The 56,314-nt window shown below is 70.9% G+C and carries 58 protein-coding genes (1 of these 58 cut by a window edge); 22 read left to right on the plus strand and 36 right to left on the minus strand.

The window, feature by feature from the left end; genetic code table 11:
• Positions 1–204: 204 nt before the first annotated feature.
• Positions 205–1,143 (plus strand): ABC transporter permease, encoded by a 939-nt coding sequence (locus IT293_03400; GenBank protein ID MCC6763685.1) that lies wholly within the window; start codon positions 205–207, stop codon positions 1,141–1,143.
• Between the two features lie 23 nt (positions 1,144–1,166).
• On the plus strand, positions 1,167–1,964 hold the full coding sequence (locus IT293_03405) for an ABC transporter permease (protein ID MCC6763686.1): 798 nt from the start codon (positions 1,167–1,169) through the stop codon (positions 1,962–1,964).
• Between the two features lie 49 nt (positions 1,965–2,013).
• Here IT293_03405 and IT293_03410 read toward each other — a convergent pair whose 3' ends face one another.
• The gene (locus IT293_03410; protein ID MCC6763687.1) at positions 2,014–3,498 is read right to left on the minus strand and encodes a HAMP domain-containing histidine kinase; all 1,485 of its coding nucleotides are present in this window, start codon (positions 3,496–3,498) and stop codon (positions 2,014–2,016) included.
• 152 nt (positions 3,499–3,650) lie between these two features.
• Here IT293_03410 and IT293_03415 point away from each other — a divergent pair, with 152 nt between their 5' ends.
• The 5 genes from IT293_03415 to IT293_03435 are packed head-to-tail and all read left to right on the plus strand — an operon-like array spanning position 3,651 to position 7,082.
• Positions 3,651–4,445 carry an ATP-binding cassette domain-containing protein gene (locus IT293_03415; protein ID MCC6763688.1) on the plus strand — a complete coding sequence of 265 codons (795 nt, stop codon included), beginning with the start codon at positions 3,651–3,653 and terminating at the stop codon, positions 4,443–4,445.
• Positions 4,446–4,458: 13 nt separating this feature from the next.
• Positions 4,459–5,235, plus strand: coding sequence for an ABC transporter permease (locus IT293_03420; protein ID MCC6763689.1), 777 nt, complete (start codon positions 4,459–4,461; stop codon positions 5,233–5,235).
• 2 nt (positions 5,236–5,237) lie between these two features.
• The gene (gene mlaD, locus IT293_03425; protein ID MCC6763690.1) at positions 5,238–5,711 is read left to right on the plus strand and encodes an outer membrane lipid asymmetry maintenance protein MlaD; all 474 of its coding nucleotides are present in this window, start codon (positions 5,238–5,240) and stop codon (positions 5,709–5,711) included.
• Between the two features lie 11 nt (positions 5,712–5,722).
• Positions 5,723–6,478: a VacJ family lipoprotein gene (locus IT293_03430; protein ID MCC6763691.1), complete on the plus strand. Its 756-nt coding sequence runs from the start codon at positions 5,723–5,725 to the stop codon at positions 6,476–6,478.
• Between the two features lie 19 nt (positions 6,479–6,497).
• A complete protein-coding gene (locus tag IT293_03435) occupies positions 6,498–7,082 on the plus strand; it encodes an ABC transporter substrate-binding protein (protein MCC6763692.1) in 585 nt (194 codons plus the stop codon).
• Here IT293_03435 and IT293_03440 read toward each other — a convergent pair.
• From IT293_03440 to IT293_03485, 10 genes are all read right to left on the minus strand, one after another.
• Complete coding sequence (locus tag IT293_03440; GenBank protein ID MCC6763693.1) at positions 7,069–7,878, minus strand: tetratricopeptide repeat protein; 810 nt, start codon at positions 7,876–7,878, stop codon at positions 7,069–7,071. The two genes, IT293_03435 and IT293_03440, sit on opposite strands and share 14 nt — an antisense overlap.
• Before the next feature lie 19 nt (positions 7,879–7,897).
• Positions 7,898–8,710 (minus strand): bifunctional DNA-formamidopyrimidine glycosylase/DNA-(apurinic or apyrimidinic site) lyase, encoded by an 813-nt coding sequence (gene mutM, locus IT293_03445; GenBank protein MCC6763694.1) that lies wholly within the window; start codon positions 8,708–8,710, stop codon positions 7,898–7,900.
• 8 nt (positions 8,711–8,718) lie between these two features.
• Positions 8,719–9,612, minus strand: a complete 894-nt coding sequence (gene rsmA / locus IT293_03450; GenBank protein ID MCC6763695.1) for a 16S rRNA (adenine(1518)-N(6)/adenine(1519)-N(6))-dimethyltransferase RsmA — start codon at positions 9,610–9,612, stop codon at positions 8,719–8,721.
• Positions 9,609–10,616, minus strand: coding sequence for a tRNA (adenosine(37)-N6)-threonylcarbamoyltransferase complex transferase subunit TsaD (gene tsaD, locus IT293_03455; protein MCC6763696.1), 1,008 nt, complete (start codon positions 10,614–10,616; stop codon positions 9,609–9,611). The genes rsmA and tsaD overlap by 4 nt, the downstream gene beginning before the upstream one ends.
• 3 nt (positions 10,617–10,619) lie before the next feature.
• Complete coding sequence (locus IT293_03460; GenBank protein MCC6763697.1) at positions 10,620–11,288, minus strand: tetratricopeptide repeat protein; 669 nt, start codon at positions 11,286–11,288, stop codon at positions 10,620–10,622.
• The gene (locus tag IT293_03465) at positions 11,264–13,639 is read right to left on the minus strand and encodes a PBP1A family penicillin-binding protein (GenBank protein MCC6763698.1); all 2,376 of its coding nucleotides are present in this window, start codon (positions 13,637–13,639) and stop codon (positions 11,264–11,266) included. Before IT293_03465 ends, IT293_03460 begins: the two co-directional genes overlap by 25 nt.
• 58 nt (positions 13,640–13,697) lie before the next feature.
• Positions 13,698–15,266: a DegQ family serine endoprotease gene (locus IT293_03470; protein ID MCC6763699.1), complete on the minus strand. Its 1,569-nt coding sequence runs from the start codon at positions 15,264–15,266 to the stop codon at positions 13,698–13,700.
• 141 nt (positions 15,267–15,407) lie between these two features.
• The gene (locus tag IT293_03475) at positions 15,408–15,824 is read right to left on the minus strand and encodes a DUF1844 domain-containing protein (protein MCC6763700.1); all 417 of its coding nucleotides are present in this window, start codon (positions 15,822–15,824) and stop codon (positions 15,408–15,410) included.
• Positions 15,825–15,832: 8 nt separating this feature from the next.
• The gene (gene htpX, locus IT293_03480) at positions 15,833–16,702 is read right to left on the minus strand and encodes a zinc metalloprotease HtpX (protein ID MCC6763701.1); all 870 of its coding nucleotides are present in this window, start codon (positions 16,700–16,702) and stop codon (positions 15,833–15,835) included.
• Positions 16,703–16,865: 163 nt separating this feature from the next.
• On the minus strand, positions 16,866–17,750 hold the full coding sequence (locus IT293_03485; protein MCC6763702.1) for a hypothetical protein: 885 nt from the start codon (positions 17,748–17,750) through the stop codon (positions 16,866–16,868).
• A gap of 78 nt (positions 17,751–17,828) precedes the next feature.
• On the opposite strand from IT293_03485, the gene cysK reads away from it, so the two are divergent.
• Positions 17,829–18,767 carry a cysteine synthase A gene (gene cysK, locus IT293_03490; GenBank protein ID MCC6763703.1) on the plus strand — a complete coding sequence of 313 codons (939 nt, stop codon included), beginning with the start codon at positions 17,829–17,831 and terminating at the stop codon, positions 18,765–18,767.
• A gap of 3 nt (positions 18,768–18,770) precedes the next feature.
• Positions 18,771–19,601, plus strand: a complete 831-nt coding sequence (gene larE, locus IT293_03495) for an ATP-dependent sacrificial sulfur transferase LarE (protein ID MCC6763704.1) — start codon at positions 18,771–18,773, stop codon at positions 19,599–19,601.
• Between the two features lie 10 nt (positions 19,602–19,611).
• On the opposite strand, the gene ispD is transcribed toward larE, so the two are convergent.
• The 4 genes from ispD to rimI form a co-directional block, all read right to left on the minus strand.
• Positions 19,612–20,292, minus strand: a complete 681-nt coding sequence (ispD, locus tag IT293_03500; GenBank protein ID MCC6763705.1) for a 2-C-methyl-D-erythritol 4-phosphate cytidylyltransferase — start codon at positions 20,290–20,292, stop codon at positions 19,612–19,614.
• Between the two features lie 12 nt (positions 20,293–20,304).
• Positions 20,305–20,796 (minus strand): CarD family transcriptional regulator, encoded by a 492-nt coding sequence (locus IT293_03505; protein MCC6763706.1) that lies wholly within the window; start codon positions 20,794–20,796, stop codon positions 20,305–20,307.
• 138 nt (positions 20,797–20,934) lie between these two features.
• Complete coding sequence (locus IT293_03510) at positions 20,935–21,867, minus strand: dihydroorotate dehydrogenase (protein ID MCC6763707.1); 933 nt, start codon at positions 21,865–21,867, stop codon at positions 20,935–20,937.
• Entirely contained in the window at positions 21,860–22,261 is a 402-nt protein-coding gene (gene rimI, locus IT293_03515; protein MCC6763708.1) for a ribosomal protein S18-alanine N-acetyltransferase, read from the minus strand. Before rimI ends, IT293_03510 begins: the two co-directional genes overlap by 8 nt.
• Before the next feature lie 246 nt (positions 22,262–22,507).
• Here rimI and IT293_03520 point away from each other — a divergent pair, with 246 nt between their 5' ends.
• Entirely contained in the window at positions 22,508–23,608 is a 1,101-nt protein-coding gene (locus IT293_03520) for a serine hydrolase (GenBank protein ID MCC6763709.1), read from the plus strand.
• 34 nt (positions 23,609–23,642) lie between these two features.
• Here IT293_03520 and IT293_03525 read toward each other — a convergent pair whose 3' ends face one another.
• The gene (locus IT293_03525; protein MCC6763710.1) at positions 23,643–23,921 is read right to left on the minus strand and encodes a hypothetical protein; all 279 of its coding nucleotides are present in this window, start codon (positions 23,919–23,921) and stop codon (positions 23,643–23,645) included.
• Between the two features lie 197 nt (positions 23,922–24,118).
• Here IT293_03525 and groL point away from each other — a divergent pair, with 197 nt between their 5' ends.
• Positions 24,119–25,750, plus strand: coding sequence for a chaperonin GroEL (gene groL, locus IT293_03530; protein MCC6763711.1), 1,632 nt, complete (start codon positions 24,119–24,121; stop codon positions 25,748–25,750).
• Positions 25,751–25,920: 170 nt separating this feature from the next.
• On the plus strand, positions 25,921–26,130 hold the full coding sequence (locus IT293_03535) for a hypothetical protein (protein MCC6763712.1): 210 nt from the start codon (positions 25,921–25,923) through the stop codon (positions 26,128–26,130).
• A 67-nt stretch (positions 26,131–26,197) separates the two neighbouring features.
• Here IT293_03535 and IT293_03540 read toward each other — a convergent pair whose 3' ends face one another.
• From IT293_03540 to rsmD, 4 genes are all read right to left on the minus strand, one after another.
• Positions 26,198–27,238: an alcohol dehydrogenase catalytic domain-containing protein gene (locus tag IT293_03540; protein ID MCC6763713.1), complete on the minus strand. Its 1,041-nt coding sequence runs from the start codon at positions 27,236–27,238 to the stop codon at positions 26,198–26,200.
• Positions 27,239–27,275: 37 nt separating this feature from the next.
• Entirely contained in the window at positions 27,276–28,226 is a 951-nt protein-coding gene (locus IT293_03545; protein MCC6763714.1) for a zinc-binding dehydrogenase, read from the minus strand.
• Positions 28,227–28,436: 210 nt separating this feature from the next.
• Positions 28,437–28,955, minus strand: a complete 519-nt coding sequence (gene coaD / locus IT293_03550; GenBank protein ID MCC6763715.1) for a pantetheine-phosphate adenylyltransferase — start codon at positions 28,953–28,955, stop codon at positions 28,437–28,439.
• Positions 28,942–29,523, minus strand: a complete 582-nt coding sequence (gene rsmD / locus IT293_03555) for a 16S rRNA (guanine(966)-N(2))-methyltransferase RsmD (GenBank protein ID MCC6763716.1) — start codon at positions 29,521–29,523, stop codon at positions 28,942–28,944. The genes coaD and rsmD overlap by 14 nt, the downstream gene beginning before the upstream one ends.
• A gap of 146 nt (positions 29,524–29,669) precedes the next feature.
• Here rsmD and cofC point away from each other — a divergent pair, with 146 nt between their 5' ends.
• Positions 29,670–30,329, plus strand: coding sequence for a 2-phospho-L-lactate guanylyltransferase (cofC, locus tag IT293_03560; protein MCC6763717.1), 660 nt, complete (start codon positions 29,670–29,672; stop codon positions 30,327–30,329).
• On the opposite strand, the gene IT293_03565 is transcribed toward cofC, so the two are convergent.
• The 3 genes from IT293_03565 to IT293_03575 are packed head-to-tail and all read right to left on the minus strand — an operon-like array spanning position 30,326 to position 34,554.
• Positions 30,326–31,384: an aminomethyl transferase family protein gene (locus IT293_03565; GenBank protein ID MCC6763718.1), complete on the minus strand. Its 1,059-nt coding sequence runs from the start codon at positions 31,382–31,384 to the stop codon at positions 30,326–30,328. The genes cofC and IT293_03565 overlap by 4 nt on opposite strands.
• Positions 31,377–31,727 (minus strand): hypothetical protein, encoded by a 351-nt coding sequence (locus IT293_03570; protein MCC6763719.1) that lies wholly within the window; start codon positions 31,725–31,727, stop codon positions 31,377–31,379. Before IT293_03570 ends, IT293_03565 begins: the two co-directional genes overlap by 8 nt.
• A 55-nt stretch (positions 31,728–31,782) precedes the next feature.
• Positions 31,783–34,554, minus strand: coding sequence for an MMPL family transporter (locus tag IT293_03575; GenBank protein ID MCC6763720.1), 2,772 nt, complete (start codon positions 34,552–34,554; stop codon positions 31,783–31,785).
• Between the two features lie 67 nt (positions 34,555–34,621).
• On the opposite strand from IT293_03575, the gene IT293_03580 reads away from it, so the two are divergent.
• A complete protein-coding gene (locus IT293_03580) occupies positions 34,622–35,383 on the plus strand; it encodes an enoyl-CoA hydratase/isomerase family protein (GenBank protein ID MCC6763721.1) in 762 nt (253 codons plus the stop codon).
• Between the two features lie 9 nt (positions 35,384–35,392).
• On the opposite strand, the gene IT293_03585 is transcribed toward IT293_03580, so the two are convergent.
• The gene (locus IT293_03585; GenBank protein ID MCC6763722.1) at positions 35,393–35,698 is read right to left on the minus strand and encodes a non-heme iron oxygenase ferredoxin subunit; all 306 of its coding nucleotides are present in this window, start codon (positions 35,696–35,698) and stop codon (positions 35,393–35,395) included.
• A gap of 312 nt (positions 35,699–36,010) precedes the next feature.
• Positions 36,011–36,913 carry a sigma-54-dependent Fis family transcriptional regulator gene (locus IT293_03590; GenBank protein ID MCC6763723.1) on the minus strand — a complete coding sequence of 301 codons (903 nt, stop codon included), beginning with the start codon at positions 36,911–36,913 and terminating at the stop codon, positions 36,011–36,013.
• Between the two features lie 232 nt (positions 36,914–37,145).
• Between IT293_03590 and IT293_03595 the strand changes: the two genes are divergently transcribed.
• On the plus strand, positions 37,146–37,802 hold the full coding sequence (locus IT293_03595) for a response regulator transcription factor (protein MCC6763724.1): 657 nt from the start codon (positions 37,146–37,148) through the stop codon (positions 37,800–37,802).
• On the opposite strand, the gene IT293_03600 is transcribed toward IT293_03595, so the two are convergent.
• Both IT293_03600 and IT293_03605 read right to left on the minus strand, forming a co-directional pair.
• The gene (locus IT293_03600; protein MCC6763725.1) at positions 37,799–38,809 is read right to left on the minus strand and encodes a L,D-transpeptidase family protein; all 1,011 of its coding nucleotides are present in this window, start codon (positions 38,807–38,809) and stop codon (positions 37,799–37,801) included. The genes IT293_03595 and IT293_03600 overlap by 4 nt on opposite strands.
• Complete coding sequence (locus IT293_03605; protein MCC6763726.1) at positions 38,790–39,002, minus strand: hypothetical protein; 213 nt, start codon at positions 39,000–39,002, stop codon at positions 38,790–38,792. The genes IT293_03600 and IT293_03605 overlap by 20 nt, the downstream gene beginning before the upstream one ends.
• 78 nt (positions 39,003–39,080) lie before the next feature.
• On the opposite strand from IT293_03605, the gene IT293_03610 reads away from it, so the two are divergent.
• Entirely contained in the window at positions 39,081–39,218 is a 138-nt protein-coding gene (locus tag IT293_03610; protein ID MCC6763727.1) for a hypothetical protein, read from the plus strand.
• Positions 39,215–39,976, plus strand: a complete 762-nt coding sequence (locus tag IT293_03615; protein ID MCC6763728.1) for an HAD-IA family hydrolase — start codon at positions 39,215–39,217, stop codon at positions 39,974–39,976. The genes IT293_03610 and IT293_03615 overlap by 4 nt, the downstream gene beginning before the upstream one ends.
• A gap of 3 nt (positions 39,977–39,979) precedes the next feature.
• Here the strand turns inward: IT293_03615 and IT293_03620 are convergent, their stop codons facing one another.
• Complete coding sequence (locus IT293_03620) at positions 39,980–40,939, minus strand: MBL fold metallo-hydrolase (protein MCC6763729.1); 960 nt, start codon at positions 40,937–40,939, stop codon at positions 39,980–39,982.
• Positions 40,940–41,084: 145 nt separating this feature from the next.
• Between IT293_03620 and ilvE the strand changes: the two genes are divergently transcribed.
• Positions 41,085–41,954, plus strand: coding sequence for a branched-chain-amino-acid transaminase (gene ilvE, locus IT293_03625; GenBank protein ID MCC6763730.1), 870 nt, complete (start codon positions 41,085–41,087; stop codon positions 41,952–41,954).
• Positions 41,955–41,977: 23 nt separating this feature from the next.
• Here ilvE and IT293_03630 read toward each other — a convergent pair whose 3' ends face one another.
• Positions 41,978–42,256, minus strand: a complete 279-nt coding sequence (locus IT293_03630; protein ID MCC6763731.1) for a hypothetical protein — start codon at positions 42,254–42,256, stop codon at positions 41,978–41,980.
• 161 nt (positions 42,257–42,417) lie between these two features.
• Here IT293_03630 and IT293_03635 point away from each other — a divergent pair, with 161 nt between their 5' ends.
• From IT293_03635 to IT293_03645, 3 genes are all read left to right on the plus strand, one after another.
• On the plus strand, positions 42,418–44,100 hold the full coding sequence (locus IT293_03635; protein MCC6763732.1) for a glycosyltransferase family 39 protein: 1,683 nt from the start codon (positions 42,418–42,420) through the stop codon (positions 44,098–44,100).
• Positions 44,101–44,164: 64 nt separating this feature from the next.
• Positions 44,165–45,082 carry a DUF4912 domain-containing protein gene (locus tag IT293_03640; GenBank protein ID MCC6763733.1) on the plus strand — a complete coding sequence of 306 codons (918 nt, stop codon included), beginning with the start codon at positions 44,165–44,167 and terminating at the stop codon, positions 45,080–45,082.
• Complete coding sequence (locus IT293_03645; GenBank protein ID MCC6763734.1) at positions 45,082–46,665, plus strand: DUF1957 domain-containing protein; 1,584 nt, start codon at positions 45,082–45,084, stop codon at positions 46,663–46,665. The genes IT293_03640 and IT293_03645 overlap by 1 nt, the downstream gene beginning before the upstream one ends.
• On the opposite strand, the gene IT293_03650 is transcribed toward IT293_03645, so the two are convergent.
• The 6 genes from IT293_03650 to IT293_03675 form a co-directional block, all read right to left on the minus strand.
• Positions 46,656–49,067, minus strand: coding sequence for an MMPL family transporter (locus IT293_03650; protein ID MCC6763735.1), 2,412 nt, complete (start codon positions 49,065–49,067; stop codon positions 46,656–46,658). The two genes, IT293_03645 and IT293_03650, sit on opposite strands and share 10 nt — an antisense overlap.
• 55 nt (positions 49,068–49,122) lie before the next feature.
• On the minus strand, positions 49,123–49,455 hold the full coding sequence (locus IT293_03655) for a biopolymer transporter ExbD (protein ID MCC6763736.1): 333 nt from the start codon (positions 49,453–49,455) through the stop codon (positions 49,123–49,125).
• Between the two features lie 85 nt (positions 49,456–49,540).
• Complete coding sequence (locus tag IT293_03660) at positions 49,541–50,182, minus strand: MotA/TolQ/ExbB proton channel family protein (GenBank protein ID MCC6763737.1); 642 nt, start codon at positions 50,180–50,182, stop codon at positions 49,541–49,543.
• A 61-nt stretch (positions 50,183–50,243) separates the two neighbouring features.
• Complete coding sequence (secF, locus tag IT293_03665) at positions 50,244–51,242, minus strand: protein translocase subunit SecF (protein ID MCC6763738.1); 999 nt, start codon at positions 51,240–51,242, stop codon at positions 50,244–50,246.
• Positions 51,243–51,455: 213 nt separating this feature from the next.
• Complete coding sequence (locus IT293_03670) at positions 51,456–51,911, minus strand: hypothetical protein (protein MCC6763739.1); 456 nt, start codon at positions 51,909–51,911, stop codon at positions 51,456–51,458.
• A 48-nt stretch (positions 51,912–51,959) separates the two neighbouring features.
• Complete coding sequence (locus IT293_03675) at positions 51,960–53,207, minus strand: MFS transporter (protein MCC6763740.1); 1,248 nt, start codon at positions 53,205–53,207, stop codon at positions 51,960–51,962.
• A 221-nt stretch (positions 53,208–53,428) separates the two neighbouring features.
• Here IT293_03675 and IT293_03680 point away from each other — a divergent pair, with 221 nt between their 5' ends.
• Complete coding sequence (locus IT293_03680; GenBank protein MCC6763741.1) at positions 53,429–55,270, plus strand: GAF domain-containing sensor histidine kinase; 1,842 nt, start codon at positions 53,429–53,431, stop codon at positions 55,268–55,270.
• A gap of 160 nt (positions 55,271–55,430) precedes the next feature.
• On the opposite strand, the gene IT293_03685 is transcribed toward IT293_03680, so the two are convergent.
• Positions 55,431–56,314 carry the 3' portion of a hypothetical protein gene (locus IT293_03685; GenBank protein ID MCC6763742.1) on the minus strand. 646 nt of this gene lie beyond the right edge of the window, so only the last 884 of its 1,530 coding nucleotides appear in the window; its start codon lies off the right edge, out of view; its stop codon occupies positions 55,431–55,433.

Genomic DNA, 56,314 nt, shown 5'->3' on the forward strand with positions numbered 1-56,314 from the left:
GAGCGCCGTCGCATCGCGGCGTCGCACGTCCTCGGAATACCTTCCAGGTATTCCTGCGGGTTGCTCCTTGCGCTGCTCGGCGCTCTTCGCCCGGCTCGGTCCGGGGATTTCTTCACAACCTCTGAGCGCACGCGGCCGCGCGCTCCGCGCGGGGAGCCCCATCCATCTGGCGGAGGCGCGCGACGCTCGCTAGGGTCGGCGCCGATGCCGCGACTCGCGCTCCGTCGTCTCGCGCTCACCGTCCCGACGATGCTCGCGGCCGCGACCCTCGTCTTTCTCCTGGTCCACCTCGTCCCCGGGGACCCCGTCGACGTGATGCTCGGCGAGAGCGCAGCCCCGGCGGACCGCGAGGCGCTCCGCCGGAGGCTCGGCCTCGACCGGCCGGTCGCCGTGCAGTACGCGGCCTTCCTCGCCGGGCTCGCGCGGGGCGAGCTCGGCCGCTCGCTCGTCCACGGGACGCCGGTCGCGCGCCTCCTCGCCGAGCGCCTCCCCGCGACCGCGGAGCTGACATTCGCGGCGCTGGCCGTCGCCGTCGCGCTGGCGCTGCCCCTCGGGCTCGCCGCGGCGGCGCGCCCCGGCACCTGGATCGACCGCGGATCGGTCGGGTTGGCGCTCCTCGGGGTCTCGGTGCCGAGCTTCTGGCTCGGGCCGATGCTCATCATCCTCTTCGCGATCGATCTCGGTTGGCTGCCGGTCTCCGGCCGCGGGACGTGGGCGCACCTCGTGCTGCCGGCCGCGACCCTCGGCTTCGGCATGGCGGCGATCCTGACGCGCATGACGCGTGCGAGCGTCCTCGACTGCCTCGCGGAGGACTACGTCCGCACCGCGCGCGCCAAGGGCGTGAGCCGCGGCCGCATCCTGGCGCGCCACGCGCTCCGCAACGCGCTCGCCCCGGTCGTGACCATCCTCGGCCTCCAGTTCGGCGCCCTCCTCGCCGGCACGGTCATCACCGAGACGATCTTCGCGTGGCCCGGCCTCGGCCGGCTCCTCATCGACGCCATCAATCAGCGCGACTACCCGGTGGTGCAGGGCTGCATCCTCGCCATCGCGGCCGGGTTCGTGGTCGCCAACGCGCTCGCCGACGTCGTGAACGGGTGGCTCGACCCCCGGATCGGCGCCGCCGCGACCCGCGCCCGCTCGTGAGAGCACGCACCCACTCGCTGCGCATGCTGCTCGGCGCAACGCTCCTCGCGGCACTGCTCGTCGTCGCGGCCGCCGCCACCTGGATCGCGCCGTACGACCCGACCACGCAGGTGCTCGCTGAGAACCTCGCGCCGCCGAGCGCGGCGCACCCGCTCGGGCAGGACAAGCTCGGGCGCGACATCCTCGCACGCGTCGTCTACGGCACGCGCGTGTCGCTCGCGGTCGGCGTCGTGACGGTCCTCGTGTCGCTCGGGATCGGCGCCACGATCGGCGCGCTCGCGGGCTTCGCGGGCGGCTGGGTCGACGAGGTCGTCATGCGGGTCGTCGACGTGCTGCTCGCCTTCCCCGGCCTGCTCCTCGCCATCGCACTCACGGGCGTCCTCGGGCCGAGCCTCCGCAACGTCGTCATCGCCCTCTGCCTGATCGGCTGGACCGGCTACGCGCGCCTCGCGCGCGGCGAGGTCGTGCGCCTGCGCGAGCGCGAGTTCGTGGAGGCGGCGCGCGCGCTCGGCGTGCCGGAGCGCCGCATTCTCGTCCGTCACGTCGCGCCGCTCCTCGCGACGCCGATGCTCGTGCAGGCGACGTTCGGCATGGCGGCGGCGATCGTCGCCGAGGCGTCGCTCAGCTTCCTCGGGCTCGGCGCCCAGCCGCCGACGCCGTCGTGGGGCGCGATGCTGAACGACGGCCGCGCGTTCGTGCTCGTGGCGCCGCACCTCACCGTCTTTCCCGGGCTCGCGATCCTCGTGACGGTGCTCGGGCTGAACTTCCTGGGGGACGGCCTCCGCGACCGCCTCGACGTCCGGATGCCGACCGAGCTCTGACGCCCCTCCCGCGCGAGATTCCGATCCCGCGCGCGGAGCGCTGCGCCGCTCACGACCGCGGCGCCGCATCGGCCGCGGGGAGGCGCACGGTGACGGCGGTCCCCTGCCCGCACGCCGACGCGACCTCGATGCGCCCGCCGTGGCGCGCGACGATGGCGCGCGAGATCGCGAGGCCGAGGCCGCTTCCGCGCCCAGACTCCTTCGTGGTGACGAACGGATCGAAGACGCTCGGCAGGAGGTCGGCCGCGATGCCGCCGCCGTCGTCGCGGACGACCACGCAGACGTCTCCGCCGTCGCGCGCGAGCGCGAGCCAGAGGTTGCCCCCGGACGCAAGCGCGTCGAGCGCGTTCATCAGGAGGTTGATGACGACCTGGTTGATCTCCGCGGGCACGCAGACGACGGGGGGCACGTCGGCGTAATCCTCGTGGACGGTCACGCCGGGCGGGACGCGATAGCGCAGGAGCGCCAAGGTGGCGACGAGCCCGGGCGCGAGCGGCGCCGCGCGCCGCACCGTTCCCTTGCCGCCGCGACCGAAATCGCGGAGCTGCGCGAGGAGGCCCGTCGCGCGGCTCGTCGCCTCGGCGCAGTTCGCGAGCAGGAGCGGCGTCTCCCGCCGCGCCTCCGCGGCGTCGGCGAGCGCGGCGCTCGCGGCCGCCGGCGGCACGCCGGCGAGGCCGCCGAGCGCGCAGGTCGCGAGCGCGCGCTCGTAGGCGCGCACCGCCTCCGTGAGGGGCTCGATCGTGCCGGCGAGGACCGCGAGCGGATTCCCGAGCTCGTGGGCCATGCCGGCGACCAGGAGCTGCAAGGTCTTCATGCGGTCGGTCTCGACGAGCCCCGCCTCCGCGCGCGCGAGCCGATCGTACGCGTCCCGCAGCGAGGCGTGCGTCGCGGTGACCCGACGGAGCGAACGCGCGAGCCGGCGATGGGTGCCCGCGAGGTCGCGCTCGTTCTTGATCAGCCGGCGCGTCAGCACTCCGCCCACGAGCACGAGGAGGAGGAGCGTGGTCCCGAGCGAGGCGAGACGGACGGCGGTCTCCGCGGCGGCGACGGGCCGCCCGGCGTCCCCGAGCCCGGCCGGACCCGCGAGCGACGCGACGGCCAGGAGCGCGAGGCTCATGGCGCCCATCGCCGCGCCGAGCCCGACGTCGACCACGATCGCGGTCGTGAGCACCTGGACGACATAGAGGAAGAGGAACGGGCTCGCGGTGCCGCCCGTCCGCGCCACGACGTAGGTGATGAGCACCGCGTCGCCCACCCCCGTCCATGCCAGCATCTGCGGAATGCGCTCCCACCGCGCGATCCGACCCGCCGCGAGCCGATTCATGACGCCGCCGACGACCGCCGCGACGAGCGCCGGGCCGAGCGCCGGCAGCACGCCGCGCAGCCATCCGGCGACAGCGACCGCGAGGAACACGACGATGACGGTGGCACGCACCCGCACCGACCAGCGCAGCCGGTCGCGCGTGACGCGGACGCGCGCGCGCCGCGCATGGCGGCGGAGCGCGCGGACCATGCGGCGGCACCAGCGGGTCATGCGCGCCAGCCAAGCCCGTGCGTCCGGCGTCGGGCAACGGCGGCGCCGGCTACGCGTATCCGTTCGCGCCGCCCCTCGTTCTGGAGCCCCGATGCTGTTAGAAGGGCGTCCGTGACGCGTCATCCCCCGCGGCTCCGCATCCCCCGTTCCGCATGACCGAAGCGCACGTCGAGCTTTCGCGCGTGCGCGTGGCGTTCGGCACGCGCGAGGTGTTGCGGGATCTGTCGTGCCGCTTCCCGCGCGGCAGGATCTCGGTGATCCTCGGCGGCAGCGGCTCGGGCAAGAGCACGTTGCTGCGGACGATCGGCGGCCTCGTGCAGCCGCGCGCCGGCGCGGTCGTCGTCGACGGCGAAGACGTCACCCGGCTCTCGGAGTCCGAGCTCTACCGGGTCCGCAAGAAGCTCGGGATGATGTTCCAGCAGGGCGCGCTCCTCGACTCGCTGACGGTGTTCGACAACCTCGCGTTCCCGCTCCGCGAGCACACGCGCCTCTCGGCGCGCGAGATCGCCGACGCCGTCCACGCGTGCATCGAAGCGGTAGGCCTGCAGAACGTCGACGCGCTCCTGCCGGGACAGCTCTCGGGCGGGATGGTGAAGCGCGTCGCGCTCGCCCGCGCCATCGTGCGCGAGCCCGTCATCCTGCTCTGCGACGAGCCGTTCTCCGGTCTCGACCCGATCTCGGCGCGCCGGATCGAAGGGCTCCTCGTCGAGATCAACCGGCTCCGCGGTGTCACCTTGATCGTCGTCTCGCACAGCATTCCGTCGACCATGCGGATGGCCGATCACGTCGTCGTGCTCCTCCCCGACGGACCGGTCGAAGGCACCCCGGCGGAACTGCGGGCGAGCACCGATCCGCGCATCGTCGCGTTCCTGAGCGACGGCGAGGATCCGTCGGTCGGCGCGCCCGACGACCTCCCCGGCACGTCCGCCGCCGCGAGGCCCGCGTGAGAGGCGCGCGCTGATGCTGCGGCCGGTCCAGGATCTCGGGTGGGCGGCGCTGCGCTTCGTCGCCGACCTCGGCGCGCTCGCGACCTTCACGCTCCAGGTGGTGCGCGCGACCGTGATGCCGCCCTGGCGCTTCCGGCTCTTCCTCGACGAGCTCTACAAGCTCGGCGTGCTGTCGCTCGTCATCATCTGCGTCTGCGGGCTCGCGGTCGGCATGGTGCTCGGCCTCCAGGGATACAATACGCTGGTGCGATTCGGCGCGGCCGAATCGCTCGGGGCGGTGGTGGGACTGAGCCTCGTCCGCGAGCTCGGGCCGGTACTGACGGCGCTGCTCGCGACGGGACGCGCCGGCTCCGCGACCGCCGCCGAGATCGGCACGATGGTCGCGACCGAACAGCTCGACGGGCTCCGCATGATGTCGGTGGACCCGGTCGACCTCGTCGTGCAGCCGAAGGTCTCGGCGATGATCGCCGTGATGCCGCTCCTCTCGGCGCTCTTCATTGTGTGCGGCCTCGCCGGCGGATATCTCGTCGGCGTGGGGCTGATGGGGCTCGACGGCGGCAACTACCTGGCGAGCCTGCAATCGGCGGTCGATTTCCGCGACGATGTCCTCGGAAGCCTGCTGAAAGCGCTCATCTTCGGCGTGCTGGTCGGCCTGATCGCGACCTATCGCGGCTACCACGCGGCGCCGACGTCGGCGGGCGTGAGCGCCGCCACGACGTCCACCGTGGTCGTCGGATCGGTCAGCATCCTCATCTTCGACTACTTCGTGACCGCCCTCTGGGGAGTGTGACCATGACTCGATCCCCCCTCCGCGACCTCGTCGTCGGCCTCTTCGTTCTCGCCGGACTCGGCGCGATCGCCTACCTCTCGATCAGCGTCGGCGGGCTCTCCTACAGCGGCCCGGGCGGCCTCACCCTCTACGCGTCCTTCGATCAGACCGGCGGGCTCAAGGTGCGCGCACCGGTGGTCATCTCCGGCGTCAAGGTCGGCCAGATCTCCGACATCGAGCTCGGCGAGGACTACCGCGCTCGAGCCACCCTCGACCTCGACCCGAATCTCGCGCTGCCGACCGATACGACCGCGTCCATCCAGACGGCCGGCCTCCTCGGCGACCGCTACGTCGCGCTCCAACTCGGCGGCGAGGAGCAGATGCTGAAGCCCGGCGACGAGATCACCTTCACCGAATCGGCGGTGATTCTCGAGCGCCTGATCGGCAAACTGGTGCACAACGCTCCCGGCGAGAGCGACACGAAGAAAGAAGAGTAGAGGAGCACCCGATGGCCCTGATGCGAACGATGCCCGCCCTGCTGATCGCGCTCGCACTCGCGGCGCCCGCCGCCGCGCGCGCGGAGGAGCAGCCGGGTGCCGACTACGACCCGTGGCAGCGCATGAACCGCGGTATCTTCTGGTTCAACGACCAGTGCGACGTCTACGTCCTCGAGCCCGTCGCCAAGGGCTGGGACGTGGTGATGCCCGAGCGCGCCGAGACCAGCATCTCCAATTTCTTCGCGAATCTGCGTTTTCCGGTGGTGATGGTGAACAACCTGCTGCAGGGGAAGCCCGGCGCGGCGGCGATCGACGTCGGCCGCTTCATGGTGAACACCAGCTTCGGCATCGCCGGTCTGTTCGACCCCGCGACCCTCTGGGGCCTGACCAAGCACAACGAGGACTTCGGGCAGACGCTCGGCGTCTGGGGCGTCCCGCCGGGGCCGTATCTCGTGCTCCCGCTCTTCGGACCGTCCAACCCGCGCGACACGGCCGGCATGCCGGTCGACTACGTGCTCAGCATCACGCCGCTCGTCCTCAACTCGTTCTGGTGGACGGGGGCCGGGGTCGTGAACGTCGTCAACACCCGGGCCCAGTACCTGGACGAGGTCCGCAACGCGAAGGAGGCGTCCCTCGACTATTACGTCTTCGCGCGGAACGCGTACTATCAGCGGCGCACGGCGCTCGTGAACGACCAACAGGAGGAGAGCGGCCAGGCGCCGACCGACGATCTCTATGACCTCAACGCCATCGAAGGCTCGAAATAGCTTCTCCGCGCTCGTCGCCGTGCTCGCGCTGGCAGCCGCCGTGCCACGCGCGGCGTGGTCGGCGGAAGACGCCGCCGCGGCCGTCGTCGAGAAGACGACGAGCGGCGTGATCGCGATCCTCCTCGACCAGAGCTTGTCGACCGAGGCGAAGCGCAAGCGCGTCGAGGACGTCGTGCTCCAGAGCGTCGACTTCGAGACGCTCTCCAAGCTCGTGCTCGCCCGCAACTGGAGCCGCTTCGACGAGGGGCAGCGCGACGAGTTCATGGACCTCTTCAAGAACCACCTCTCGATGACCTACGGACGGAACGTCGAGAACTACAAGGAAGAGAAGGTGCAGATCACCGGGACGCGGTCCGAGAGCGGCGGCGACGCCACCGTGAAGACGAAGGTCGTCCGCGGCGGCGCCAACGACATCCTGGTCGATTACCGCCTGCGCCAGAAGGGCGGAACCTGGAAGATCATCGACGTGGTGATCGAAGGCGTGAGCCTGGTCTCGAACTTCCGCTCGCAGTTTCAGGACGTCGTGTCGAACGGCGGGCCCGAGCGCCTGCTCGCCCTCCTGCGCGAGAAGAACGCCAAGGGCGAGCCGCTCAAGGCGAGCTGAGCGCGCGCGGCGCCCCGAGCGGTTGGCCGGCCTTCGCCTTCTTCTCGAGCGACTCCGCTTCGGTGCCGCCGACCATGTCGCCGACGAGCACGTATTGCCGCATCGCCTCGTGGAACGCGGCGACGGCCTTGTCGCGCTTCCCGAGCGCCGCGTAGACGTAACCGAGCGTCTTGTGGGAAGCCGCGTCGCGGGGATTCAGGCGGACGGCCGTCTCGAGCTCGGTCGCGGCGCGATCGTTCATGCCGCGCTCCGCGAACACGGCGCCGAGCTTGGCGTGGGTGGCCGCGTCGTTCGGCGACGCCGCCGCGGCCTTGGCGTAGACCTCCTCGGCACGCGCGCTCTGCCCCTGGTCTTCGAGCTCGGCGCCGAGCTCGAGCGCCGCGCTCGCCGACGTGGGATTCGCCTTCACGGCCTCCTCGAACGCGGCGAGCGCCTCGCTTCTCTTGCCGCCCTGTCGCGCGAGCAGGCCGCGCGTCACGTACACGCCCTCGAGCCCCTCGCGCGCCTCCTCCATGTTCGGATCGATGCGGATCGCCTCGTTGAAGTGCTTGATCGCGTAGTCGTTCATGCCGACCCGGACCTGGCACGTCGCGAGGTGGTAGTGCGCGAGCGCGTTTTCGGGATCCTTGTCGAGGATCTTCGAGTAGTTCGACGACGCGAGGCTCCATTGGCCACGCGACTCGAGGCTCGCGGCTTCGGAGAACAGGCGGTCGATCTCCTCCTGCGTGCCGGCGAAGGCGGGGGCCGCGAGCGTCACGAGGGCGGCGACGAGCAGCATCGAGGTGCGTCGTGGCATGAGCATGTCTCCTCTGGGGTCAACGCTGACACTGGGGACAATAGAACGAGCTCCGGCCGACGATCACGCGCCGGCGGATCACGCCGCCGCAGCGGCGGCACGGCTCACCGGCGCGCTCGTACACCCGGAACGTGTGCTGGAAAGCCCCCGGCTCGCCGCGCTCGTCGCGGTAGTCGGAGATCGACGAGCCGCGCAGCTCGATCGCCTCGGCGAGCACGCGCCCGGTCTCGGCGACGATGCGTGCGGCGTCGGCGCGCGTCACCCGCGAGGTGCGCCGGCCCGGGCGGATGCCGGCGCCGAACAAGATCTCGTTGACGTAGATGTTGCCGAGACCGGCGACCACCTGCTGGTCCATGAGCAGGCTCTTCACCGCCCGGCGTTGCCGGCGGGCGACGCCGTGCAGGAAGTCGGCGGAGAACTCGGCGGCGAGGGGCTCCGGCCCGAGCGCCGCGAGCTCGGTGAGCGCATCGGCGGGGCCGATCCGCATGAGCCCGAAGCGGCGCGGGTCGTGGAAGCGCACGGTCCGGCCGTCGTCGAGCGCGGCCACGACGTGGGTGTGAATCCGCCGCGGCTCGCTCGCCGGCAGCACGACCATCGTCCCCGTCATGCCGAGATGCACGAGCCAACTGGCGCCGTCATCGAGGTCGAGAAGCAGGTACTTGGCGCGCCGGCGCACGCGCTCGATGCGCCGCCCGGTCAGCCGGGCCGCGAAGTCGCGCGCGAGCCGCCGGCGCAGGCGGCGCTCGTGGACCTCGACCGCCGTGATGCGGCGCCCCGTAACGGCGCCGGCGAGCCCGCGCCGCACCGTCTCGACTTCGGGGAGCTCCGGCACGGGAGGCTCTAACGCGTCGACTGCGGGGTTCGTCGCGGCACACCGGCCGCGTCGAGCGCCCGCCCGACGGCGTCGGAAAGCCGCGCGAACGTCGCGAGATCGAGCGTCTCGCCGCGCGCGCGGGGATCGACGCCGGCCGCCGCGAACACCTCCTCCCAGACCGACGGGGGGAGCGCCGCGGGCTCGGTGAGCGTCTGTACGGCGTTCCGCAGCATCTTCCGACGCTGATTGAAGGCCGCGCGGACGATCGCGGCGAGGAGACGCGGCTCGGCGACCGGCACACGCGGGTTCGGCGCGAGCCGGACGCGCAGCACCTCCGAGGCGACCTGCGGGCGCGGATAGAACGCCGACGACGAGACGCGGAAGCGGCCGATCGGCTCCGCGTAGAGCTGGAAGAGCACCGACGGACCGCCGTACGCGCGTGTCCCGACCTTCGCCAGCAGCCGGTCGGCGACCTCCTTCTGCACCATGACCGTCAGGTCGGGGAACACGTGGCGCTCCTCGATCAGGCGGAAGAGGATCGGCACCGATACGTTGTACGGCAGGCTCGCGACCACCTTCACGTCGGTCTCGGGGATCTCGCCCCGCAGATCCACCTCGAGGGCATCGCCCTCGATCACCTTCACCTCGGGATGGGCGGCGAACTTGCGGCGCAGGACGATGGCCAGCCCGCGGTCGTACTCGACGATGTAGAGCCGGGCGGCGCGCACCGCGAGCACGTCGGTGAGCGCGCCGACCCCGGGTCCGATCTCGAGCACCGCGTCGCGGGCGGACACCTGCGCGAGGTCGAGCATGCGACCGATCACGCCCTGGTCGACGAGGAAGTGCTGGCCGAGGCTCTTGCGGGGCGCGAGACCTTCGCGCTGCAGGAGCGCGCGCGTTTCGGCGGCGAGACGGCTCATACCCCGATCGGCAGGGTCGCCGCCGCGTTCAGCGTGAGATCGTGACGCTCGCCGCGCAGAAGCCGCGCGCGCCCGGCGTACCCGATCATCGCCGCGTTGTCGGTGCAGTACGCGAAGCGCGGAAACGCGACGTCGAAACCGGCCGCGGTGCCCGCCTCGCTCATCGCGGTCCGCAGGCGGCTGTTGGCCGAGACGCCGCCGGACACGACGATCGTCGTCGCGCCGAGCTCCTCGGCGGCGCGCAGCGTCGGGGCGACGAGCATGTCGACGATCGCCTCCTGGAAGCTGGCGCACACGTCCTCGAGCGGGCGCGCGCCGCCGTCGAGCCCCCCTCCGGAAGCGAGCAGATACTGCCGGAGCGACGTCTTCACACCGCTGAAGCTGAAGTCGTAGCCGCCGCTCTTGAGCGCGGCGCGCGGGAAGCGGATCGCGCCGCGGTCGCCGGCGGCGGCACGCCGATCGATCTCGCGACCGCCGGGGAAGCCGAGCCCGAGCATCTTGGCGCCCTTGTCGAAGGCCTCGCCCGCCGCGTCGTCGCGCGTCCGCCCGAGCTGACGGTACCGGCCGACGCCCTCGACGAGATAGAGGCTCGTGTGCCCGCCGGAGACGAGGAGCCCCAGGTACGGAAAGGCGACGGGACGGTCCAGCAGAATCGCGAGCAGGTGGCCTTCGAGGTGATTCACGCCGACGAACGGCAGCGCGCGCTCGAAGGCGATGCCCTTCGCCACCTGCAAACCGACCAGCAGGGAGCCGACGAGTCCCGGGCCGTACGTCGCCGTGACGCCCTCGATCGCGTCGAGCCCGAGGCCGGCGTCGGCGAGCGCGCGCTCGATGACGGGGAGGATCGTCACCAGGTGCTGTCGGGACGCGAGCTCGGGCACGATGCCGCCGTATTTCCCGTGCACCATGTCCTGCGAGGCGACGATGCTCGCGCGAACGCCGCTCGCGTCGAGCACGGCCGCCGCGGTGTCGTCACAGGAAGTCTCGATGGCCAGCACGCGCATGCGTCAGGGAGCTCCGCCGCCCGTTTCCTTGCCACGTCGCGCGGCGCCTGTCAGCGCCTCCGCGGCGACGCGGTTCCCGGGCCACGCATCGAGGGAGCGGCGATAGGCGGCATCGGCCTCGGTCGTCCTCCCGGCCCCGGCGAGGAGCTTGCCGCGAAGCTCCTCGACGCGGCTCCTCCAGTAGGGCTCGTGCGCGAGCTTCTGGCCGGCGCGGTCGAGGAACCGCTGCGCCAGGTCCGGCTGGCTCATCTCGGCATGGGCGCGGGCGAGGAAGAAATACGAGTACGGCACGCGCGCATCGACCGCGATCGCGCGCTCGAGCAGCTCGATCGCGCGCGCGGTCTCGCCGGCAGCGAGACGCTGGCGACCTTCCTCGGCGAGGCGGAGCGCGTTGGCGCGGGCGGCCGGCGTGTTGGCGTCGATCTTGGCGGTGAGCGGTCCGTCATCGGGACGGACCTCGCTCGGACGGATGGGCGGAGGAGGAACCGGCGCCGCCGGTGGCCGCGCCCGCGCGATCTCGACCCGTGGACGATCGTGATCGCCCCCGCGGCTCGCGCGCGCACGCTCCGTCCGCGTGGCCGCGGACGTGCAGGCCGAGAGCGCACACGCGAGCGCCACGGTGAGCGCGAGCCCCCGATCGCACCACGTCACCTTCCGAACCATCGTCGCCACAATCCCCCTCCCTTCGGCCGCGGAGGCTCCGACTCGTCACCGGCGCCTGGCGTTCCGCGTTCGTCGAGCGCCGCGCCTCCGTGCAGCGGACAATCGGCCGTCGGCGCATCGGCTTCGAGAAATGCTTCGACGACCGTTCGCGGGCAAGCGGCAGTCGCGCGGCCGCCGCTCTCCGGATCGACCGTCGCGAGGACGATGCCTTGCGGAACCTCGAAGTCGCGCGCCGGCCGCCCGGCGGTCGCGCGTCGCATGAAGGCGCTCCAGATCGGCAACGCCGCCTGCGCGCCCGAGAGCCCGAGCGACTGCCGTCGATCGAAGCCGACCCAGACGACCGTCACGAGGTCCGGCGTGTATCCGGCGAACCAGGCGTCGCCGTAGTCGTTGGTGGTACCGGTCTTGCCGGCGGCGGGGATCCGAAAACCGAGGGTCCGGGCCGCGCTGCCGGTCCCACGGTCGATCGCGCCCTCGAGGACGTGGGTCACGAGATACGTGGCCTGCGGCGACACGACGCTCGCGATGTCGAGCGGCCGCCCCTCGATCAAGGTGTCGCGCTCGTCCGCGACCTGGGTGATCGCGCGCGGCGTCGTCCGCTGCCCCTGGCTCGCGAACACGGCGTAGACCTCCGCGACCACGAGCGGCGTCGTCTCGAGCCCGCCGAGCACGATGGCAGGAAGCGCCGGCAGCGGCCCGGGAAAGCCGAGGTGCTCCGCGGCGTCGAGGACGCGCGGCAGCCCGATCTCGAACGCGAGGCGCGCGGTGGCCGCATTCAGGCTGTCCTCGAGGGCCTCGCGCGCCGTCACCATGCCGCGATAGCGGTCCTTGTAGTTGCCCGGCGTCCAGGTGCGGCCCTCGTAGGTCCACGCGAACGCCGCATCCTCCAGGCGCGAGGTCGGCGTGAAGTGCGGTTCGCCCGCGTCGGGGTCGAAGGCGGCATAGTACACGACCGGCTTGAACACCGAGCCGGGCTGACGGGCAGCGTCGGTCGCGCGATTGAACTGGGTGATGCGGTAGTCGCGCCCGCCCACCATCGCCTTGATCTCGCCGGTCGCCGGGTGGATCGCGACGAGCGCCCCTTCGAGCTGCTCCTCGGGCTCGTCGCGACGCAGCTTCGGGTGGAGCCGCTCGAGCTCGGCGAGCCCGTCCCGCACGGCCGCCTCGGCGGCCGCCTGCATCTCCCCGTCGAGCGAGGTGAAGACGCGGAGGCCTTCGGCCGTCAACGCTTCCGGCGGATATGCGTTCTGCAGCTGACGCCGGACCGTATCCACGAAGTACGGGGCGTTGGTGCGGTCGGTCACGTACGGCCGGAGCGCGAGCGGCTCGGCGCGCGCGGCCTCCGCCTCCTGCGGCGTGATCGCGCCGTGCTCCGCCATCGCCGTGAGCACGACGTCGCGCCGCGCCTGCGCCCGCATCGGGCTCCGGAAGGGCGAGTTGGCGTTGGGCGCGCGGATGAGACCCGCGAGGAGCGCCGTCTCGCCGATCGTGAGATCGGAGAGCTGCTTTCCGAAGTAGAACTGCGCGGCTTCGGCCACGCCGAAGATCCCCTTGGCCCCACTCTGCCCGAGGTAGATCTCGTTGAGATAGTGCTCGAGGATCTGCTCCTTCGCGTAGCGCCGCTCGGTGACGATCGCCATGAGGAGCTCGCGCGCCTTGCGGCTCCACGTGCGCTCCTCCGTCAGGAAGAAGTTCTTCATCAGCTGCTGCGTGAGCGTGCTGCCCCCCTCGACGACGCGGCCGGCGGCGACGTTCCGCACGAGGGCTCGCACGACCCCCCGCACGTCGATGGCGCCGTGCTCGAAGAACCGGCTGTCCTCGGCAGCGAGAACCGCTTGCACCAAGCGCGGCGGGATCTCGGCGAGCGTCACCACGGAGCGCTCCTCCCACACCTGATCGTAGAGCCCGGCGAGCGGCTCGGGCTCGAGCCGCGCGTCGAAGACCTCCTCGTCGGTCACGAGGTCGCCGATACGGGTGACGACGCCGTGATCGAGCGTCAGGCGGAGCGCGCGGCCGGTCTCGGGATGAAGCGGATAGCGGAACGCGTGCAGGTGGACGTCGAGCGACTCGCCGCCGGGATCGCGGTGGAACTCGCCGCGGCCGCGCACGACGTCGACCTCGCGATACCCGAGGCGCTTCAAGCGCTCGAGCACCCCCGTTCCGGCGATCTCGAGCCCGGGATAGAGCGCGAAGGCGCCCGTGTAGACGCGCGACGGCACCGCCCAGGCGCGGCCGTCGAGCTTCGCCGCGACGGTGCGCTCGAGGGTGCGATACGCGGCCGTGGCGTAGACGAGCGCGGCGGCCGCCAGCGACGCCGGCACCGCGAACGCGATCCAGCGACGAGAGCGCGGCGGCCTCATGGGGATCGACCACCGGGACCGGCGCGCGCGGGGCGCGGCGCGATCCCGGCGCTCGCGCTCATGTGGGGGGCTTCAACGCCAAGAAGATCGTGTTGTCGCCGCGGCGGACCAACAAGAGCACGTTCTTGCCCTTCTCGACCTTCTTGAGCGCGGCCTTGTAGTCGCCGACGTCCTCGACGGCCTGCCGGTTCACCTCCAGGATCACGTCGCCGCGCCGGATGCCCGCCTCGTCCGCGGCCGAGCCGGACTCGACGCTGCTCACGACGACGCCCTTGGTCTCGGTGACGCCGAGGTTCTCGGCGATCTCCGGCGTGAGCGTCTGGACGCTCAGCCCGAGCTTCTCGCTGTCGCCCGCGCTCGCGAGCTGCGCCTCGTCGTCCTGGAGCTCGGCGATCGTGACCGTGAACTCCATCGACTCCTTGTCGCGCATCACCTTGAGGGTGACCTGCTTGTCGAGCGGTGTGCGCGCGACCAGCATCGGCAGCTCGTTCGACTCGCTCACCGGATGGCCGTCGAACTCGACGATGACATCGCCCACCTTCACGCCGGCCGCCGCGGCGGGGCCGCTGGCGACGACGTCGGCCACGAGCGCGCCACGCGCCTGATCGAGGCCGAGCGACTCGGCGATCTCGGGCGTCACCTTCTGGATGAGCACGCCGAGCCAGCCGCGCGTGACCTTGCCCTTCTCGCGCAGCTGCGGAACCAGCTCCTTCGCAAGATTCACCGGAATCGCGAAGCCGATGCCGATGTTGCCGCCGGTGCGGCTGAAGATCGCCGAGTTGATCCCCACCACCTCGCCCCGCAGGTTCAGCAGCGGCCCCCCGGAATTGCCGGGATTGATGGCGGCGTCGGTCTGAATGTAGTCGTCGTAGTTGCCGGCGCCGATGAAGCGTCCCTTGGCGCTCACGATACCCGACGTTACGGAGTGGTCGAGGCCGAACGGATTGCCGATCGCCATCACCCACTCACCGACGCGCAGCGTGTCGGAGTCGCCGAGCGTCACGGCCGTGAGGCCGCTCACGCCGTCGATCTTCAGCAACGCGAGGTCGGTCTTCGGATCCTTGCCGACGAGGGTCGCCTTGTGCTCCTGCTCGTTGTCGAGGCGGACGACGATCTCGTCGGCGTTCTCGACCACGTGGTTGTTGGTGAGGATGTAGCCCTCGGGGTCGATGACGAAGCCCGAGCCGAGGCTGCGTTGCGGCTGCTGCCGCTGCCGCGGGCCCGGACCGAAGAAGCGCTCGAAGGGCTCGGTGAAGTCGCGCGGATCGCCTTCGCCGAAGGGCCATTGCGGACCGGGTTGACCGGGGCCGCGGAAGCGCGGCGTGTCCGCCTGCTCCGTGCGCTGCGCACGCGTCGAGATGTTGACGACGACGGGGCTCAGCCGTTCCGCGAGCGAGGCGAAATCGGGCGCGATGATCACCGCGCCCGTCGCCGGCGCGACGAGTCCGGCGGGGCTCGGCGCCGACGCCTCCGCGACGGGAGCGTTCGCGGCCGGCGCGCGCGCGATCGCGGGCTTCGCCGCCGGCGCCCCGACCGTACCCTGTTTGCGCCCCGGCAAGCCGAACTGCAACGTCGCGGCAACGCCGACGATGATGCCGATCGCGAGCGCGAGCAGCGCTCCCCTCATGGTACGCACCGTGAATTCACCTCCTGGAGCGCCGCGGTGGAGCGATCCGACGCGGCCGCGATTCGGCTCGCCCCCGCGATTTCGTCCATCACCGGGGCTGGTTGCCAGCACACCGCCTCTCGAACTACCCGAATGCGGGGGCTAGCGTTTACGGGACACCTCGACGTAGCGCATGCGCAGATCGTAGAGCATCGACGAGAGCAGCTGGTCCTCGGCGGGCTCGAGATTGCCCGTCGTCTTGTCGCGCAGGACACCGAGCAGGTCGATCATCTGCTTCGCGGCCGACAGATCCGATCCGTGCGGCGCTTCCGGACCCGGAATCTCCCCGAGGTGCATGAGGGCCTGCGTGGAGAGGCCCATGACGAACGTCGTGAAGTTGATCTCGTGCGGCGGCGGCTCGCCGTCCGCGGGGCGCTGCGGCTCGGCCGCGGCCGCCGACACGGGCTCGGGCGCCGGTGCCCCACGCTTCTCTTCGGCCGGCTCCGCGCCGTCCACGAACCGACGCCGATCGGAAACCTTGAAGCCGCGCGACGGCTGCCCTTCTTCGTCCTTGCCCATCTTGGCGTCTACCTGGCCGCGTGCCCGAGCTCGGCAGCGACCCGTTGCAGCCGCTCGATGCGTTGCTCGAGCGGCGGGTGAGTGCTGAAGAGATTCTGCAGCATCGAAGCGCGCAGCGGATTGACGATGAACATATGCGCCGTCTGCGGGCTCGCGTCGAGGGGGATCGCGGCCGAACCGCCCGCGATCTTGCGCAGCGCCGAGGCCAGCGCCTCCGGATCGCGCACGAGCCGCGCGCCGGTGTCGTCCGCCTGGAACTCCCGCGACCGCGAAATCGCCATCTGGATCAGCATCGCGGCGAGCGGCGCGAGGATCATCGTGACGACGAGGCCGAGCGCGCCGCCGCCCTGGTCCCGCTCCTCGCGGCGGCCGCCGCCGAACAGCATCGCCCATTGCGCCATCCGGGCGAGCATCATGATCGCGCCCGCGAGCGTCGCGGCGATCGAGCTGATGAGGATGTCGCGGTTGGTGACGTGGGCGAGCTCGTGCGCCAGCACGCCCTGCAGCTCGCGCCGCGTGAGCAGTCGGCGGATGCCCGCCGTCACCGCAACGGCCGCATGGTGCGGGTTCCGGCCCGTCGCGAACGCGTTCGGCGACTCGCTCGGGATCAGGAAGAGCCGCGGCATCGGCATCTGGTTCTGCTGCGCCAACGTCTTCACGATGGCGTACAGCTCGGGGTCGTCTTGCTCGCGAATCTCCTGCCCGCCGTACATGGCGATGACGATCCGATCGGAGAACCAGTAGCTTCCGAAGTTCATGACCGCGGCGAACACGAGGGCCGTCGCAGCTCCCTGGGGCCCCCCGAGCAACTGCCCGATCCAGACGATCAATCCGGTGAGCGCGGCGAGGAGCACTGTCGTACGCAACGTATTGTTCATGGGGCGACCTCGATGACGCGATGACGAATCCCGGGCGGGTGTTTCGGCCAGACGCCGGATCGGGGCGAGTGGCGGAGGACGCGGAGCACCCGCACCGGCGCGGCAAATGTGACCATGCGATGGATTCGCGGGGACGCTAATGCCGGGGCTTGGGGGTGTCAAGCTACGGTGGCGCTTTGAGCGAACCGAGACGCGACCGGACCTCGCGTACGACCGCGTCGAGGGCGCGTCGCCCGACCTCGACCGCCTCCAGCCGGCCGCCGAGCGGGCGCCAGCGCGCCGCCCGCGTCTCCGTGAACAGCACCACGCCGGCGCGCGCGAGCGCACCCGCGAGGTGGCTCATGCCCGAATCGTTGCCGAGCCAGCGCGGGGCGCTCGCGATCAACGCCGCGGCATCCGTGATGGCGAGGTGGACGAGCGGCGGCCGTCCGAACGCGCGCCACGTGCCGGCGCGTGCCTCCTCCGCCGGGCCGAGCAGCACGACGACCTCGCCGCCCGCCGCCTCCCAGGCATCGGCGACGCGGCGGAAGCCCTCGAGCGCCCACACCTTCCCGGGAGCGCCCGCGCCGGGGTGCAGTACGAGGCGGCGCGCCTCCGGCCCCCGCCACGGAAGCGGCAGCGACGACGGCGGCGCCGTCGCGCGCGGTACGCCGACGCGCGGCACGACGCCGAGCGCGGTCGCGTAGTCGACGCTCGCATGGTGCGGCGCGTCCGCGCGCGGAACCTCGTGGAGCGCGAACGGAACACCGAGCGCCGCCAGCCGACGCGACACCGCACCGTCGCGGTCGCCCCGTCGCAGCCAGGCGTGGACGCGATCGACCGTCCGCAGTCGCTCCGCGAGCGACGCGTCGAGCGCGCCCCCGAAGAGCGAAGCCATCGCCGCGCCGTCGATCGGCGGCCCGAGCTCGGCGTCTGGGAGCACCATGCGCGCGACGGGGAGCAGCGCGCGCTGCACGCAGAGCTCCACGCGCTCCCCGCGGGTCGCGATCGCGGCGAGCGCGGGCGCGAGCATGCAGAGGTCTCCGAGCGCGCCCGGATAGAGCACCATGTGACGCACTCAGCGCCTCACGCCGCGGGTCGCGTCGCGTTGACTGGTCCGGAAAACGACGGCTATCATCCGCCGCTCATGTCGTCGTCCGCGGTCACCGCCGACTCCCTCCTCGATCTGGTCGGCAACACCCCGGTCGTGCGATTGAACCGGATCGTCCCGCAAGGCTCCGCGGAGATCTGGGCGAAGCTCGAGTCGTTCAACCCGGGCGGAAGCGTGAAGGACCGCATCTGCCTCGCGATGATCGAGGAGGCCGAGCGCACGGGCCGGCTCCGACCGGGCGCGACGATCGTCGAGCCGACCAGCGGCAACACCGGCATCGGCCTCGCGCTCGTATGCGCGATCAAAGGGTACCACCTCATCCTCACGATGCCGGACACGATGAGCGAGGAACGTCGCAGCCTGCTGACCGCGTACGGCGCGAGGCTCGTGCTCACGCCCGACACCCGTGGCATGCACGGCGCCATCCGCAAAGCGGAAGAGATCGTCACCGAGCACCCCGACTACTTCATGCCGCAGCAGTTCGCGAATCCGGCGAACCCCGAAGTGCACCGCCGAACGACCGCGCGCGAGCTTCTCGGACAGTTCGACCGCATCGACGCCTTCGTGGCGGGCGTCGGAACGGGCGGCACGGTGACGGGCGTCGGCGAGGTGTTGCGCGAGCACGTGCCCGGGATCCTCGTCGTCGCCGTCGAGCCCGCCGCCTCCCCGGTGCTCTCGGGTGGAGAGCCCGGATTCCACACGATCCAGGGATGGGGCGCCGGCTTCGTGCCCGAGATCCTCAACACGAAGGTGTACCACGAGGTGATGGCCGTGACGGACGCGGCGGCAGCCGCCTGCACGCGCCGCCTCGCCCGCGAAGAAGGCATCCTCGGCGGCATCTCGTGCGGCGGGGTGTGCGTCGCGGCGCTGGAGATCGCGAAGCGCCTCGGCCCCGGGAAGATCGTGGTGACGGTCTTCCCCGATACGGGCGAGCGCTACCTCACGACGGACCTCTTCCACGCCGAAGGCATCTGACCCATGCGCGAGGACGCGCTCGCGGCCAAGCTCGCCGCGCTACGCGCCGGCCTGAACGAACTCGGCGCGACGCTGCTCGCCTTCTCGGGCGGCGTCGACTCGTCGTTCGTCCTGCGGATCGCCCACGAAGTCCTCGGCGGCCGCCTGACCGCGCTCACCTCCGTCTCGCCGACGAATCCCGAGCACGATACGTCGCACGCGGTCGCGCTCGCGCGCTCGCTCGGCGTGCGACACCTGCTGATCCCGTCGAACGAGCTCGAAGTGCCGGGCTATGCCGCCAACCCGACGAACCGCTGCTACCTCTGCAAGAACCGCCTCTACGAGATCTGCGCCGCGGAGGCTCGGCGGCTCGGCATCGCGTCCATCATCGACGGCGTGAACGCCGATGACCTCGCCGACTACCGGCCGGGCCTGCGCGCGGCGGACGAGCGCGGCGTCCGCCATCCGCTGGTCGATTCGGGCATCGGCAAGGAGCACGTACGCGCCTTGAGCCGGGCGCACGGGCTCGCGAGCTGGGACCGTCCCGCCAGCCCGTGCCTGTCGTCCCGATTTCCGTACGGGACCGCGATCACACCGGAAAGCCTGCGCATGGTGGCGACCGCGGAGGACGGACTCCGGACGCTCGGTTTTCGGACGCTCCGCGTCCGCTTCCACGGCACGTTGGCGCGCGTCGAGATCGACGCCGCCGAGCTGCCGCACCTCGCGGATTCCACGCTCCGGACCGCGCTCGTGGCCGTCGTCCGCGCGGCGGGATTCGCGTCCGTGGAAATCGATCCGCAGGGGTTCCGGTCCGGCAGCCTGAACGCGGGGCTCAGCGGACGAGTGCACCCCTGACGAAGAAAGTTCAGCCAGCGGAAGCCGCGAGCACGCGCTCCGCCCAGGCCAGATCTTCCCGCGTCGTGATCTTCCGGTTGCTCGGGTGCCCCGGCACGATGGCCACCTCGACGCCGAGGCGCTCGACGAGTGCGGCATCGTCGGTCGCCACCTCGTCGCGCGGGGCCTCGACATGCGCGCGGCGGAGCAGATCGGCGGCGAAGACTTGCGGTGTCTGCGCGAGCCAAAGATCGGCGCGCGGAACGGTCGCGACGATCCGCCCGTCGCGCACGCGCTTCACCGAATCGAGCACCGGCGTCGCGAGGATCGCGGCCCCCGTCGTCCGCGCCGCGGCGATACACGCAGCGACGTCGGTGGAGCGCACGAGCGGACGCGCGGCGTCATGCACGGCCACGATCGCGCAGCTCGGGTCGAGCGCGGCGATGCCTCTCGCGACCGAGCGCTGCCGCTCCGCACCGGCCGACGCGAACCGGATGGGCAACGCGAGGGACTCGAGCATCCGCGCGCAGCGTTCGCGCTCCTCGTCGGCGACGACGACGATCAGACGCGCGATGTCGGGAACGCCGACGAAGCGGCTCGCCGCCACCGCGAGCATCGGACGTCCGCCGAGCGGCTGGAACTGCTTCGGAACGGCACCGCCGAAGCGCCGTCCGGTACCCCCCGCGACGAGGATGACCTCGACGTCGGACATCGGATCCACGCCTCAATGGGCGAAGATCGTCTTCAGCTCCTCCATGATCTTGTCCTCGGAGTGCGACTTGGCGATCGCGAGCTCCTTCACCAGGAGGTTGCGCGCCGTGTCGAGCATCTTGCGCTCGCCGAATGACAGTTCCTTGTCGCCCTTGAGGACGAAGAGGTCGCGCAGCACCTTGGCGATCTCGAGGACCGAACCGGTCTTGATCTTCTCGGTGTACTCGCGGTAGCGGCGATTCCACGTCTGCTGGTCGATCTCGACCTTCTTGTCCCGCAGGATCTTGTAGACCTTCGCGACCATGTCGCGGCCGATGATGCGGCGCAGACCCACGCTCCCGACGTTCTCCGTCGGGATCATGATGGTCATGTCGCTGTCGAGAATGCGCAGCATGTAGAACTTGCGGGCGGTACCGGAGATCGTCTTCGTCTGGATGCTCTCGATGACGCCGACGCCGTGCGCCGGATAGACGACCTTCTCACCGACCTTGAACGTATTGGTCACGCTGGCTCCTCCGTTGGGACCGAAACCGCAGTTTCCGAGTGTAGCGGAGCCCGGGCCGTAAGTCAATCGTTTTTCGGTGCAGCGGATGTCCTAACTATCTAACTCCATTGAGCTTCCGCCACGCCGGCAGCGCGTAAGTCATCCTCCCGCTGGTGCCCGCAAGGTACCGATCCACTGATTCACGTCGGCGCAACCGCGGCGCCGGAGGCCGGCCGCGATCCCCGCCGCGATGCGTTCGGTGGCCCGCGGGTCCGTGAGCGACGCCGTGCCGACCTGGACCGCCTTGGCCCCGACCAGAAGGAACTCGAGCGCATCGTCGGCGTCGCCTATGCCGCCCATGCCGATCACGGGGATCTTCACCGCCCGCACCGTGTCGTGGACCATCCGCAGGGCGATGGGCTTGATGGCGGGGCCCGACAGACCGCCCGTGCCGTTCGTCAGCACCGGCCGACGGGTCTCGAGGTCGACGGCGAGACCGAGGAAGGTGTTGACGAGGCTCACGGCGTCCGCGCCCTCCTCCTCGGCGACGCTCGCGAACGCGGTGATGTCGGTGACGTTCGGGGAGAGCTTCACCCAGAGCGGCAGCCGACATCGCGCCCGCACCGAGCGGACGACCTGCCGGGTGAGGTCGGGATCGGTAGCGATGATCCGCCCCCATTCCCGCTTGTTCGGACAGGACACGTTGATCTCGACGGCCGCGAGCCCCTCGGCGTCCGAGAGCCGCGCCGCCACTTCCGCGAATTCCTCGGGCGCGTGTCCCCAGCAGTTGGCGACGATCGGCGTGTCGATCTCGCGGAGCAGCGGGAGCTTCTCCTCCACGAACGCGCGGACACCGACGTTCTGGAGCCCGATCGCGTTCAGCATACCCGCCGACGTCTCCAGGATCCGGGGCGCGGGGTGACCGCGGTGCGGCTCCAGCGAGAGCCCTTTCACCACGATGGCGCCGATCGCGGTGAGGTCCATCACCCCGGCGAACTCGAGGCCGTATCCGAAGGTCCCGGACGCGGCGATCACGGGATTGCGCAACGTCAGGCCGCCTCCGACGTCGACCGCGAGACGGGGCTCAGCCATCGCGCAGCGGCAGGCGGAGAATCAGGGCGTCCTCGCCCCGCCCGTAGTAGTCGAGCCGCTCGCCGACTTGCTCGAAACCGAACCGCTCGTACAAGCGACGGCCGGCGTCGTTGCCGCGACGGACCTCCAACGTCACCGCTTCGGCGCCGTGGCGCCGCGCTTCCTCGATCACTTCGCGCATGAGCGCCGCCCCGAGGCCGCGGCCGCGCGCCCGGGGATCGACCGCCACGTTCAATACGTGCATCTCATCGGCGACGACCCACCGGCAAACGTACCCGGCGACGTGTCCGTCGGCATCACACGCGAGCCGGATACGGGAGAAGCGCACGGCGAGCTCCTGGAGGAACAGCGGACCCGTCCAGGGATGCGCGAAGGAGACGCGCTCAATCGCCACGACTTCGGGCACGTCCTCCGCGACCATGTCGCGGAAGACCCACGTGTACGTCGACGCGACGGAAGTACGAGAGCACGTGACCTCCATCGCGTACCGGTCCTGACGATCTCCCAACGGGCGCGATTGTGCGCGCCTGCACGACGCACTGTCAACGTGCAGGCGGCGCGAAGAGCCGCGTTGCCCGGTCCATCGATCGTATGGTAGGCGACCCGCTCGATCGGTCCGCGGCAGCGCGGAGAGGGGTGGATGCGAATGTTCAGGAGGCAACGCGCAGCGCTCGTCATCGCAGCGATCGTGTTCGGGTGGGTGGGCCGCGCCGACGCCGGTCACATGCTCTTCGACGTCGCGGATCGCCGCCTCCTGGAAGCCTCCGACGTGGACACCACGATCCCGCCGGGTCGCATCGCAGATCTGTTGCTCGTCACCGTACTGCGCGAGCGTATCGCGTCCGGCGACCTCTCGTTCGCGGACCGCGTGACGGTACTGCCGGTGGCCGGGGATCGCGGACCCCGTTTGAGCGCCCAGGAGCCGGTCGAGGTCGGCGAGCTCCTGCAACTGCTCCTTCTCAGCGACTCGCGAACGGCGGCGAAGACGCTCGCCTGGGCGGCGGGTCCGAGCATCGGGCGGTGCCTCACCCGCATGCAGCAACTCGCCAAACGGCTCGGCCTCGCCCACACGAGCGTCGCGAACGACTGGCCCTTCGCGGCGTCCCTCACGAGCGGCGGCGGTGCGGGTCAGCAAGGAGCGACCACCGCGCGCGAGCTCGGGCGCCTGGCGTTGATCGTGGTGACGGACGCCGAGTTGCGGCGACGGCTCGACCTCGATGGCGTGCCGATCTCGAACGGCGGACTTATCGTGCGCGCCACCGATCCCTTGATCGCCGTCGAACCGACCGTCGCCCCGACGGCGGCGGCGGCGACCGCGCGCCTCGCACTGGTGGAACGCGACGGCCTCGAGCTCCTCGTCGTAGCGACCGGGCCGCGCTCGACGGACGAGCTCGCAGCGACGATCGCCCACGGCTTTCAGCGCTACCGGCGGATCGAGCTCGTCCACGAGGGGCAAGCCGTCGGGCCGACGGTGCGCGTGCGCGGCGGAATCATCCCCACGTTCAAGGCGGTCGCCGCCGAAGGATGGGCGCTCACCACGCAACAGGCTTCGCCGCCGGCGCTCGCCTTTCGGCTGCAGCTGCCGGCGGAGATCGCCGCCCCCGTCGAGGTACGCCAGGCGGTCGGGGAGCTCGTCGTCGAGCAGGAAGGCCGCCTGCTCGCCGTGGTGCCGCTGGTGGCGCCGCAGGCCATCGCACCGAGCGGCTGGCTCGACACCGCCCACCGCGGCGACCTCCCATGAGGCCGGAGCGCGCCGAGCGACGACGGTGCGCGGACTACTCGGTGCGCTCCTTGTCCGGCGCCGCCTTGTCGCCTTCGTCACGCTGCGCCCGTCCCGACTCCCCGCGCGGGGTCCGCACGAGCGCCTCGAGATCGTACAGATACCAAGCGTCGTCCACGCGATCGTAGCGCCACACGCGGCCGGTCTGGCTGTCGAGCACGAATGTCCCCTGTTCGGCAGCTCCGCCGAACGTGTACCGCGCGTTCTCGTGGGCTTGCGCCTGCGCCGTCGACGCTGCCAGCAACAGCAGTGCCGCGACCAACCCGCCTCTCATGGGGAACCTCGTCAAGCGCCTCGGATCGATCATCGTGAACGGCGCAAATTGCGCCTGCTGTAGCCGAAGCGTTGTGGCAGTGCAAGCGAGGATGCGACGGAAACATCCGCGATCCGGGCTCTTGCATGCGCGATCGGAATGCTTACACTCGCGGCGCTCTCTCGGAACCAACCACGACACTCGAAAGGAGTTCTCTCATGGGCGCCAAGACCGTCCATCTGCACGATCGAGCCCGCGACGGCATCCTGGCCGGCGTCAACGTGCTCGCCGACGCCGCGAAGGTCACCCTCGGACCGCGTGGCCGAAACGTCCTCCTCCAGCGCAGCTTCGGCGCGCCCTTGATCACCAAAGACGGCGTCACGGTCGTCAAGGAGATCGAGCTCGAAGGCAAGTTCGAGAACATGGGGGCCATGCTGGTCCGCGAGGTCGCGAGCAAGACGTCCGACGTTGCCGGCGACGGCACGACGACCGCGACCGTGCTCGCACAGGCGATCGTCCGCGAAGGCCTCCGACTACTCGCCGCCGGTTACGACCCCATGAACCTCAAGCGCGGCATCGATCTCGCGGTGGAGCGCGCCGTCGAGCACATCAAGAGCCAGAGCAAGCCGGTCAAGGACCGCGAGCGCATCGCGCAGGTCGGGACGGTATCCGCCAACGGCGACGCCACGATCGGCAGCCTCCTCGCCGAGGCGATGGACAAGGTCGGCAAGGAGGGGGTGATCACCGTCGAGGAAGCGAAGGGACTCGAAACCACCCTCGATGTCGTCGAGGGCATGCAATTCGATCGCGGCTACCTGTCACCGTACTTCGCCACCAACGCCGAAAAGATGCTGGTCGAGGTCGACGAGCCCTACATCCTCTTCCACGAGAAGAAGATCTCCAATATGCGCGACCTCGTGCCCCTCCTGGAGCGCATCGCCCAGAGCGGCCGGCCGATCGTGCTCGTCGCCGAGGAGATCGAAGGCGAAGCCCTCGCCACCCTCGTCGTCAACAAGATCAGGGGCAGCCTCAAGTGCGCGGCCGTGAAGGCCCCGGGATTCGGCGACCGCCGCAAGGCGATGCTCGAAGACATGGCGATTCTCACCGGCGGCAAGGTGATCGCCGAAGAGCTCGGCCTCAAGCTCGAGAACGTGACGCTCAACGATCTCGGGCGGTGCAAGCGCCTCGTGATGGATAAGGACAACACGACCATCGTCGGCGGCGCGGGCAAGAAGGACGCGATCCAGGCGCGCATCGCCCAGATTCGCGCCCAGATCCAGGAAACCACCTCGGACTACGACCGCGAGAAGCTGCAGGAACGGCTCGCCAAGTTGGCCGGAGGCGTCGCCGTGCTTCGGGTCGGGGCTGCGACCGAGGTCGCGATGAAGGAGAAGAAGGCGCGCGTCGACGACGCCATGCACGCCACCAAAGCGGCGGTCGAGGAGGGCATCGTCCCCGGCGGCGGCGTCGCCCTCCTGCGGGCGCAGAGCGCGCTCGCGGATGTCAAGGTCGAGGGCGACCTCGCGGTCGGCGTCGGTATCGTTCGGCGCGCGATGGAAGAGCCGCTCCGACAGATCGTGCACAACGCCGGGGGTGAGCCGTCGGTCGTGGTCAACCGCGTGCGGGAAGGCAAGGACGACTTCGGCTACAACGCCCTCGCCGGCACGTACGAGCCGCTGGCGAAAGCGGGCGTCATCGATCCGGCCAAGGTGGTGCGGTCGGCCCTGCAAAACGCCGCGAGTGTCGCGAGCCTCCTGATCACCACCGAGGCCGCCATCGCGAACAAGCCGGAGAAGAAGAGCGGGGCGCCCGCCGGCGGAGGCGAGGAAGACTACGGAGACGACTACTGACCGCGGATGAGGCGAAGACGCGGCATAGGCGGTCGGCGTCAGCTTGCGACCGTTGATATTCTGTGCCAAACGCAATCGAGTTGGAGCAACGTCGTGAGGCGTGCAATTCCAAGGAGGTGAGAACGATGCGGAACGGGAAAATCAGGGTTGCCGGAGTCGCGGCCGCGATCATGCTGACGTCGACGCTCGGCATGGGTTGCGCGAAGGATTCGTCGAAGGCGCTGTCGGCGGCGGACCGCTCCGAGGCGGCCGCTGCGAAGGCCGAGTCCGCGGCGTCGCGCGCCGAGGCGGCGGCCGGCCGTGTCGAGGACGCGGCCCGTCGCGCCGAGGCGGCGGCTCAGAAGGCCGAAGCCATCTTCATGAAGCATATGCGCAAGTAGCGACTCGGGGTCCTGAACATGGAGTTCAGAAAGGGCGGCGTCCTTCGGGACAGCCGCCTTTTTTGTTTCAAGCGTCGAACGTGACGATCGTCTTGAGGGCGGACGTCATCGCGGCCGTCCGATACGCCTCGGCCACCTGCTCGAGCGGGAACTCGTGCGTGACGACCTGGGCCCGCCGCACCACGCCGCGCTCGATCAGGTCGAGCGCCTCACGCGTGTCGTTCGGCCCGCACGAATAGCTCGGCACCAGGCGAATCTCCCGGAAGTAGAGGTCGTGCGGAACGATCGCGAGGCGATCGTCGGGTCGACCCGCCGTGAAGAAGACGGCGGTCGCGCCGCGGCCGGCAAGGCGAATCCCGAGCTCCATGGCCTCGACGCTGCCCGGTCCAATGATCACGGCGTCGGCCATGTCGCCCCCGGTGAGCTCGCCGACGGCTTCCACCGGGTCGCGCTCGTCGACGTGGACGACCGCGTGCGCTCCGAGCTCGCGCGCGCGGTCGAGGCGGAACGGCACCCGGTCGAGGCCGATGACCTGCGCCGCACGGGCATGACGCGCGAGAACCACGTGGAGCTGCCCCATGATCCCGAGCCCGATCACGACGACGCGCTCGCCGCCACGCAGCGCCGCGCGACGGATCGATTTCACCGTGCATGCCAGCGGCTCGATCAGCGCGGCGTCGGCGAACGTCACGTGCGCGGGCAAGCGCAACGTATCGGCGCTCACCTGACCGGCGGGCACCGCGAAGTACTCCGCCATGCCGCCGGGAACGAGCTTGCCGCTACGCCACGCGAGGCACTGCACGTACTCGCCGCGCGCGCACAAGCGGCAGGTCATGCACGGCGCGTGATGATGCACGAAGACGCGCTCGCCGGGCCGGAAGTCCACGACGTCGGGTGCGACCGCCGCCACCTCGCCCGCGGGCTCGTGCCCGAAGACGAGCGGCGCTTTGCGCTGCATGTACCAGCCCATGATGTCGCCGGTACAGATCCCGCACGCGCGCGTGCGCACCAGGATCTCGCCGGAACCGAGCGGCGGTACGTCCATCTCGGTGACGTCGACCGAGAGATCCCGGTCGAGGCGAGCGGCACGCATGGTGCGGGGGATCATGGGAGAGCGCGCGGCGCCTTCCGCGAGCGAACGTGAATCACGCGCCTTGCGGCACGAGCGCGTACTTGATGCCCTGACCTTGCTGCAGAAGGCTCAGCACCTGATGCAGCTCCGGAAAGGAGTAGGTCCCGGTGATCAGCGGACGACCGTCGATGTGTCCTTCGCCAAGCAGCGATTGTGCCTTGCGCACGTCGCGCGGCGTGAAGTGGAAGGGGCTCATCAGCGTGATCTGATCGTAGTGCAGTCGCGCCGTATCGAAGGAAACGCGGGTGCCGGACGGGCAACCGCCGAACAGCACGACGGTACCGCCGCGCCGCGCGTAGTGGATGGCCTGCTCCCACACGCTCGGCTGTCCCGTGCACTCGATCACGACATCCGCACCGCGGCCCTGGGTGGCGTCGAGGATCTCTGCCTGCGCCTGGTCCGGCTCGGACGCCAGGATCACCTTGGCGCCGAGATCCTCGGCCATCTGCGCACGGTACTGACGCCGTCCGAGCACGATCACGTCGTGCACACCCGACGCCTTCAGCACCAACAGATGCAGCAGGCTGATCGCTCCCGCGCCGATGATCAGCACGGTGTCGTCCGCTCGCACCCGCAGGCGGTCGATCGCATGCACCACGCACGACAGCGGCTCGAGAAGCGCGGCTTCGGCGTACCCGAGCGAGTCCGTCTTCGGAAACATGTTGGTCTCGACGACCGCCGCGGGCAGCTTCACGTACTCGGCGTAGGCCCCGAGCACCATGTTCTCCATGACAGTCGTACAGAGATTCTCTTGCTCGTGTCGGCAGTAGTAGCAGGTCTTGCAGGGAGCGGTTGGCACCGCCATCACCGCATCGCCCTCACGGAAGCCGCGGACGCCCTTCCCCGCGAACGCGACGTCACCCGCGAACTCGTGCCCGAAAAGCGTCGGCATCGGCATCTTCGGATGGCCGCGCAGAAAGGCCTTGAGGTCGGTTCCGCAGGTGAGCGCCGTCGATACCCTCACGACGACCTCACCGGGCCCGGGTACGGGCGTATCGACCTCTTCGTAAGAGATCTTCCCGGGCTCGAGCAGAAGATGTGCCAACATATGACCCGCCACGCCCCCCTGGTGCCGGCAACTCGCCGGAGCGCGCCGGCGACGCAATTCGCTCTCGTCTACTGACGGGGTACCACCTTGTCAAGGCGAACGGCCCGTGTCGACGATTCACGCGCGTCACGAACGGCGGACCTTCTCCTCGAGTCGCTTCAGCACGACGTCCGGCACCAGACCTTCGACGTCCCCGCCCAACGTAACGACTTCTTTGACAAGACGCGAGCTCGTATAGAAATGCGCTTCGCCCGCCATCATGAAGATCGTCTCGAGGTTCGATTTGAGATGCCGATTCATCATCGTCATCTGGAATTCGTATTCGAAGTCGGCCACGGCGCGAAGCCCGCGGATGATGACCTTCGCGTTCATCCGCTCCACGTAGTCGACGAGCAGTCCGTTGAAGCGATCGGCGATCACGCGACCGCCGTAGCGTCGGAACACGTCCGCAATCATCTTCACCCGCTCGTCGGGCGTGAACATCGCGCTGTCCTTGTGGATGTTGTACGCGACCGCCACGATGACGCGATCGAACACCTGCAGGCTGCGCTCGATGATGTCGACGTGGCCGTTGGTGATCGGGTCGAACGAGCCGGCGTAGACGGCGACGCTCGTATCGGCACCTCTCCGTTTACGCGCCGGCATGCTCACCCGTCCGCGAAGCGCCGGCGCGGTAGAACGCGATGTTCGTATCCCCATATCGTCTGTTGAGCTCCTGCGAGAACCGCCCGACAGTCCGGGCCGCCGGCTCGCCGCGACCGTGCTCGACCACGACCCACCCCCCGTCGACGACGAGCTCCGACTCGTCGAGCGCCGCCAGCGTGCGCTCGACCCACCCCTGGCCGTACGGCGGGTCGATGAACACCCGATCGAAGCGGCGTCCCGAGGCGGCAAGGTGCCTGATGGCACGATCCGCCGGCATCGTCAGAACCTCGCCGACGAGGCCCGTGGCCGTGAGATTGGCCGTGATGGCTTCGCTCGCGGCGCGCGCCGGGTCGACGAACACCGCCTCACGAGCGCCGCGGCTCAACGCTTCGAGGCCGAGCGTCCCCGCGCCCGCGAACAGGTCGAGCACGGCGCACCCCTCGAAGCTCTCACGGCTTTCCAGCATCGAAAACACGGCCTCTTTCACCCGATCGGCGGTCGGACGCACGAGCCGTCCCTTGGGAGCGCGCAGCCGCCGTCCGCGCGCGATACCTGCCACGATGCGCATGTTGCCAGGCTACGAACGCATGTCCGAAATGCGGTTCGGCTCTTTACATGCGGCGCCGAGAGGCCGCAAGCGAAGCACGCCCCCGAGCGGCGCGCTTGACTCGCACAGGGGCCCCTTCTAGTGCAGCGCCACCCGAGGAACCGGTCGTGAAGATCGCCCTGCTTCCCGCGAAGCCGCTCGCCTTCGCCAAGACGAGGCTCGCACCCCTCCTCTCGGACGCGGAGCGCGCGCGTCTCGCCGCCGCCATGTTCCTCGACGTCCTCCGCGCCCTCACGACGGCGCGCGCGGTCGAGGCGGCCGTCGTCGTGACCGCCGACCCGACGCTCGCCGCGCACGCACGCCGAGCCGGTGCGGTCGTCGTCGACGAGGGGACACCACGCGGGTTGAACGCCGCCGTCACGCTCGGCACCGACACGGCCGCGCGGCTCGGCGCCACGAGCACGCTCGTCGTCCTGTCCGACGTGCCGCTCGTGCAGGCCGCGGACATCGACGATCTCCTTCACCGCGCCCCGGCGCACGGCGCCCTGGTCGTCCCCTCGAAGGAAGGGACGGGAACGAACGCCATGCTCCGCACGCCCTCCACCGTATTCCCGCCGTCTTTCGGCGGCCGAAGCCTCGAACGTCACGTCGCGGCCGCCGAACGGGCCGGCCTTCCCTGCACGATCGTGCGCAACGCCCGGTTCGAGCTCGACCTCGACACGCCCGAGGACTTGAGCACGTTCGCGAGTGAGCGCAGCGCCACCGAAACGTACCGCGAGCTGACGCGGCTCGGGGGCTCGACGCTGCGGATCAGCGCCCGCGTCTAGGCGGGAAACGGCAACGCACGCACGATCACCGCCGACCCGCCCGAGACGCCGAGCGCGAGCTCGCTGCCCGGCTCGAAATGCCCGCGGCGGACGTATGCAAGACCGATCGTTCGGCCGAGCCGCCACGATCGCCCGGCGCTCGTCACCCATCCGACCTCGCGATCGCCCACGAAGAGACGAGCGCCCGGCGAGGGAACGCTTTCACTTTCGCCCTCGACCTCGATGCCGACGAGCCTTCGGTTCACATGCCCGCGCGCCGTGACCCGCTCCATGACCTCCTGACCGAGATAACACCCTTTGCGAAAGCTGATCGCCGCCTCGTAGGGCGCCTCGAGCGCCAGCGTGTCGACCAGGACGTCACGGCCGTGGCGCGGAACGCCGCCCTCGATGCGCAGCACCTCGAACGCATCGGTGCCCGCGGGGCGTCCGCCCGCCGCGACGCAGCGGTCCCACCACACCGCAGCCCCGGCCGATGGGATGCGGCACAGGAACCCGCCCGCCCCGGGCATCGACATGCGCACGACGTGCGGCTCGCCGTCCGCAATCGCGGCCGGCGCGTGCGCGCAGGGGTCGTTGGGCGCGGAAAGTCCGAGCCTGGCGAGCACGTCGGACGCGTCCGGACCGAGCAACGCAAACGCGTACCCCGGCGCCGCGGGCACGAGATCCACGTCGTCGGCCACGACGAACCGCTCGAGCGCCGTGCGCACCGTCGAGGCCGCGCCGACGCCATCGAGCGCGATCACGTCCTCGCCGGCGAGCACGACGAGGTCGCCGACGACCTTGCCTTGCTCGCTCAAGAGCAGCGCGCGGCAGCCGCTCCCGGGCGCGAGCTTCACGACGTCGTTCGACAGCATCCCCTGGAGGAATCCGATCCGATCCGCGCCCGTCGCTCGTAGGCGCTCGATCCACGGCAACTCGACCACGGCCGCCGCATCACGCATCGCCGCATACTCCGCCACGGCATCGCCGAAATGCGCGGCGACCGGGCGCTCCGCCTCGGCGACGAGCGCGGCGCCGCGGGACCGCATCGCGGCAACGAGCGCGTCCTCAGTCATCGCCGAGCTCCACCGCCGCCCGCCGGCGAATGAAGGCACGATGGCGCGCGGGTCCCCGCGGCCACGTCCACCACCCCTCGGCCGTCCTGAAGTCCGGCGCGAACTCCAGCACGACCTCGCCGTCGCCGGTGCTCTGTCGCCAGACTCCCGTGAACGATCGGCCGTAGAACCGCCCGCTCACGACGGCGCCGCGAAAGTCGAAGCGAAACGACAGGCGGTCTTCTTCAACCGTCACGCTGTGGACAGGAAACGCGACGTGGCGGTGGTCGTCAAGCTCGTTGGCCCGTCCGCCGAACCAGCCGTACTCGTACCAACCGCTCGCGAGCTCATGCGCCGCACGCACCGCGGTGCTTCCGGCATTCGGTGCGTCGTCGTGCGAAGAAGGGCGCGGCACGGCGTCACCGTGCCGCGGCGAGCCGGTCCGTCGTGCGCTCGACGTAGTCGCTGAGGATGCGGGTCAGGTTGAGAAACACGGTGGCCGCGATGCGCGGATAGCGCCGCTGGAGGCGCTCGAGGAACCGTTGGTCGACTGCCAGTAGCTCGAGATCCTCGACGGCGATGATGTCGGCGGTCCGTTGCTGTCGCCGGACGAGCCCCATCTCACCGAAGACGTCGCCCCGCTTCAGCTGATGCACGAGCCGTCGGCGTCCGTCGGCGCCCTGCACGACGACGTCGGCACGACCGTTGATGATCACGTACATCTCCTCCCCGAGCTCGCCCTGACGAACGGCCGCCTCGCCGGCCGGAACGTTCTGCAAGCGGCCGAGCAGGACGGCGATCCGCGCCTGCGCGCGGCGCAGGCCATGGAACAGCCGCACCGTCTTGTGAGGATCCTTGCCGAGCTTCACGAACAACAGGTCCCAGAGCGTAACGATCCGCGTCTGGGCGAGCAACGCGGGGAGCAAGACGACGTTGGTCACCAAGGCGGCGAGCATGGTCGCGGCCGACAGGCTGCCGAAGTCGCGGATCGGCACGAAGTCCGAGAGACGCATCACGAGAAATCCGAGCGTCAAGGCGACGGAGGTGTACACGATCGGCCGGCCGACCGTGCTGAGCGCGGCGGACAGCGATTGCCGCTCGTCGTAGGTCACCTGCAGCTCGCGGTTGAAGCGCACCATGTAGTGGATCGTATTGTCGACGGCGATCCCGAGCGCGATCGCCGCGATGATGCTGGTGCCGATGTTCAGCATGATGTTCGACCACCCGAGGATCCCGAAGAAGAACATCACCGGCACGATGTTCGGCAGCATCGCGATGAACCCGACCTTGGCCGACAGGAACAAGAGCGACATCACGACGAAGATCACCGCGAGCGCCACGCTCACGCTCTTCACCTGCCCCCACACCACGTCGTCGGTCGTCCCGTTCAAGAGGATGATGCTGCCGGTGGGCTCGGCCGGCATGCCGGGGTGCTGCTCCGCCCACGCGCGGATGCGGCTCACCACCTCGGCAATCTCCGTGGAAGTCTCGAAGCGGGTGCGCACGAGGACGTTTGCCTGCCCGAAGTCGCGCGCGATGACCGATCGAAACGTATCGGGATTCTGCCGAACGAGCGCGAGCACCTCGCCGAGGCGACTCGGGTCGTCCCAGAAGCTCTTCACATCCGCGGGCTTCACCTCGTTGCCCTGCTCGTCGACGACGATGTCGCCGCTCGCGCGCAAGCCCGCGTCGAGGAGGTCGAGGTAGTCGGTGAAGGCCACCGTTCGGCTGACGCCGGGGAGGCTCTCGAGATAGCGCTGCAGCTCGCGCAGCTCGCGCAGCGCGCGCATGTCGAGCATCGACTGCGGCTGGCCCGTTCCGACGACGACGTAGAAGGGCAGGGCGCCGGCGATCCGCGAGCTGATCGCGGTGTGCGCGAAGCGCACGGGCGAATCACGCGGAAAGTAGGCGAGGAAGTTCGTGTCCGCCTCGATACGCGGCAACGCCATGACCGACAGCGCCACGAGGCCGGCGGCGACGATGAAGATGACGCGCCGATGGCGAATGTCGATCTGCGCGAGGCGCGAAAGCGCCTGCCCGAGGCCGCCCCGCTCTCCTTCCGCTGGCACCCGGCGGTAGCGGCGCTCCGGCATCACCATGATGAGCGCGGGGACCAACGTCATGGCCAGCAGGAACAAGAACGTAATGCCGATCACCGAATACATCCCGAGCGCCCGTACGGCCTGAATCGAGTTCAGGAGCAACGCGGAGAAGCCGATCATGGTCGCGAGCCCGGAGATGAACACCGGCAGTCCCGCTTGCCGGAGCGCGCGATGCACGGGATGCTCCGTGCCCGTCGGGGTCTCGAGCTCGAGATAGTAGCGCGCGACGACGTGCGTAGCGTACGAACTGCCGATCACGATCAGGAGCGAGGGCAGCACCAGTGTCCCAAGCGAGATCGGCTCCCCGATCCATCCCATGACGCCCATCGTCCAGAGCACGCCGACGAGCACGCAGAGCAACGGCAAGACGACGCCGCGACGCGTACGAAACGAGAAGAACAGCACCGCGATCATGAGCGCGAGGCTGGCCGGCGTGAGCACGGCCAGATCCCGGCGCATGAGATCGAGGCCCCTCACTTTCAGGTGGGAGAGTCCGGTCATGTAGAACCGCTCCGGACTCGCTTCGTCGTAGGCGTCGGCGAGGATCTGCTCGAGCGCGCGGTCGATCCGTTGCGCCGCCTCCTCGCCAGGCTCGTCGTCCTCGAAGAACACGTTGATCGCGGCACCGTGGCTGTCCGGAGAAATCAGGTTGCCGGCGAAGAGCGGATTGTCCTTGATGCGCGCGCGCAGCCGATCGCGCGCCTCCGTCGTCTTCGGGACCTCGGGGATCAGCAGCGGCGGGTTCAAGACGTCGGCGATCGGATCACGGACGTTGGTGAGGCTGATGACTTGCGCGACGCCGTCGATCGCGGCGACGCGTGTCGTGACCGTGCGGATCTTCTCGAGCGTGGAGGCCGACAACACGTCCGGCGCCAGCACGCCGACGATGTCGATCTCGTCGTTGCCGAACCGTTCGATGACCTGGGCGTAGAGCGCTTGGCCGGGATCGTCGCGCGGCAGCAGCGTCCCGACCGAGCTGTCGACGCGCAGATGCCGCGCGCCCGCGCCGAGCAGCACCGTCACGACCGCCACCACCGCCAGTACGAGCCATGGGAACCGGATGATGGCTCGGTACGCCGCGTCGGCCATGGCGCGCGAGCATTCGCCAGCGGTCCGGAGGTTGTCAAGGTCGTGGGCCGACGCTAGAAGCGCGGCCATGCAGCTCACCGACGTTCTCTACGAGAAGCGCGACGGCACGGCGTGGATCACGATCAATCGGCCCGAACGGCGCAACGCGTTTCGCGGCGAGACCGTGCAGGACTTGATCGCGTGCGTGCGCGACGCGTGGCGGGACCGCGACGTCGGCGTCCTCGTGCTGACCGGCGCGGGCGACAAAGCCTTCTGCAGCGGCGGCGATCAGAAGGAAAGCTACGTCGGGCTCGACGACGTCGCGACGCTCCATGCCGCGCTCCGCAACGTCCCGAAGCCCGTGATCGCGATGGTGAACGGCTACGCGATCGGCGGGGGCCACGTCCTGCACGTCGTCTGCGACCTCTCGGTCGCGGCCGACACCGCGATCTTCGGTCAGACCGGTCCTCGCGTCGGCAGCGTCGACCCGGGGTTCGGCACGGCGTACCTCGCGCGCGTCATCGGCGAGAAGAAGGCCCGCGAGATCTGGTACCTCTGCCGGCAGTACAGCGCCGCCGAGGCGCTCGCCATGGGGCTCGTGAACAAGGTCGTCCCGGCCGCGGATCTCCGCACGGAGGTCGAAGCCTGGTGCGCCGACCTCCTCGCGAAGAGCCCGACGGCGCTCCGCATCGCGAAGCAGTCGTTCAACGCCGACAGCGACCACCTCCACGGTATCGGCGGGCTCGGGTTCAGCGCGGTGGAGCTCTACTACCAGAGCGCCGAAGCGAAGGAGGGCAAACAGGCGTTCGTGGAAAAGCGCGCTCCGGATTTCCGGAAGCACGCCAGGTGACGCGCCGGCTCAGATCTGGACGAGCACCGCGCCGCCCTCCACCTTGACGGCGTACGTTGCGACCTTGCAGGCGGCGTCGTCGGTGTTGACGCCCGTACGCGCGTCGAAGCGCCACTCGTGCCACGGGCACGCGACGACGGTGCCCACGAGCTCGCCCTCGCCGAGCGGCCCTCCCTGATGCGGACACGTATCGTCGATGGCGTAGAAGGTGCCGTCGCAATTGAACACCGCGATGGGTTTGCCGCCCGCCTCGACCGAGACGCCGGTGCCGACGGGCACGTCCTTCACCTCTGCCACCTTCACGAACTCGGACATCCGCTCGCCCTCGCCGATTCCTGCGGCGCGCACCGCGCCGCCTTGCCGTCGAAATCAGCGCACACTAGTGCACCGTCGTCGAGATAGCGTCAATCGGATCGCGTTCCTCGGCGTCCCTCGCAAGGAACGCCTCGGACGAAGGTAACGCCCCTCGTCGGGGCCGGGCCGGAGCGGAAGGCGAGCTCCGATCCCGAGCGGGTACGGCGGCTCGCGGAGCGTCCTCGTCGCCGCGGCGAGCGAAGCGCTCGCCCGCGGCGACGAGGGGAGGCCGACGGCGCGCGCCGTCGCGACCTCGTAGAACCGCGGCCGCGGCTACGCCGCCGCTTCGCCGCGCAAGCCGAACGTCTTGATCTTGCGCATCAAGGTATTGCGGCCGATCCCGAGGCGGCGCGCCGCGAGACTCTGGTTCCAGTTGCAGCTGCTGAGCACGCCCGCGATGTAGTCGCGCTCGAGCTGACGCAGCGGAAAGACGTCCGGCGCGGCGAAACGCCGGGGACGGCGGCCGAGCACGGCACGGATGCGCTCCGGCGTGACCTCGGTGCCCCGGGAGAGGGCGAGCACCGCCTCGAGCGTCTGCTCGAGCTCACGCGCATTCCCCGGCCACGCGTAGCTCATGAGTTCCGCGACAGCGAGTCGCGAGAGCCCCGGACGCGGCGCACCCGCGGCCTCGCACCACTCCTCCACCACCCGGTCCGCGACAACCGCGATGTCCTCCCGGCGCTCGCGCAAGGGCGGCAACGCGATCCGTACGACCGCGAGCCGGAAGAAGAGATCCCGCCGGAAGCGGCCGAGACGCGTCAGCTCCTCGAGCGGCGCCGCCGTGCCGGCGATGATCCGCACGTCGTGGTCGTGATCGCGCTGGGCGAGCGACAGCGTCATCTGCGCCTGCAGCCGCGGCGGGAGCACGTCGACGGCGTTCAGGTAGACGGTCGCCCGCGGCGCGTTCGGCGCGAGCGCACCGCCGTCCTCCGAGAAGAGCACGCGCTCGATTTCGGCCTCCCCGAGCTTCTCGAGAGAGATGGCGATGAAGGGCTCGGACGCATGCGGTCCCTGCCGATAGATGCGCTCGGCCAGGATCCGCTTCCCGGTACCGCTTTCGCCGTGAATGACCATGTTGACGTTGGCGTGGGCGAGATGGCCGAGCGCCCGCTCGACCTCGCGGATCGGGGCGCTCGTCCCCGCGAGCCATACGTTGGACCCGACCGGTACACTCACCGACTCTCGAAACGATGGAACAGACATGGCTGGATTCCCCCCTGAGGCAAAGGCGCCGAGTCGCGCAGGCTCGTACTAGGACGTACGCGGAATCCCCTCTAGGTCGAACTGTCGGGTCATCACCCTACGCATCTGGGAAAAAGGAAGTACCGGCGCTTGGCAGTTGCCGAGGGCCGATGGTAGCGTCCGCGAAACCACACGCTTCCGGAGAAATCGCCACAGAATCCGCGAGATGAAGAACGAACGAACCAAGGTGCTGCTGGCCGACGATCACACGATCGTCCGTGAAGGCATCCTCTCCCTCCTCCAGGCGCACCAGGGAATCGCCGTCGTCGGCACCGCGGAGAACGGCCAGGAGGCGATCGAGAAGGCGCGCCGGACCTTCCCGGACATCGTCGTCATGGACATCGCGATGCCGCTCCTGAACGGCATCGAGGCGACCCGTCAGCTCGGCCGCGTCCTGCCGCAGACGAAGGTGATCGTGCTGACGATGTACGCCGACGAGGAGTACGTGCTACGTGCGCTGCAGGCCGGCGTCCGCGGCTATCTGCTCAAACGATCGGCCGCGGCCGAGTTGCTCCAGGCGATCCAGAAGGTCGAGCGCGGAGACTTCTACCTGAGCTCCGAGATCTCGCACGTCGTGGTCGAGCGCTTCCTCGCGTCGCCGCAGCCGACCGAAGAAACGACGGCCCTCACCGAGCGCGAGCGACAGATCCTGCAGCTCGTCGCGGAAGGCCACACCAATCGTCAGATCGCGATCGCCCTCGGCATCACGCCGAAGACGGTGGACACCCACCGCACGCGGATGATGACCAAGCTCGACATCCACGACACGCCGGGCCTCGTGCGCTACGCGATCCGCAAGGGCATCGTCACCGCCGACAATTAGGTCGCCTTCTCGACCGCGGGCCTCTTCGTGATGTCGACCGGGATGCCGCGCTTCTCCCGCACGGCGGAGAGAAAACGCCCGGCGTCGATGCGCTCGGCGACGCCCGCCTTCTTGGCCTCCCCACGCGCGTAGCGATCGAAGTCGCGGATGCGCCCGTAGACGTCGGCGTGCACCTCGACGTAGACACGCGCGTCGCGCGTCCCGAACTTCACCGGCTGGTAGACGAGTTCGCCGGGCGTACCGGGTGCGACGTTCGGATACAGGACTTCCAGATCCTCGGGATAGAGGCGGATGCAGCCATGGGTCGTCAGCCGGCCGATCGACCACGGGTCGTTCGTACCGTGGATCGCATAGAGCCCGTGCGACAGCCGCAGACGGTACGCGCCCATCGGGTTGTCTGGCCCCGGCGGTACGACCCGCTGCGGGTTGTCCATCGTACGCAGGATGCTGTCGGGAACGATCCAGGTGGGATTGGCGTCCTTGGATCGGATCGTGAACGGGCCGATCGGGCTCGGCGCCTCTTCGGTGCCGATGCCGACGGCCCATGTCCGGAGCGACACCAGGTCGCCCGGCCGCGCGTTGGTCGGGAACACGTACATCCGCATCTCGGGGATGTTCACGACGAGACCCCGGTACCGTGAGCGCGGGAGAATCCACCGCGACGGCACGACGACCTCCGCCCCGGGCGTCGGAACCCACTCGTCCACCGACGGATTCGCGTCACGCAGCTCGTGGAAGCCGAGCCCCGCCTCGCGCGCGACCTCCAGGAGCGTCTCGCCCTGCTTCACGCGGTGGTACTGCATGCGGCCGACGATTCCGGGCAGCTCGTCCGCCGCAGGCACACGAGCGAGCGCGGCGGTGATCTTCTCGGGCTCCGCGGCTGCCGGACGGCGCCGACCGAGCCAGATCGGACCGCACGCCGACGTTCCTACGAGCAGCAGCGCCGTCGCGAGCCCGATCAGACGCCGCGGGGCTCGCCCTTTCGCCTCAGAGCCAGGTCGTCGCATAGTCCACCAACCCCTCCAGCTGGCGGACCTTCGCGCCCCACGCCGGCCGATCGGCCGGCAACGCCGCATCGTAGGCGAGGCGCGTCTCCGCCAGGCACCCTTCCATGATGTCGAGACAGCGCGCGGTGAGTTCCCGGCTGCGTCGCCGCGTGCGCGCGCGCACGATCTCCTGGAAGTCGATGATCTCCGCCACCGCGACGGATCATGGCGCGAAGGATCGCACGCGGCAAGTTTGACCCTCGATCGCGATTACTCTAGTTGAACCGGCGCGATGCGCGTGAGCCACCTGGCGATCGACCGCTTCGAGGCGGGCGACGCCGAGACCGCGATCTTCTCGCCGCGCTGCGCCTTCGGCGTGGCGATCAGGTCCCCGGAGCACCCCGCGCTGCCGGCCGCGAGGCCCGCGTGATTCCCTGCGCCCTCCCGGGCGACACCGTCCCGCTCCGCGCCGTGTCGTTCGACGCCGCGGGCACGCTCTTCCACCCGGTACGTCCGATCGGCGAGCTCTACGCCATGGTCGCCGCGCGCCACGGCGTCACGGCGGACGCGACGGATCTCGACCGCCGCTTCCGCGCCGCGTTCCGCGCCGCACCGCCGCTCGCGTTCCCACCCCTCGCTGAGCCCGAGCGCAGGCGACGCGAGAAGGGCTGGTGGCACGCGATCGTGCGCGAGGTCTTCGCCGGGAGCCCGGTCGCGGACTTCGACGGCTACTTCGACGCGCTCTTCGCCTTCTTCGCGGGCGCAGAGGCGTGGCGCGCCGACCCCGACGCCGCCCCGCTCCTCGCGCGGCTCCGCGCCGCGGGCGTCCGCGTCCTCGTCGTCTCGAACTTCGACGCCCGCGTCCGCGACGTGCTCGCGGCGCTCGGCCTCGCCGGCGCCGTCGACGCCGTCACCATCTCGAGCGAAGCCGGCGCGGCGAAGCCCGACCCGCGCATCTTCGCGCGCGCCCTCGCCGACGCGAGTCTGCGTGCGCACGAGGTGCTGCACGTCGGCGACAGCGCCCGCGAAGACCTGCCGGCGGCACGCGGCGCGGGCCTCGAGGTCGTGCTGGTCGGCGGCCCGGAGCTCGCGGCCGAAGCGCCCGATGCGACCTGCGTCCCGCGTCTCGCCGACGCCGCCGTCTACATCGAGCGACGCCTGCCCCGTCCCCCGCGCGACGTCCGGTAGCCCCTACCAGCGCAGCGTCTCGCCGAGCGGCGGCGTCCAGAGGCGGTCCGCCGCGACGCCCCGCCGCGCGCCCTCGGCGTGAAAGCGGCGCGGGGCCTCGTCGAGCGGCTCGTCGGTGAGATCGAAGGTCCCGTAGTGGATGCCGAGCATCCGCTCGGCGCCGGCGTCGAGCCCCGCCTGCAAGGCCTCCTCGGGATCGAGATGGATCGGCCGCATCATGCGCGGCGGGTCGTACGCGCCGATCGGGAGCGCGGCGAGCCCGAAGGGCCCGAGCTTCGCGCCGATCTCGCGGAATCCCGGAAAGTAGCCGGAGTCACCCGCGAAATAGAAGCGTCGGGTCGGGCCCGTCACGACCCATCCCGACCAGAGGCTCGCGCAGTCGTCGGTGAGCCGCCGCCCGCTCCAATGCTGCGCCGGCACGCAGTGGATCTCTAGGCCCGCGAGCGCGCGGCGATCCCACCAGTCGAGCTCCTCGACGGGTCCGACGCCCGCGGCACGCAGCCAACGGGCGTCGCCGAGCGGCACGAAGAAGCGCGTGCCCTTCGCTGCGAGCCACCGCAGCGTCGGCAGGTCGAGGTGGTCGTAGTGGTTGTGGGAGATCAGGACGAAGTCGACCGGCGGCAACGCCTCGAGCGCGAGCGCCGGCGGCGCGAAACGCTTCGGACCGACGAACGACACCGGGAACGGCTTCGCGGACCAGATCGGATCGGTAAGGAACGTCCGGTGATCCATCTGCACGAGCACCGTCGCGTGACCGATCCAGGTGACCGTCGGCTCGCTGTGGCGCGCGTTCTCGCGCAGGAAGACCCCGTCGTTCGCTACCCGGGGCGGCGCGCCCGGACGGTCGCGGAAGAACCCCGCGAGACGTCGGGCCAGGAACGGCACCAGCACGTCGAGCCCGCCGCGGTCGATGATCGCGGGGTTCCGAAACCGCCCGTTGCCGTGATGCGCCGGTCGCTCCATCCCCACTCGCCTGCCAACGCTGAGCTACCAGAGGAACGCCCCCCTGGCCACCCGCGGGCGCTCCGGAGGACTATCTCGAGCACGACATCTGTGTGTAGAAGATCTTCGGCCGCTTCCACGACCTGCTCGTCTCGGAGGTCCTGACATGCTCGTCTCCATCGATGGTCGTCTCGTTCCGCGCGCCGACGCGCGCATCTCGGTCTTCGATCACGGCCTGCTCTACGGCGACGGGGTGTTCGAGGGCATTCGCGTCTACGATCGCCGGATCTTCCGGCTCGACGCGCACCTCGCGCGGCTGGAAGCGTCGGCGCACGCGATCGCGCTCGCGCTGCCGATGGATCGCGCCGCGCTCGCAACCGTCGTACGTGACGCGGTGCGCGCGAATCGCCAGGTCGACGGCTACATCCGCCTCGTGGTGACCCGCGGCGAGGGACCGCTCGGCCTCGACCCGACGACGTGCACGCGCCCCACCGTCATCGTCATCGTCGCCGATCTCGCCGTGTACCCCGCCGAGCGCTACACCTCGGGCATCCGCGTCGTCACCGCGGCGACGCGGCAGGTGCCCGCGGCGAGCGTCGATCCCCGCATCAAATCGCTCAACTACCTGAAAAACGTGCTCGCGCGGTTGGAGGCGCACCAGGCCGGCGCCGCCGAAGCGCTGATGCTGAATCCGGAAGGATTCGTCGCGGAGTGCACGGCCGACAACGTCTTCGTCGTGCGTGGGCAGCGGATCCTGACGCCACCCGCGACCGACGGCGCCCTCGACGGCATCACCGCCGGTGTCGTTCGCGACCTCGCCCGCGCGGCGGGCTTCGGGTGGGACGAGCGCCGACTCGCGCGCTACGACCTCTTCGTCGCCGACGAGTGCTTCCTCACCGGAACGGGCGCCGAGATCATCCCGGTCGTGTCGCTCGACGGCCGTCGCATCGGCACCGGCGAGCCGGGACCCGCCACCCGGCGGCTGTCGGCGGCCTTCCACGAGCTCGCCGCGCGCGAGGGCGATCCCGTCTTCTGAAGGCCGCGCGCCGCGGCCGCCGGTTAGCTCCCTCCGCTCAACTCTTCGCGGCGGGCCCGGCGCTCGATCATCTCGTCGAGCTCGTCGATCGAGATCGCCGAGGCCAACGCGAACTCCGTGGGGAGCGCGCGATACGGAAGGACGGCCTCGATCTCGCCCGGACGGTGCGCCGCGGGCATGTGCCGCCGCGCCAGCCCGATGTCCCAGAAATAGTACGGCGGCGGAATCTCGCCGTCGTACGCGCTCGCCAGCTCCTTCTCGAGGTTGCGGGGTACGTGCCGTCCGAGGCTGGACATCATCATTCTGCGCCTCCTGCTCACGGAATTAGGCGCGCGCTGCTCCCATCGCGGCAAGCACCTCCGATCCCCACAGGCGCGGGAAAAAATCCCTACGCGTTCCGGTCTCTCCATCGGCCGCGGGCGACGTGGACGCTCCCGAGACCCCGTGCTACGCCGCGCGGCTCGTGCACGCCCCTCTCCTCTCGCGCCGTCGGGCGTCCCTGGCCGCGGGCATCGTCGCCCTGGTCGCGGTCGTCGCGCTCGCGCTCTTCGTGGACCTCGGGCGGCCGGCCTTCTGGGATCCGGGCGAGAGCCGCTACGCCGAGACCGTGCGGGAGATGACCGCGACCGGCAACTGGATTGCGCCGACGCTCGCGTTCGCTCGCTACTACGACAAGCCACCCCCGTACTTCTGGGTCGTGGCCGGCTCGTTTGCCGCCTTCGGCCGGACCGAGTGGGCGGCGCGCCTGCCGTCGGCCGTGGCCGCGGTGGCGACGATCGCACTCGTGGTCGCCTTCGGCTGGTCGCGCGTCGGCCCCCGCGCCGCGCTCGGCGCCGGCGTGGTGCTCGTGACGGCGGCGCAGCTCGTCGCGCTCGGCCGCTCGGTCCGGATGGACATGCTGTTGACGTTTCTCACCAGCGCGACCCTGCTACAGAGCTTCCTCCTCCTCGCCGACGACGGCCGGCCCGCCGCGCGTTCGCGGCCGTCGGCGACATGGCCTCTCTACGTGACGACCGTGCTCGGGATCCTCGTGAAGGGACCGGTCGGACTCGTGCTGCCGCTCCTCGTGATCGGCGCGTTCGTGCTCGCGACCCACACGCCGCTCCGTGCCGCGCGGCTCCGCCCGGGCGTGGTCTCGATCGTGGCCATCGCCGGCCTCTTCTCGTGGTACGTCGTGCAGGCCGTCTACACCCCCGACTACCTCTGGACCTTCCTCTGGCAGCACAACCTCGGCCGCTTCGCCGGCCGCGCGCTCGCGGGGCATGCCGAGCCGATCTGGTTCTACGCCTGGATCCTGCCGGTCACCTTCCTGCCTTGGACCCTGTTCCTGCCGGGCGCAGTCAGGCGCGCGTTCGTCCGCGCCCGGCGCGGCGACCGGCTCGCCACGTTCCTCCTCCTCTGGTGCGCGCTGCCGTTCGTCTTCTTCAGCCTCTCGCGCGCGAAGCTCGCGACGTACCTCCTGCCGATCTTCCCCGCGCTGGCACTGATCGTCGCGACCTACCTCGACCGCGTGCTTCGAGCCCCCGTGGCGACGCGCGCCCGCGCGCTCGCCGTCCCCTCGCTCCTCTGGTCGGGCGCCCTGACGACCGTCGCGCTCGGCGCGCCGATCGGCGTCGCGATCTCCCACCCGAGCTATGCCCGCGCCGCGCTCGCCGCGCTGCCGCTCGCGGCGTTCGGCGCGGCGGGATGGTGGCTCCGCCGGCGTGCGGCCTGGCGCGCCGTCCCGGCGCTGATCGCGGCGGGGATGCTCACGCTGCAGGTCCTCTTCTTCCGCGTCGGCGCCCCGGCCGTGGACGATTTCGCGAGCCTCCGCGATGCCGCTCGGGCGGCGGACGCGCTCCCGGCGAACACGCTCGTATTCGCGTACAAGACCCGCGGGCACTCGTTCACGTACTACGGAGGCCGGAGCCTGCTGCGCGTCCGCTCGCCTGCCGCCGTCGCGGCGGCGCTCGGCCGCCGGACACCGACGGCGGCGCTCGTAAAGACCCGCCATTTCGAGGCGATCGGCGCGCACCTGACCCGGCCGGCCTGCGTCTGGTGGCGGAGCCCGTCGGGCCGGGCGCTCATCGCGAACGTGCCGACGCCCGACGGCTCCGGCGTATTGCTCGCCGCCCCGGGCGATCCCGCCGCGGGCGACGGCTGTTGAGCCCAGGGCCGATGGCCCGAACGGGGACTTTGACGCACTGAGACGACGCGGCTAGAGTCGCGTCGTGACTCGGGTTCCAAGCGACCGCCCCGTGAAGCTCGAGGCGATTGTCGTCGCCGAGCGACTGGCGGCGACGGTCCGCCGCCAGCTGTTGGCGGTCGCGCAGGCGAGCCTCCGCATGGTCCGCGATCTCCTCGCCCATCTCCCGGCCGACGGACCCGCGAGTGCGACCGAGCCGGCCACGAACGCGCCGGGCGAAACGGCGGAGCCCACCGCCGCCGCACGCAAGCCCGCGGCGCCGGCACCCGCCGCGGACCTGCTGCGCGCGAGCGGCAGGCTGCCGACCTCATACGGGACCGATCGTCTGGTGCTCCTCGCCCGCGATCCGCACTGCCTCTACGCATACTGGGACGTGTCGCGCGGACGCGACGAGGCAGCGCGGGCCGAGGCGGGCGTGGCGACGCTCCGCCTCGTGCTGCGCACCTACGACGTCACCCAGATCGCGTTCGACGCCGAGCCGCCGCGGCGCTTCCAGGATTTCGCGATCGGCGGGGACGCCCGCTCGCTCTACGCGTACGTCGGCAAACCGGCCGCCTGCTTCGTAGCCGAGGTCGGCTACCTCCGCCCGGACGGCGCGTTCTTCCCCTTGGCGCGCTCGCTTCCGGTCTGGACGCCGCGCACCGACCAACCCGGAACCGCCCCCGGACGCTGGATGACCGTCGGGTGGAACGAACGGCGCGGGGCGGGCGAGATCGCGCCGATCGGCACCACGACGGGCGCGACGCCGAAAACGGCCGACGCGCAACCGGCATCGGCCGCTCCCTCCGAAGCGACGCGCGCGGCCGTCGTCCGTCCGGCCCCTTCGTCCTGGCCCGGACCGGCGCCGAGCGCCGCGCAGCGCGGCAGCTGGAGTCTCGTGCGCGGCGGCCTCGCGAGCCCGACGACCGTCGACACGCCGCCCGCTACCCGCTCCGGGCGTTGATGGCGGCCGAGCCCGGCCTGCTGGCCCTCGTCCTGCAAGCGCACCTCCCCTGGGTGCGCCATCCCGAGTACGAGTCCTTCCTCGAAGAGGACTGGCTCTTCGAGGCGATCACCGAGACCTACCTCCCGCTGCTCGGCACCTTCGAGAGGCTCACCGACGACGGCATCCCGTATCGGGTCACGATCTCGCTCTCGCCGCCGCTCCTCAACATGCTCGCCGATCCGCTCCTGCAGGCGCGCTACGAGCGCTATCTCGAACAGCGCATCGGGCTCGCCGAACGCGAGGTCGCGCGCACGCGCCACGACCCGAGCTTCGCGCCGCTCGCGCGCCACTACCTGACGGCGTTCCGGCGCGCGCACGAGACCTACACGGGCCGCTACCGGCGGAACCTGATCGCCGCCTTCGCCGCGCTCGCCGACACCGACGGCGTGCGCCTCATGACATCGGCGGCGACGCACGGCTGTTTGCCGCTCCTCGGCGTCAACGAGCAGACGGTGCGGATGCAGGTGATGCTCGGCATGAGCGAGTTCCGCCGCTTCTTCGGACGGCCCGCGTCGGGCTTCTGGCTCCCCGAATGCGCGTACTACTCGGGGCTCGACCGCGTCCTCGCCGACGCCGGCGTGCGCTACACCTGCGTCGACACGCACGCGATCGAGCTCGCGTCGTCGCCGCCGGTCTACGGCGTCCACGCCCCGATCTTCTGTCCGGCGGGCGTCGCCGCCTTCGGTCGTGACGCCGAGTGCGCCCGCCAGGTCTGGAGCTCCGTCGAGGGCTATCCCGGCGACTTCGATTACCGGGAGTTCTACCGCGACGTCGGCTTCGACCTGCCCCTCGAGGACCTCCGGCCGTTCGTGCCCGAGACCGGCGAGCGCACCTACACCGGGATCAAATACTACCGCGTGACCGGCACGGGCGATCACAAGGAGCCCTACAATCCCGAATGGGCGCGGGCGAAGGCGGAGCTCCACGCCGCCCATTTCGTCGAGAGCCGCGCGCGGCAGGTGGCCCGCCTGCGGGACGCGTCGGGACGCGCGCCCCTCCTCACCGTACCCTTCGACGCCGAGCTCTTCGGCCACTGGTGGTACGAGGGACCGACGTGGCTCGACTTCCTCTGCCGCCACGTCGCGGCCCAGGACGCCTTCCGGCTGACGACGCTCGACGAGTACCTCGACGCGCACCCGACCCACCAGGTCGCCGAGCCGAACACCAGCTCGTGGGGCTTCAAGGGCTACCACGAGGTCTGGCTGTCCGGCGCCAACGATTGGATCTACGGCCACCTGCACCACGCCGCCGATCGCATGGTCGCGCTGGCGCGTCGCCACCCGGACGCGCGCGGGCTCGTGAAGCGCGCGCTCGATCAGGCGGCGCGCGAGCTCCTGCTGGCGCAGGCGAGTGATTGGGCCTTCATCATCGCGCGCGGCACGGTCGTCGACTACGCCGTCCGGCGCACGACCGAGCACCTCGAGCGCTTCGGACGGATCGCCGACGAGATCGAGCGCAGCTCGATCGACGCATGCCGACTCGCGGCGATCGAGGCGGCGGACAACCTCTTCCCGACGATCGACGCCGGCCGCTACGCCTGACCGCGCGCCCGCGGTGCCGCGAGCAGCCGCAGGCCGACCGGCACCAGGGTGAGCGCCATCAGGAGCCCGACCGTGCTGCCGAGCGCGCCGGCGAGGCCGAGGTCGCGCAGACCGTCGAAGTCCGAGAACACGAGCGCGCCGAAGCCCGCGGCGGTCGTGAGCGCGGTCGCGGCGATCGGCGGCCCTTCGTCGCGCAACGTCGCCGCGATGCCGTCGGGCCCGTCGATCGTGCCGGCGCGATGCAGGAGGAACATGCCCTCGTCGACGGTGATACCGAGCAGCACCGGCAGCACCAGCGCCGAATACGCGTGGAGCGGAATGCCGGCGAGGCGGAAGAGCGCCAGCACGGCGGCGACCTCGCCGAGTACGACGACCGTCGCGATCACGACGTCGCGCGCGCGGCGGAGCGCCGCCACGAGGGCGAGCACGACGAGCAGCGCCGCCACGACCCCGATGCGCGGCAGGTCGTGGCGGAGCGACGCTCTGAGATTCGTCTCGAGGCGTCCGTAGCCCGTGAAGACGGCGGTCGGCTCGACGGCGTGCACGGCCGCCTCGATCCGCGCGACGGCGTCGGCCCCGCCGCGCGGCTGCACGTAGATCGCGAGCACCGTCTCGTCGCCGTCGACCGCGAGATAGCGCGACAGCAGGATCGCCGAAGGGGTCGCCTCGAGCTCCGGAAGATCGAGCAGTTCGCGCGGCGGCCGGCGCATCGCGGCGAGGACGGCCGCGAACCGATCGGCGGCGAATCCGGTCTCGCGGAGCGCGCGCTCGAGCGCGTCGGCCTTCGCCGGGAGATCGAGCGCGTCGCGCTCGACGAGACGCGCCGCTTGGGTCGCGAGCGCCGGCACGAGGGTGCTGAGCGCGTCGACCGTCTCCGCGTCGGGCACCGTCGCGAGCGTCTCGACCACGCGATCGGCGCGCCCGCGCGCCTCCGCGGGATCGCGATCCGCGACCATCGCGATCACCTGCCCCGGCCGGCCGCCGAACGTCCCGTAGATCTCCTCCTGCACCCGGAGCGGCTCGAGCGCGCTCGGACGGATGCCGACGATCGCCGCGGCGAGCGGCGGCGGCCCCTGGACCGCCACCACGACCACCGGCGCAAGGACGACCGCGGCGGTCACGAGCGCGCGGCGGCGCGTGCCGGCGAGCCACGCGAAGAGCCGTGTCCAGCGCGCCGCCGGTGCGGCGGGAGGCGCGCCGCGCTCGAGCCAGCGCCCGACCTCCGGCGTCACGAGGAGGATCGCGACCGCCGTCAGCACCTCGCCCGCGGCGCAGAGCACCCCGAGCTGGCGGACGGCGCGGATCTCCGAGAGGCCGAGCGCCGCGAAGGCGGCAGCGGCGGTCACGGCCGCGAGCAGCACCGCACGCGCGGTCGTGCGGCGGGCGACGGCGGCGGCGGCACGCGCGTCGAGACCGGCGCGACGCGCCTCGAGCAGCGCGGCGTACACGTGCACGCCCGTGTCGACGCCGACGCCGATCACGACCGACATGAAGGCGACCGCGATCGCCGAAAGACCGCCCGGCAGCACCGCGGCGAGCGCCGCCGTCCAGAGCGTCCCCAGGAGCAACGGCGGCAGCACCGCCACCAGCGCGCGGATGCGCCGGAAGAGCGCCACGAACACCACCGACGCCAGCACGGTCGCAACGGGCCCCGAGCGCATCAGGTCGCTCTTGATCATCGTCTCGGTCGCGGCCGCGATCGCGTGCCCGCCCGTGTCGCCGATCTCGACCCCCGGATGCGCGGCGCGGAGCGGAGCCAGCACCGCCGCCATGTCGCGCGCGAAGGCGCGCGCGTCGGCCGACACGAGCGCCTGGCCGCGCCCCTTCACGAGCACGAGGCAGGTCCGTCCGCCGTCGCTCGTGACGCGCCCGTCGGATTGCGCGCGGAGGCCGCTCGTCGCCGCTGCGCTCTCGAACGCGATCTGGGTGAGGCGCAGAGGGTCGCGCGCGACGAGCGCGACGAGCGGCCCGCTCCCGGGAAGGGCGAGCAGCCGTCGGCTCTCGCCGAGCCGCGCCCGCATCCCGTCGGGCGTGAGCGCCGCCGCGAGGCGGGTCCGGACTCCGGCGTTCGCGTGCCGCCACACGAGCCACGGATCCAGCTGTCGCGAAGCGCCGATGCGGTCGACGGCGATCGCGATGCTCGGACGCGCCGCGAGGGCGGCCGCGATCTCCGCGCAGAGTCGGCGGTTCAGGTCCGGATCGTCGCTGCGGACCATGACGGCGCCGAGATCGCCGCCGCCGAAGGCGCGGACGTAGCGCCTGAGCGCGACGGCGTCGCCGCGATCCGGAAGGAGCGAGCCGACGTTGGGATCGAGCCGCCACCTGCCGCTCACGACCCAGAGCGACGCGCCGGTCGCCGCGAGGAGCGCCGCCAGCGCGAGCGTGCGCGCGCGACCGGTCATCGCGGATGGCGACGCGCCGTCGACGCCTTCATGCCGCCGCCCTCCCGCCGGCGATCTACTTGCCGGGCGGCGCGGTCGCGATGGCGAGGCGGTCGGCGCCGGCCTCGCGGGCGATCGCCATCAGCTGCACGGCGTCCTCGAGAATGATCGTCCGGTCGCCGCGCAGGATGACGCCCTTGTCCTCGCGCGTCGCGAGCGCCTTGGCGAGCTCGTCACGGAGCTTGGCGCGCTCGATCGCGACGCCGTTCAGCTCGATGGTGTGGTCGGCGGCAGCGGTGATCGTGATCCCCGTCGTCTCGGGGTTGCCGCCCTGCGCCGACGGCAACGACACTTTCGAGCCCTGCTGCATCATCGCCGTGCTCGTCACCATGAAGATGATGAGGAGCACGAGGAAGATGTCGGTGAGCGGCGTGACGTTGATCTCGGCGACGATCGCTTCGCCGTCGTCGCCGTCACTGAGCAGCCGCGCTGCCCTACGCTCGCGGCGCCGTCCGTTCGGACGTGCGCAGTCGGAGGAGCAGGTCGTCGGTGCGTTCCCGCAGATCGGCGCTCTCGTTCCCGATCCGGACCATGAATGCGTTGTAGGCGAAGATCGCGAGCACGCCGACCAGAAGACCCGCGGCGGTCGCGATGAGGGCCTCCGAGATGCCCGCCGCGACGACCGCGAAGCCTCCCGAGCCCGTGGCCGCCATGTTCTCGAAGGCCCGGATGATGCCGACGACCGTGCCGAGGAGGCCGATGAACGGCGCCAAGCTGCCGATCGTTCCGAGCAGCCAGACGTAGCGCTTGAGCGAGCGCGTCGCGGCGCTCACCTGCCGGGTCGCGACGTGCAGGCGCGTGTCCTCGTCGGCGTCGGTCACCGACAGCACGCCGCGGTAGACGAGCCCGAGGAGCGAGTCGTCGCGCCGGGTGACGGCGACGACCTCCGGGACCCCGCCCTCCTGCCACGCTTCGAGGGCGGCACGATGGAAGCGCTCCGAGCGGCGCGACGCCGACGACAGCGCCCACAGGCGTTCGGCGATCACCCCGACGCTCACCACCGAGCAGAGCGCCAACGGGGCCATCACGATCCCGCCCTGACGCACGAGATCGAAGACCCCGGCCTCGCCGATCATGCCGAGCTGCTTAGCCGAGCGGCTGCATGCTTGCAATTCGCTCCGCGGAATCGAGGACGCGTCACTCGGCGGCGGCGAGCTTCGACGTCTTCGACCAGAAGAGCACGACCGGCGCCGCGATGTAGATCGACGAGTAGGTGCCGGTCAGGAAGCCGACGATCAACGTGAAGGCGAAGGGCTCGAGCCCGGGACCGCCGAGGAAGTAGAGCGCGAACAGCACGAGGAGCGCGGTCCCCGTCGTCAGGATCGTCCGCGAGAGCGTCTCGTTGATGCTGAGGTTGATGACGTCGGCGAGGCTCGCGCGGCGCATCTTCTTCAGGTTCTCGCGCACGCGGTCGGAGACGATGATCGTGTCGTGCACCGAGAAGCCGATCACGGTCAGCATGGCGGCGAGCGTCGTCAGATCGAAGATCGTGCGCGACACGACGAGCGCGAGCAGCGCGATCATGACGTCGTGGGCGAGCGCGATGACCGCGCCGATGCCGAAGCTCAGCTCGAAGCGGAAGGCGATGTAGATGCCCATGAAGATCGTGGTGAACGCGACCGCCAGGAAGCCGCGCTGGCGCAGCTCGGCGCCGACCTTCGGCCCGACGCTCTCGACGCTCAGGATCTCGAAGCTCTGCTCGCCCGCGTGCGCCTTCGCGAGCGCGGCCTTGATGGTCTCGGCGACGCTGTTCATCGCCGTCGCGGTCTCGGGCTCGAAGCGCAGCAGGAACTCCTTCCCCTGCCCGCCGAACTCCTGGACGGTGAGGTCGGGCAGGTCGAGAGCCCCGAGGTCTTCACGAAGCGCGTGCGCGGTGGTGGCGTCCTTGAAGCGCACCCGCACGTCGGTGCCGCCCGCGAAGTCGATCCCGAAGTTCAGCCCCCAGGTCACCAGCAGGACGACCGAGAGAGCGTTCAGGAGGGAGGACAGGATCAGGAAGAACTTGCGCTTTCCGACGAAGTCGAAATTGACGTTCGGCGAGAGCAACTCCGTGAACTTGTGGGCCTGGGCCGGCGCGGCGGCACCGACGCGCTCACGGCCGGAGCGGCTCTCAGTGCGAACTCGGGAATTGCTCACTTCGTCTCCTTCTCCTGATGAGGGTCACCCGCCTCCGGCGCTCTCGGCGGCGAGCGGTGCGCTCGAGTCGTGCGTGGAATGCGTCGCCCCGCCGGCGGGTCGTCGTGCCCTACCAGATCGTGCGGCAAGCGGCCAGAGCCCCGGCACGCTCGCCGCGACGGGCATCGAACCTCGGCGCCGGGCCCACGAGCGAGCCCGCCCGGGAAGCCTCGCTCAGTGGACCCAGCCGCCGTCGGGACCGTTCGGCTCGTCCGCGTCGACGACCGGCGGGCGGACGGCGCCGTTGCCGTACCCTTCCCGCCGAGGCGGCTCGGGCGGCGCGGCGTCCGGCACCGGGACGAGGTCCACCAGGCGACCCACGACCGGAACCGAGCGCAACAGCTCGGCGCCGCTCGCCAGCATCGCGCACGCCCCCGGGGCATTGGACTGGACCCACGCGGCGGCGTCCCCGACGAGCGCGGCTGCTCGCTGGCAGAGCGTCGCGACGTCCCAACCCGTCGTCTCCGACGCCGCCTCCGGCGATGGGCCGAGCCCCGCCTTGCGCTTGGCGTGGTCGATGTCCCGCCAGAGCTGACGCATGCGCACCGCCTCGTAGCCGCGCGGACGATCGTCGGACTCGACGCGCGTCGGCTTCCGCCCACCCCGCTTTCCGCCACCCGCCCCCTTCATGCGCCGCCTCCCTTACCATCGCGCCGCGCCGGCGTCACGACGGGGCGCTCACGCGGCGTGCGCCAGGCGCCACGCCGGAGGACGCAGCCGCGAGATGCAGAAGGCCGCCGCGAGCGTCATCACCTCGATCGCGAGGATCGCGGGAACGTAGCTACCGGTACGGTCGCGCAGCCACCCGACGAGCGGCACCGCGACCGCTTGCGAGAAGACGATGATGGGCCCCATGCGGCCGGCGATCGCGCCGTAGTGGCGGCGCCCGAAGCACTCGCCGAGCACGGTCGCCTGCAACGTCGCGTTGCCGCCCATCGCGTAGCCATAGACGACGACATAGAGCGCGAGGAGGGCCGGGATCCGCGCGAACGGCAGGAGCAGCAGGCCCACCGCCTGCGCGAGGAAGCAGCCGACGATGACCCGCCGCTGCTCCACCCGCTCGAGCAGCGCCCCGAAGCCGAGCTTGCCGACGACTCCGACGCCGGCCGTCGCGCCGAGGGCGAGCGCGGCGTGCGCCGGGCTCACGCCGATGTCGATCAGGAGCGGCATCTGGTGCAGCAGCACCGCGGAGAGCCCCATGACCGTCAACGAGAACGCGCCCGCGATCAGCCAGAAATTCGGGTCGCGGACCGCGTCGCGCGGCGTGACGGAGTGCTCGATCTCGAAGGCGAGCCCGGGCGCGTCGCCGACCGGCAGGCGCTCCTCGGCGGGCAGCTCCGCCGGCGGCTTCCGCATGACGAGCGCGATCGGCGCGACGCCGGTTCCGATCACGAGCGCGCCGAGCACGACGAACGCCTGCCGCCACCCGAAGCGCGCGATCAGCGTCTGCGCCAGCGGCACGAAGATCACGCCCCCCATGGAGATGCCGGCCGTCGCGAGGCCGAGCGCGCGCCCGCGCCGCCGCAGGAACCAGCCCGCCACCGCGCTGTTGCTCGGGATCGGGCCGAGCGCGGTCGAGCCGAGCGACACGCAAACGGCCATCAGCGCGTAGTACTGCGCCAGCGAGCGCACCTGGGAGAGCAGCATGAAGGTGCCTCCGAGCACGAGCGCCCCGAAGAGCTGCGAGCGCCGCGGACCGTGGCGGTCGACGACGCGGCCGACGAACGGCGACCAGAGCGCCCCGACGATCGACACCGACGAGAAGCCCCACGAGACCTGCGCGCGGCTCCAGCCGAACTCCTGGATCAAGGGCGTGAAGAAGACGCCGAAGCTGTAGAAGACGCAGCCGACGTTCAGGCAGTGCGTGAGGAAGGCGACCGCGACGATGCGCCAGCCGTAGTAGGAGGTTCGTCGAGCGCGCGGCACGAACCGCGCATTGTGGAGAGCGCGCGCGGCTGCGGCAAGGTTTGGCGCCCGAGGTCGGCCTCGGCGAGGAGCGCCTCGCGGCACGTGCCTTGCTTCCGAGGTGGACGTCGCTCTCCGTCTCGCCCGCGGAGCCGGGAGAAGCGAGCGCATCGGGCCGGAGATCAGATGTCGCGTTGTCACCAAAATGCCGTTCGCCACGCCCGTGTCGCGGAGTGGCGCGGGTGACCGCGTCGCTCGCGGGGGTGGCGCTGGCCGGCGCCGGCCTCGGTATCGGCATCGGCCTTCTGATCCGTCAGGACCGGCGCGCGAAGCGGACGGCCGCGCTGCTGCGCGGCCAGACCCGATTGCTCGAGATGATCGCGCTCGGGAAGCCGCACGGCGAGGTGCTCGAAGCGCTCTGTACGCTCGTCGAGCAGCAGGTGCCCGGCATGCTCTGTTCGGTGCTCCTCCTCGACGGCGACCGGCTCCGCCACGGCGCGGCGCCGGGCCTTCCCGCCGACTACTGCCGGGCGATCGACGGCATCACGATCGGACCGACCATCGGGTCCTGCGGCACGGCGGCGTACTCGCGCGCGCCGGTGGTCGTCACCGACATCGCCCACGACCCGCTCTGGAACGACTACCGCGACATCGCGCTCGCCCACGGCCTCGCGGCCTGCTGGTCGTTTCCCATCCTCGCGGGCGACGGGCGCTGCCTCGGAACGTTCGCGATGTACTACCGCCGCATCCGCACCCCGGCACGCGGCGACTGGCGCCTGATCGAGGTCGCGACCGACGTGGCCAAGGTCGCGCTCGAACGCCACCGCATCACGATCGAGCTGGCGCGCTCGACGGCGCGCGTCGCCGAGGAGTCGCGCGTGTCGAGCGCGCTCGCGCACGTCGGCCACGAAATGATCTCGTCGCTCGACACCCCGGTGCTCCTCGACCGGCTCTGCCAGCTCACGACCGAGCTGCTCTCGTGCGATCTGAGTGCGACCGTCCTGCACGACCCGACCCACCAGGTGCTCATGCCGCGCGCCTGGCACGGCTACACGCCGGAGCAGGTGGCGACGCTGCGGACGATGCGCCTCTCCGAAGCCTCGGTCGCGCCGCTGCTGCGGGCGCTCGAGCGCGACGGCGAAGCGCAGCTCCGGACCGACGCCGTCGTCGACCCGCCGAGCGCGCGCCTCCTCGCCGAGTACGGTGTCACCCACAGTCTCTTCGTGGCGCTCCGCCGCGGCCGCGACGTGATCGGCTTCCTCTGCGCCGCCCAGCGCGGACGCACGACGCCCTTCACCCCGTTGCAGCGCCGTCTGGGCGCCGGCATCGCGCAGATCGGCTCGATGGCCCTCGCGAACGCCCGCCTCGTGGAAGAGGTCCAGCAGGCGAGCCGACTCAAGACGGAGTTCGTGTCGACGATGTCGCACGAGCTCCGCACGCCCCTGAGCGTGATCCTCGGCTACGCCGACATGCTCGACGAGCCCGGACTCGATCCCGACGAGCACCGCCGCACGCTCGCGCGCATCCGCCGCGCCGGCCTCGAGCTTCTCGAGATGATCGAGACCACGCTCAACATCGGTCGCCTCGAAGCCGGCCGGGACCCGGCGTGCATCGAGCCGGTCGACGTCTCCGTGCTGCTCGACGAGCTCGCCGCGGAGTTCACCGCCGTGCATCAGTCGCCGGCGACCGCTCTGCGGTGGCACCACCCCGCCGGTCTCGTCCTCGACACCGACCGCCGGAAGCTCCGCGTGATCCTGAAGAATCTCGTCGCCAACGCCCTCAAGTTCACGACGCGCGGCGAGGTGCGCATCGCGACCACGATGCACGGCGACCGCTGCACCTTCACCGTCCACGACACGGGCATCGGGATCGCTGCCGACCGCCTGCCCGTCATCTTCGAGATGTTCCGCCAGGGCGACAGCTCCGACACGCGATCGTACGGCGGCGTCGGGCTCGGTCTGTACATCGTGCAGCGCTTCCTCGACCAGCTCGGCGGCGACATCGCGGTCGCGAGCGCGCTCGGTCGCGGGACGACCTTCACCGTGACGCTGCCGGCGCGCGCCGCGCTTTCGCTGACGGCGTGACCGCGCCGGCGCTGCGCCGCGATCCCGCCGCTTCCCGGGCCGTGTTCGAGCGGCGAGCGCCCGAGCGCCACGGCATCGCGGCAGGCGAGCTGCCATTCGACCTCGCCGCCGCGACCCACCCGGGGGCACATTCCATCCCCGCCGGGCGCGGACAAGCGGGTCAGCGTGCGGCGACGAACGCGTCGAGGACGTTGCGCGTCGCCTGCTGCAGACGCGGGTCGGGGGCGGCGCGGTCGCCGAAGGCGTCGAGCCCGAGGCTCCAGCCGATGGTGCCGGCCGCGAACACCCACGCGCCGCTCGGCGCCTGGTGGATCGCCGAGGCGGCCTCGGCCGTCGTCCCGGCGAAGCTCGTGAAGGACGAGCCGGAGAGGAAGGCCGTGCTGTCGACGCGGGCTGCGGGGGACGGCGCGGCGGGATCGAACGCGTCGGTCTCGTAGCCGACGATCCCCGGGATCACGTCGCCGTCGGCGAGGCCCGTGTCGGCGTAGACCCAGTGGTGGGCGTTCCGCACGACGTAGTCGGCATAGGCGCCGTGACGGCCGCCCGCGATGATGGCCCCGTGCTGGACGCCGATGAGCGCCTGCTCCGGACGCGCGAGCTCCGGGTCGCGCCACCGGACCGTCGTCGTCCCGTCCCGCACCGGGTCGAGCGCGGCGTCCTTGTAGCAGACCATGACGCGATCCGGGGCGCCCGTCGCCGACGGCGCGAAGCGTACCTGCCAGTAGGCGGCGTTGGCGCCGAAGAAGCCGAGGTGCACGCCGCGATCGCGCGCGCGCTCGATCGCGTCGTACATCGCGCGCGACCAGTACTCGTCGTGTCCCACCGAGAGGAACGCCCGGCTCCGCAGCAGCCGCTCGCCGCGCGCGTGGGTGTCGACGTCGGTCGTGTAGACGACGTCGTAGCCCTCGCGCTCGAGGAAGCGCACGAAGTGGATCTCCCAGTCGAGGAGCTGGCCCGCGCCGTCGCGGGCGTAGGGCCGATCGAAGGAGACCGCGACGGCGCGCGCATTGCCGGCGATCGTGGGCGCGCCGAAGCTGTCGCCGT

The sequence above is a fragment of the Deltaproteobacteria bacterium genome (assembly GCA_020848745.1).
In the GTDB taxonomy this organism is placed as follows: Bacteria; Desulfobacterota; Binatia; order UTPRO1; family UTPRO1; genus UTPRO1.

Coding starts and splice junctions, on each gene's coding strand:
- IT293_03400 (MCC6763685.1), top strand. CDS start 205: ATGCCGCGACTCGCGCTCCGTCGTCTCGCGCTCACCGTCCCGACGATG.
- IT293_03405 (MCC6763686.1), top strand. CDS start 1,167: ATGCTGCTCGGCGCAACGCTCCTCGCGGCACTGCTCGTCGTCGCGGCC.
- IT293_03410 (MCC6763687.1), bottom strand. CDS start 3,498: ATGACCCGCTGGTGCCGCCGCATGGTCCGCGCGCTCCGCCGCCATGCG.
- IT293_03415 (MCC6763688.1), top strand. CDS start 3,651: ATGACCGAAGCGCACGTCGAGCTTTCGCGCGTGCGCGTGGCGTTCGGC.
- IT293_03420 (MCC6763689.1), top strand. CDS start 4,459: ATGCTGCGGCCGGTCCAGGATCTCGGGTGGGCGGCGCTGCGCTTCGTC.
- mlaD (MCC6763690.1), top strand. CDS start 5,238: ATGACTCGATCCCCCCTCCGCGACCTCGTCGTCGGCCTCTTCGTTCTC.
- IT293_03430 (MCC6763691.1), top strand. CDS start 5,723: ATGGCCCTGATGCGAACGATGCCCGCCCTGCTGATCGCGCTCGCACTC.
- IT293_03440 (MCC6763693.1), bottom strand. CDS start 7,878: ATGCCACGACGCACCTCGATGCTGCTCGTCGCCGCCCTCGTGACGCTC.
- rsmA (MCC6763695.1), bottom strand. CDS start 9,612: ATGAGCCGTCTCGCCGCCGAAACGCGCGCGCTCCTGCAGCGCGAAGGT.
- tsaD (MCC6763696.1), bottom strand. CDS start 10,616: ATGCGCGTGCTGGCCATCGAGACTTCCTGTGACGACACCGCGGCGGCC.
- IT293_03465 (MCC6763698.1), bottom strand. CDS start 13,639: ATGAGGCCGCCGCGCTCTCGTCGCTGGATCGCGTTCGCGGTGCCGGCG.
- IT293_03470 (MCC6763699.1), bottom strand. CDS start 15,266: ATGAGGGGAGCGCTGCTCGCGCTCGCGATCGGCATCATCGTCGGCGTT.
- IT293_03475 (MCC6763700.1), bottom strand. CDS start 15,824: ATGGGCAAGGACGAAGAAGGGCAGCCGTCGCGCGGCTTCAAGGTTTCC.
- htpX (MCC6763701.1), bottom strand. CDS start 16,702: ATGAACAATACGTTGCGTACGACAGTGCTCCTCGCCGCGCTCACCGGA.
- IT293_03485 (MCC6763702.1), bottom strand. CDS start 17,750: ATGGTGCTCTATCCGGGCGCGCTCGGAGACCTCTGCATGCTCGCGCCC.
- cysK (MCC6763703.1), top strand. CDS start 17,829: ATGTCGTCGTCCGCGGTCACCGCCGACTCCCTCCTCGATCTGGTCGGC.
- larE (MCC6763704.1), top strand. CDS start 18,771: ATGCGCGAGGACGCGCTCGCGGCCAAGCTCGCCGCGCTACGCGCCGGC.
- ispD (MCC6763705.1), bottom strand. CDS start 20,292: ATGTCCGACGTCGAGGTCATCCTCGTCGCGGGGGGTACCGGACGGCGC.
- IT293_03510 (MCC6763707.1), bottom strand. CDS start 21,867: ATGGCTGAGCCCCGTCTCGCGGTCGACGTCGGAGGCGGCCTGACGTTG.
- IT293_03520 (MCC6763709.1), top strand. CDS start 22,508: ATGCGAATGTTCAGGAGGCAACGCGCAGCGCTCGTCATCGCAGCGATC.
- IT293_03525 (MCC6763710.1), bottom strand. CDS start 23,921: ATGAGAGGCGGGTTGGTCGCGGCACTGCTGTTGCTGGCAGCGTCGACG.
- groL (MCC6763711.1), top strand. CDS start 24,119: ATGGGCGCCAAGACCGTCCATCTGCACGATCGAGCCCGCGACGGCATC.
- IT293_03535 (MCC6763712.1), top strand. CDS start 25,921: ATGCTGACGTCGACGCTCGGCATGGGTTGCGCGAAGGATTCGTCGAAG.
- IT293_03540 (MCC6763713.1), bottom strand. CDS start 27,238: ATGATCCCCCGCACCATGCGTGCCGCTCGCCTCGACCGGGATCTCTCG.
- coaD (MCC6763715.1), bottom strand. CDS start 28,955: ATGCCGGCGCGTAAACGGAGAGGTGCCGATACGAGCGTCGCCGTCTAC.
- rsmD (MCC6763716.1), bottom strand. CDS start 29,523: ATGCGCATCGTGGCAGGTATCGCGCGCGGACGGCGGCTGCGCGCTCCC.
- IT293_03565 (MCC6763718.1), bottom strand. CDS start 31,384: ATGACTGAGGACGCGCTCGTTGCCGCGATGCGGTCCCGCGGCGCCGCG.
- IT293_03575 (MCC6763720.1), bottom strand. CDS start 34,554: ATGGCCGACGCGGCGTACCGAGCCATCATCCGGTTCCCATGGCTCGTA.
- IT293_03580 (MCC6763721.1), top strand. CDS start 34,622: ATGCAGCTCACCGACGTTCTCTACGAGAAGCGCGACGGCACGGCGTGG.
- IT293_03585 (MCC6763722.1), bottom strand. CDS start 35,698: ATGTCCGAGTTCGTGAAGGTGGCAGAGGTGAAGGACGTGCCCGTCGGC.
- IT293_03595 (MCC6763724.1), top strand. CDS start 37,146: ATGAAGAACGAACGAACCAAGGTGCTGCTGGCCGACGATCACACGATC.
- IT293_03600 (MCC6763725.1), bottom strand. CDS start 38,809: ATGCGACGACCTGGCTCTGAGGCGAAAGGGCGAGCCCCGCGGCGTCTG.
- IT293_03610 (MCC6763727.1), top strand. CDS start 39,081: ATGCGCGTGAGCCACCTGGCGATCGACCGCTTCGAGGCGGGCGACGCC.
- IT293_03620 (MCC6763729.1), bottom strand. CDS start 40,939: ATGGAGCGACCGGCGCATCACGGCAACGGGCGGTTTCGGAACCCCGCG.
- ilvE (MCC6763730.1), top strand. CDS start 41,085: ATGCTCGTCTCCATCGATGGTCGTCTCGTTCCGCGCGCCGACGCGCGC.
- IT293_03630 (MCC6763731.1), bottom strand. CDS start 42,256: ATGATGATGTCCAGCCTCGGACGGCACGTACCCCGCAACCTCGAGAAG.
- IT293_03645 (MCC6763734.1), top strand. CDS start 45,082: ATGGCGGCCGAGCCCGGCCTGCTGGCCCTCGTCCTGCAAGCGCACCTC.
- IT293_03650 (MCC6763735.1), bottom strand. CDS start 49,067: ATGACCGGTCGCGCGCGCACGCTCGCGCTGGCGGCGCTCCTCGCGGCG.
- IT293_03660 (MCC6763737.1), bottom strand. CDS start 50,182: ATGATCGGCGAGGCCGGGGTCTTCGATCTCGTGCGTCAGGGCGGGATC.
- IT293_03670 (MCC6763739.1), bottom strand. CDS start 51,911: ATGAAGGGGGCGGGTGGCGGAAAGCGGGGTGGGCGGAAGCCGACGCGC.